Source organism: Hymenobacter sp. (genome assembly GCF_031398885.1).
Classification (GTDB): domain Bacteria; phylum Bacteroidota; class Bacteroidia; order Cytophagales; family Hymenobacteraceae; genus Hymenobacter.
The window spans coordinates 113,323-168,566 of the sequence record NZ_JANNOD010000065.1; the positions used below are offsets into that span (position 1 = coordinate 113,323).

Here is a 55,244-nt window from a genome sequence, read left to right on the forward strand (position 1 = left end):
GGGGTCCCGTCACGAGGCGAGGCGGACGGATGATGGTCCAGTTCAGGTTCATCTCCCCCTGCAGCAGGGCTTCCATGCGCAGCATGTCGGCGTAGAGGTGCCGAAATACTTTTTGCAAGACGTAGCGGGTAACCAGCCGGATGAGCCAGGAAGCCCGCAGCGGCGGCACCTCAACCGCCCCCGCCGACAGGCACAACAAGCGCTTTACGCCGGCCCGGTGCATTGCAGCCATGATGTTACAGGTGCCCTGTGAATACACGGTGGTGGCCACGCGCTGTTGAGTACCCAGGCAGGACAGCACGGCATCGTGGCCCGGCAAGGCCCCTTCGAAAGTCAGCGGCGCCAGCACGTCGCCTTCCACGATGGTCAGGGACGGATGCTGGAGTGAAAAAGCGGCGGGGTTTCGCACAACGGCCGTCACCCGGAGCCCGGTCCGCAGGGCTTGCGCTACCACTTGCCGCCCAGTGCCGCCGGTGGCCCCAAACACTATTATGCTTTTCGCGGTGGCCATAATAAACGGAGAAAAATGATACGGGAAAGCTGGGTGTATCGGGCGCACCATGAAACAAGCCGGTAAGCTTTCGCACTACGGCCATTCAATTTCTGAATAGCTGCCGCGTTCCAGCGTGATGTGCAGCCGGGCATATAGCTCGGCGGGAGTGCCGCCCGCCTGCTGGTGAGCGGCCTGCATCGCGGCTTTGGCCTGCTGAATCGCTTGTTCGCTGGCCCACACGGCCACCGTGACAAACACGCGCTGGCCATCGGCGGCGGCGGCGGACTCATACACCGCGTAGCGCACCAGCCCGGGTTGAGTGCGCAACTGCTGGCCGGCAAGTTTCAGGCGGGGCACGAATTCGGCGGCGGCGGCAACCGGCACGGTAAACCGGTCAATGAGGACGTTTTTCATGGCCGTGCGGGGAGTGGTGGGCGCTGCGCCGCGCGCCGATTGTGCCACGGCGGGTAAAGCAGGCAGGGCCAGCGTGAGGGTCAGTAATAATTTGCGCATGTTGGGCATCGTTTTTTGATGCAAAGCTCCCGGTGCTGTAGCCGTCGCGCTTGTAAAAAATCACTGATTTTTAGAGTACAACCCCAGCCGCTTTGACCGGCAGGTTAGGGGGTACCACAAAGAATCCGAGGGCGGCAGCTACTCAACGCTGCTTTTCAATAAAATAATGTTAAAAAGGTTGCGAAGTCAAATGACTACGCATATATTTGTAGCCACATGACTTCACGATGAATCTACGACGAGACGTATTCCAAGCTCTGGCGGACCCGACCCGACGGGCGATTTTGCTCTTAGTTGCCTCACAATCAATGACGGCGGGCGCGATAGCCGCCAACTTCGACACCGCCCGGCCAACGGTTTCCAGGCACTTGCAAATCCTAACCGAGTGCGAGTTGCTGGACCAAAGGCAGCTCGGCCGCGAAATCCACTATCAGTTAAATCCTGCCAAAATGAAGGAAATAGCCGAATTCATCGAACCGTTCCGCAAACTCTGGGAAGAGCGGTTCGACAAGCTGGAAACGATACTTAAAGCACACCAAACCCAATAACATGGAACAGAAAACGAACATCAAAGCCGAAGAAGGCAAGCAGGAAATCGTAATTACCAGGGAGTTTGACTTGCCCGTGGAATTACTCTTCAAAGCCTATGCCGAGCCCGACCTGGTTGCGCAATGGATGGGGACCAAGGTGCTCAGGCTGGAAAGCAGAAAGCACGGCAGCTACCAGTTCGAAACCACCGATGCCCAGGGGAAAGTGGTGTTCCGCGCAAGCGGGGTAATCCATGAGTTCGACCCAACCCAGAAAATCACCCGGACTTTTGAGATGGAAAACACGCCTTTTGGCGTCCAACTGGAGATTTTGAAATTCGAGCAGCGCACTTCCAGTTCCAGTTACCTCTCAATGCAGGTTGTGTACGAATCAACCGCAACCCGGGACCAACTCCTCCAGATGCATTTTGCGCAAGGCATCAATGGTGCGCATACCCGGCTGCAAAACCTCATGAGTAATTTAAAATAATACGCCATGACCAGCAGACATACGATAGTTTATTGGCTCAGCACCGGCTTCCTGGCTTTTGGCATGGTGGCCCAGGGCGTTGCGCAGCTGTCGCATACCAAAGGCTACGTCGACATCATCACGCATTTAGGCTATCCGGCCTATTTTCTGAACATCATCGGGGTCTGGAAAATAGTGGGAGTGGTGGCCATCCTGATTCCGGGCCTGCTGCTGGCCAAAGAATGGGCTTACGCCGGGTTTTTCTTTGTCATGTCGGGCGCGGCCTTTTCGCATCTGGCAGCGGGCGACTCCGGAAAGGCCGTTGCGCCCGCGGTGGTGTTGCTGGTGCTGATTGTGACCTCCTGGTATTTCCGGCCCCTGGATAGAAAAATTCATTCACGCCTTAGCAAGGAAACCGCATGAACCCCAAAGTAGACTTTTACTTCCACAAAGCCCGGCAGTGGCGGGAAGAGCTGGAACACCTGAGAACGATGGTGCTGGCTCGCGGACTCACCGAAGAACTGAAATGGGGGGTTCCTTGCTACACGTTTGAGAACTGCAATATCGTCTTACTGCACACATTCAAGGACTACTGCGCGCTGTTGTTCTTCAAAGGCGCTTTGCTGAAGGACTCCCAAGGTATCCTAGTCCAGCAAACGGAGCAGGTGCAGGCCGCCCGCCAAATTCGCTTCCGCTCCGTGGGTGAAGTAGCCAAGTTGGAGCCTGCCGTGAAAGCCTATCTTCAGGAAGCCATTGAAGCGGAAAAAGCCGGCCTGAAAGTGGAGTTGAAGAAGACGGCCGACTTTGGCATTCCGACCGAGTTGCAAGACAAGCTAGCGGGGAATGAAGGCTTGAAAACCGCTTTTAATGCCTTAACCCCGGGCCGTCAACGAGCCTACCTGCTTCATTTCGCGCAACCCAAGCAGTCCGCAACCAGGCAGGCAAGGGTTGAAAAATGGATGCCGCAAATTATGAGCGGCAAGGGCTTGAACGATTAGGGTCTCTACGACGCCCTACCTGCACCGCGGCGCGCAGGCGGAGCCAATGAATCCGATTTCATGCGGTAAAGTTTCCGGCGTCGCGGCCGCCGCGCGTGCACAAAAGCCTTGATTTTACCAGTAGGCGCCACCCGCGAAAAAAGCTGTGGGGGCTTGACCGGTGAAGGCCTTGAAGTCTTTATTAAAATGGGCCTGGTCAAAGTAACCGGCCGCGTGGGCCAGCTCGGTGAGGCTGCGGGCGACCGGGCGGTGGGCCAAGACGCCCCGCAGGCGCACGATGGCGGCAAACTGTTTCGGCGAGGTGCCCACCAGTCGGCGAAAGTGCTTTTCGAACGGGTCGCGGCTCAGGGCGAGGCCGGCCGCAACCGCGTGAATGGGGAGCGTGCCCCCGGAGGCCCGGATTGCCTGCACTGCTTGACGGATGGGGACATCGGGCGGGGATGGGCGCAGCCTCGCCAGGAGAAAATGGGCCACCACGGCCAAACGCAGTTGGGTGGAGGGAGCGGCCGCCACTCGCTCGCCCAGCTCCCGCACCTGCGCCGGGGGCAGCAGCTGGTCCAACGGCAGGCTGTGACCGAACAACTCGTGGAGCGGCAGCGGAAAAAAGAACGCGGCCCCCATTTCCTTGAACTGGACCAGCAAGGTCGAGGTGCCCGGCGCGTAGGTCAACTGCCGGGGCGCGTTGCTCAGGCCCGTGAGGGCGGCGGCAGGGGCGGCGCGGGCAACGCCGTTTTGAGTGCAAAGAACCCGCCCCCGGTACTGCACAGCCAGCACCAGGGAGGTGTCGGGCAGCACGAGGTTTTGGGCTTCGGCGTCGCTCTCAATCAGCAGCAACGCCCGGACGTACGGCCGTAGGAAGGCCGGGGGCAAATGGCGTTCAATCTTCATCGTTTTACTTCCAAAAGGTAACTTGCCCGATACTTCGCTTGCTTCGCGCACAACTTAAACCTAAGCTTGGATTACTTCAAAATCAATAGTGCAGGCGCGAGTTTGCTTTAAATCGAGTATCATTCGGGCCGAAGGAATGACGAACCGTGAAGCGGCGGGCGTAGTATCTTTCAGCATGACTCCTGTTGAAAAAGCACGGCAACACATCGAAGCACACTGGCAGCAAGAGCAGACCCTGGAGCTGCTAGCCCGCGAGTCCGGGCTTTCGCCGTTTCATTTGCAACGGGTGTTCAAGGAGCAGACCGGTGAGTCGCCACGCACTTATCTGGAGCGCCTACGGCTGGAAACCGCGGCCCACTTGCTGCACCTGCGTCCTGACCTGGCCGTGCAGGAAATAGCGTTTGACTGCGGCTTCTCGTCGGCGGCGGTGTTTGCCCGGGCGTTCCAGCGGCATTACGGGTGCAGCGCTACTGCCCACCGGGCCCGGCCGCTGGAGGCGGTAGCCCACCTCGCTTCGCGGGCAGTGTACCCAGCCGGGGGGTTGCCCAGCGCGCCCTGGTCGGCAACGGAAGCGGCGCTGCTGGCGGCCGTGCGGGTTCAGCATCTTGACCCGATAACGGTAGCTTACGTCCCCACGACGCTGGTGCCCGTTGGGCAGCTCGTGGCCCAATTTGGGCGGCTGAGAAACCAGTTGGAGGCTTATGATTCTCTGGAAAGTGAAAACCCGCCTGCCTACGGCGTGCTCTATGACTTTCCTTTGCACACGGCCCCGCACCAGTGCCGCTACCGGGCCGCGCTGCGCGTACCGCCGGGCGCACGCTTGCCCACGCGCATTCCCCGCTTCACTATCGAGGGGGGCAAGTACGCCGTATTTGCGTTACGCGGCGGCACAACGGACTTGGTGCGGGCAGCCCTGGTGTTTCACCAGGGCTGGCTATTGGAAAGCAGCTACGTCGTGAAGGCCTTTTGCTGCTTCGAGCGGTTCGCGGGGGTGCCAAACGCGGCCGACTACGAAGCGCGGGAGCGGGAGTTCTGGGTGCCGCTGCGGGCGCGCTAACCACGGCGGTGCCGGACTGGGCTTGGCGCAATGCCGCAAGAATCGCAAAGCAAGCAGCAAGAATGGCGACGGGCACGCCCGGGCGAGCCGGTAGGTTTGCAGCATGAATCACGCCCCTTTTTTGGCTAATCAATTATCTACGCGCAGCCCGTTTATTGAATTGTGCGGCGTCAGCAAAACCTACGAAGGAGCAGTTGATGCCCACCCCGCCCTGTATGACGTATCGCTCGCCATCGACGCGGGCGAGTTTGTGACGGTAGTGGGCAAGTCTGGCAGCGGCAAAAGCACCTTGCTCAATTTGCTGGCCGGCCTGGATAAGCCGACCGCCGGACAGGTGCTGGTGGGCGGGGTGGCAGTGCACCAGTTGTCGGAACACGAGTTGGCCAGGTGGCGCGGGCGTACCGTGGGGGTGGTGTTTCAGTTTTTTCAGCTGCTGCCCACGCTCACCATTGCTGAAAATGTGATGCTGCCGATGGATTTCTGCAACACGTACCCCCGTGCCGAGCGACGGCCACGGGCCTTGGCCCTACTGGCCCAGATGGGCATTGCCGACCAGGCCGACAAGCTGCCGGCAGCCCTCTCGGGCGGGCAGCAGCAGCGGGCCGCCATTGCCCGGGCCCTGGCCAATGACCCGCCTCTACTAGTCGCCGACGAGCCGACCGGCAACCTTGACACCCGGACTGCCGAAGAAGTGCTGGGCGTGTTCCAACAACTGGTATCCGGGGGCAAGACCTTGGTAATGGTGACTCACGAGCGGGACTTGAGCCGCTGGCACACCCGCGCCGTCGAGTTGGCCGACGGGCAGTTGCTGGCAGCACCCGCGTCCACCTTCCACCCCGCCCAGCCGTGAGCCCGCGCTGGCAAAAGCTGCGGCGCGACGCCGGGCAGTACCGGGGCCGCCTCGCGATGATGGTAGTGGCCGTTGCGGTGAGCGTGTTCGGCATGACGGCCGTGCTCACGGCCTTTAGCATCCTGCGGCGCGAAATTCAAACCAACTACCGCAGCACCAGGCCGGCCTCGGCTACCATCATTACGCATGGGGTGCCGCCGGTGCTGTTGGCCGAAATTCGGCGGCGGCCCGACGTGGCAGCGGCCGAAATCCGGCAGACGGTGGAAGTGCGCGCCCGTACCGCCGACGGGTCGTGGCAGAGTATGCTGCTGTTCGTCGTGCCGGACTTTCGACGGGCTCAGATTGGCACCGTGGAACACCTGGCCGGACCCGTGACCCCAGGGGAAGGCACCGTGCTGCTGGAGCGGACGAGCGGCGCGTTGCTGGGCAACACAAAAACCGTCGTCCTGCTGCTGCCCGACGGCCGTCGCCCGGTGTTGCTGGTCAGCGGAACAGTGCATGACCGTTCCTTGCCGCCCGCCACGATGGAGAAAACCGGGTACGGGTTTATCACGCCACGCACCCTGGCCACGTTGCACCTGCCCGCGCCCGACGACGCGCTACGCTTGCTGGCCGCCCCTGCCCCTTATGCCGACGCGGTCCTGCTGCGGGCAGTGGCACAGAACGTAGCCCAGCAGTTGGCCCGCCGGGGCGTAGTGGTCGACCAGGTGCAGGTACCCCCACCGGGCACCCACTCGCACCAGCTCATAATGGAGGGCATTCTAGCTTTGCTATTGGTATTCAGCCTGTTGACCATGGTCCTGAGCGGGGTACTGGTTTCCACGCTGCTGAACGGGCTTTTAGCCGGCCAGACTCGGCAAATAGGGGTGATGAAAACCCTGGGCGCGACCACGCCGCAACTGGCCGGCCTGTACCTGACGTTGGTAGGGTCACTAAGCGTGGTGGCCGTGGGCCTGGGCGTGGGACCGGGCCTGGGTTTGGGCCGGCTGGTGGCGGAGCGCATGGCCGACATGCTCAACTTCACGGTAGTGAGCCGCGCCGTACCCCTCCCCGTGTTGGGCGCGGTGGCGTTTGTGGGGTTTCTCGTGCCCTTGGCTTTGGCCTGGGGGCCAGTCAGACGGGCAACCCGTTTAAGCGTCCGCAGCGCGTTGGCTGACTTCGGCGCCGCCCCAACTGCCGCTCAGCGGGGTCGCGTGGACCAAGCCTTGGGCCAATTGCCGGGGATAAGCCGTCCGCTGCTGGTGTCGCTGCAAAACGCCTTACGCCAGCGCCGCCGGCTGCTCCTGACCTTGGGCCTGCTCTCGGCTGCTGGGGCCATGTTTCTCACGGCCCTGACGCTACTTAACTCCTGGACCCGCACCATCAACGATGCGTTTGCCCGCCGCCGTTACAACCAGGAAGTGTGGGTGAGCCGGCCCGTCGCCACGGATTCGCTGCTGCGCCTGGCCCGCGCCCAATCCGGGGTGCGCACCGCCGAAGCCTGGAACCTACGACCCGCGGTATTCGGCCAGCCAGGCCAGCCATTCGTAGTAGCCAGCACCTACGCCGACCAGCGCCACGGTAGCCTCTACGTTGTGGTAGCCCCGTCCGGCTCCCGCTTACTCGACATGACCCTCGCCGAAGGCCGCTGGCTCGTGCCCACGGACACTACGGCCGTGGTGCTCAATCCGGCGGCGTTGGCCCAAGCGCCGGCTGGCACCCGTCTGGGCAGCACCGTGTGGCTAGCCGCTGAAGGCGGCCCCCTGCGCGGCTGCCAAGTAGTGGGGCTAGCACGCGAAGTCGCGACCCCGGCCAGCCTCTACCTCACGGCGGCGGGATTGCGCCGACTGGCGGTGCGGCCAAACACCGCCAACGTACTGCGCTTGGCGGCTACCCCGGCAGCAGCAGCCAGCCTCGAAACGGCTTTGCAGCGAGCCGGCCACGGCATTTGGCGGCGCTGGGCGACGGCTGACTACCGTTCGGCCGTTTCCGACCACATCTACATTTTTGTGGGAGCCCTGCTTTTTATGGCGGCGCTGATGGCCGTCGTGGGCTTGCTTGGACTGGCCGCCACCATGAGCACCGGCGTAGTGGAGCGGACACGCGAGTTTGGGGTGATGCGCACACTGGGCGCTTCCCCCCGCACCGTGCGGCAGTTGGTTCTGTTCGAAGGGCTGCTCATTGCCGGGGCCAGTTGTTTCGTGGCCCTGGCCCTGGCCGTGCCGATGGCCGCTCTTCTGTGCCGAATGATTGGCACCATGGCGTTCCGCACCCCCCTAACCCTGACGCTCCACCTCGGACCGTGGGTGCTGTGGCTGGGACTGGTAACCTTTTTTGCCGCAGTGGCGACCCTGGCCCCCGCCCGGCAGGCCGTGCGGCGCTCGGTGCGGGCCGCGTTGAGTTACGAATAAGTGGGGCTTAACCAAGGTGTTTCCCTACCGGCCGTGGTATTCTGAAAAGGCCGGTTTTAAAGCTTCACCTGCGCCAATGTCACCTCAGTCAACGGTTTGTCCTTAGAAGCCCTACGCTGGAACCATTGCTTGGTCAGCCACTACGTCAAATCACTGGTAGGTTTCCAGCAGCTTGGCCGTGCCGGCCGCGTTTCCACGCAGTGCGTCCGTCGTCAGGACATTGGTTTTTGCCCAGTCAAATAATGACCGGTCACCTTTGGCGTGGGCCACTGGGCGCGGCGCGTGGCTTATGCCGGTGAGGGCTGCAGGCGGTATATCCTGTAACACGCCGTCTCGGACGTTATGCACGCGGCCCCGGTATTGCAACGCCAACACCAGTGAAGTATTAGGCAGCACTTGGTTTTGCGTCGCACCCTGGCTGTCAAGCAGCATGAAGCAACGGACGTAGGGCTGTAGCGGTGGGCTGGGTGGATAGCAGGCTAGGTTCATGATGCACTCGTAACAGCTAAAGGACCCACGGAAACCAATTTTCGTTTGCTACACTTTGATGGTTTCCATATCTGCCAATTCAAAAGTTAGGTTAACCGACCGGCTTCCCAGGGGCCGGGTACGGTGCCTGACATTCGCTGGAATGGTAAACAGTTGTCCGGGCGTTAGCTCCACCGTCCGCTCTTCCAGGTCAATACACAGAACGCCTTCCATCACTAAAAATATTTCATCACTGTTGGGATGATAATGCCAATAAAAGGGCTCCGTCATGATGCTGAGCCGCACCACGTGGTCATTTATCAGGGAAAGAGGAATATTTTTGTAGTCATGTATTTCCTGAATTTCTTGGGCTACATCAATTACTGTGAGCGGGAACAGTGACATACTTAGTATAAAATTTGACCGACAAACAACGAAAATTAAATGGGTTGTTTTGAAGCGAGGTAGCAGCTGGCAATGAGGCGGCGAAACTATTGGCCTCATGACCCCAGCGTAGGTTGTGGGGGTTGCTCACTTTAACATCTAAAGACTTTATTCACACCTACCCTGTGGCAGTCCGACTCCGAGGTGGTAAGCCAGTAGGGCAGATGGTGCAGACTTGGTTAACGCAGCAATTGGCGGGCAGCTTTCAACGGTAGCCGGTGGCGTCGGCGGGCTTTCCCGCGTCCTGCACTTCTTGCAGGTAGCGCCAGCAGTCGGGGCGCGACCCGTCAACGTCGGTGAAGCCGTACACCTGCGCCAGCTGCCCACTCGATAATGACGCCCCGTTCCAGCGGTGCCGGTTGGCGTCGGCGGCCAGGGCCGCGACGGCCCGCCCCACGAAGCGAGGCGTTTCCGAGATGACGAAGTGCGGCTCCTGGGAGGCGGCATCCTGCCAGTTTTCTTCGCGCACGCCATAGTGGTCCAGCATCATTTCCGAGCGCAGCCAGCCCGGCGTGAGCGACACGGCCGTGCTGCCGTGAGGGTGCAACTCCTGCGCCTGGGCCCACGCCAGCCGCGTGACCGAGGTTTTGGCCAAGTCGTAGAAGGTGGAAAGCCGGTAAGTTGTGCGGTTGTACTCCTCGGTGCCGTCGGTCATCTCCACCACCAGCCCGCCGGCCTGCCGGATGAGCAGCGGCAGCGCGTAGTGGCTGGTAATCAAATGGGTGTCGATGGCCAGGCGGAGCAGTCGCAAGCCGTTTTCCAACGAGTGCTCCCACACCGGCGTGTTCCACTCCGTGAGCAGCTCCCCGCCCCAGATGTCGTTGACGAGCACGTCGAGGCGGCCGGCTTCCCGCTCGATTTGCAGCACCAAGGCTTGCACCTGCGCCGGCTTCAGGTGGTCGACGGCGACGGCCCGGCCCTGGCCGCCCGCCTGGGTGACCAGCTCGGCGGTTTCCTCTATCGTTTCGGGCCGGTTGTATTCGGAACGTTGGGCGCGGGTGCTGCGGCCGGTGACGTACACGGTGGCCCCGGCGGCCCCGAGTTCTACGGCAATGCCCCGCCCGGCCCCGCGGGTGGCGCCAGCCACGAGGGCCACTTTGCCGACTAATGGTTGCTGCATGGGAAGGTGAAGTGAAATTTTCGGCAAGAGCCATCCCAGCCCTGAATCATTTCAGGCGGATTTGCCGGGCCAGCACGATAAGTCCCATTCCCAGAATCAGGTAGCCCATCCGATGGCTCCAGATGCCGTAGCTCAAAACGAGGGCCCCCACCGTGCGAACCAGCAAGTTCACGGGTTTGGCTTGTTCCAACATCCAGCGGCCGAGAGGGGTTGTTGACAACTGGGGCAGGTCCTGGTTTCGAGCCAGGAAGCTGCCTAGAAACGACAGGCCAAAGACGGCTGCGGCTGCCCATAACGGATGATTGGTCCACAGCAATAACGCCCCCAGCAGGATGCCCAGGCAGTCCGCCACCAGCTTGGGGACATAGGCGTGTTGGAGCATCACCTTTTCCCAGAACGTGTACGGCATGCGGCTGGGATTAAGCAAATATATTGGGCTGATTGAGGGTCAACTCATCGGAAGTAAGCCCCAGGGGCTTGGCCAACAGGTTAAAGTAGTTTTCCGAGGCGTTGAGCCAGGTAATTTCCACGATGTCGCGCTCGGAATAATGACGCTGCAGCTCCGCGAAAACATCGTCGGAAGCGGTTTTGGTGAGCGTAACTTCCTCCAAGTAGGCCAGCAGCGCTTTTTCGGCGGCGGAGAAGCGGAGGCTCTGGCGGAAGTTGAACAGGTCGCGCAGCTTGGCCAGCTCCAGGTTTTCCTCCTGCGCCGCGTACTCCTGGGCGTTGCTGCAAAAGGCGCAGTGGTTGAGGTGCGAGACGTAGTAGCGAATCAGCACCCGGGTGACGGCTGGCAGCTTCAGCTTGCGCTCAGCCGACAGCATCTTCAATGATACTGACATCACCGGAGTGCTACGCGGGTAAATGTAGCGGAACGGGGCCAGCACCTTGCCGAATTTGCGGCGGGAGTACCAGTTCAGGGCCCTGAGCAGCAGCGAGGAAGGACGGTCGATGGCGGTGAGGCGAGGCATAGCGGCGGTTGATTCAACTTGCGTAACGTCCAGGAGTTGATTCTGCTTGACAACTATTTGTATTCCTTTCCATTAAGCACTATTTTTTTAATAGAAAGTGTATTTTTTATGTTAGTCAATGGGTTTTTTGAAAGTAAAATAAAGGAGGCTTCTTTGCCGACCTCAATTGTGCCAAAAACGTTAGAGATATTCAAGAACTGTGCAGCGTTCAACGTTGCAGACTTTAAAATTTCGTAATTTGGCATACCTGCCTCGCTCAAAAGCTGCAATTCTTGATGGAGTGAATACCCTGGCACTAATCCTGGTATGGTAGGAGCATCTGTTCCTGCTAAAATCACTATCCCTTTACTATCTAGTGCTTTAACCAGCTTCAATTGGTAGTCATATCCGTACTGTAAACGATTGATTGCTATAGTTTTATTAAACTTTTTAGGGACAAAGCTCTTTGTTGGCGACCAGTCCCAATGAGTTGCTATCGGGTGAGTTGGCCGCAAAGGAACTGAATTAGTATATTTTTGTATGTCTATAGCTGACTCTAAAATTGATTTAAAGGCAATTAATGTAGGAGAAACTAATTTTTTGTATTTAAAGACTGAGTCCGCTACTTGGTCAATATATTGTTCATTTGGTTTAACAGGGTGTGTAATTTCCCCCATAAAATAATTTATGGGGGGATTATATAAAAATTCCTCGGCATGAACAATCAACTCCACGTTGCTTTTTAGTGTTGCATACGTTCCAACTTTTTGAGGTATGTGACCTAGAACACGTAGATTGAAACTTTTGGCTTTTTCACTAAATTCATTGAATGCAGATTTAGATAGGTCAGAATACACTTTAATAAACTCATACCCTTTTAATTTGTAGTCTTTCATTATGCTGTCAGCCTGAACAGCCGTCATTAATGAGTCATTATTTCTAGGACTTGAACAATAAATATCGGGTCCATATAGTGATTTATTATTTTTCCGTTTTCTGTGCTCTAGGAGGCTGTCAGTACCATTTAAGGCGAGTACTTTTGTAACACCATATTTGAGATAAAGACTATCATACAGCCCAAACAATGACCGGTTACCGCCATAATGTACGTGACAATCAATCAAGCTTGGCATTAAATATTTCCCTGAACCATTGATTATGATATCTGATAATAACTTGAACTCAGCGTTTCTATCATGTTTTTCTATTTTCTCTATTTTTCCACCGATTATATATAAATCAATAGAGCGAATTATTGTGTCTTTATAAATGGGAATGATGGAAACGTTGGAAATAATCAAAGAATACTTTTTAATCTTGGCTTGTGAAGAAGCAATTGAAATACTCCCAATTAAGAGTAAGGCAAGCAAGACTGCTCTTAGGTGTAGCGGTTTCATGAATGGTGTGGGCATAGGGTTTGGGTAATCGGCTTTGCAAGGCTGCTTCTGCAGAAGCCCCAGTGATGTTCAACGTGGTATGGTTTTGCTTGATCGTTGATTCAGCTAATCTGCCGTTGGCGCTGCTACTGCTATTCTTGTTTGGTATTTTCGCCTAGCCGTATCGCAGTGCGTTTCGCCACAGTCTGCAAGCATTATTGCGGCAAGAGGTAGCATAACAAGGGCAGTTGGTGATTCTATACCAAGCTTTCTTTAACCGATGCTCGCTGTCATTGATAAAAGGTCCTAATGGCACGGCGGTGCGTTTAAGGCATAAGCAAGATGACGAGCTACTCACCGTCATTCTCGGAACACTAGCCTTGCTAGGGCGAAAACGACACCACGGCATTCGGCCCTGGTAGCTCCGCGTTGCGCAAGGCCTCAAGGTTAGTGTCGCGCTCGGCCCACTTTGCGGAGCCCATCTTTGTGATGTCGGTGTACTGGCCCAGTAAAGTGAACTGGGCAAATGCATAAGAACTACCCTCCGCTCCCAGCAGCGAGGACCCATCCGCCACGTGGAAGTGCAGGTGAGGACCGGTGGAGTCGCCGGTAAAGCCCAGGGCCGCCAGCACCTGCCCGCGCCGAACCTGGCTTCCTGGTTTCACCCGCAGGCTGCCTGGTCGCAGGTGCTCATAGAAGGCATAGCGGCCGTCGGCAAGTTGCAAGATGACGTAGTTACCCGCGCCCTCCCCGAGCGGATGCTTGGGGTTTTCGGCAATCGTTGGGCTTTCCACTGCATCATCGCGCGTGGCATACACCGTGGCATCGGCCACGGCCAGTACGTCGGCTCCGTAGCCCAGGGCCGCCGCGACGCGGTTGGCATTCCTCGTCGCCGTGCGGCCTCGCGCGTCAACCTTGACCCAATCGATGGCGAAGCGGCCGGGGATGCAGGCCTTGCCATCCGCGGTATAGACGACCCGGCGATGCCCGCGGGGCCATTCCGGGTGGTAAACCGCCGCCCACGGCCCGCCGCGCACCGGGGGGCCGAGCAGTAGTGCGGCTGCGGGCCCGACAGCGACGCGGGCTCCTGTTACGGTCAGCTTTGGCCTGGTTCCCGCAACGGAATAATCGACTGCGTGGAGCACCTGGGGCGGCGTCTCACCGGAACCATAGGGTACGTCGAGGTAGACGAGGGCCCGCGCACCGGGGGCAACGGCGATGCTAGGACGCTGAGGGGTAGCCAGAGCAGCGCGCACCACGCGGGCGCAACCAGCGAGTCGGGCTCCATCCAGGTGTTGCAATACTACCCCGCCCGCGCTCATCACCCGAACGGCCCGCAGCACCAGCGTGTCGGCGCTGAAGTTGGTGAGATGCAGCTCGTAGGCGAGGTACTGCTGGCCCTCCCGTCGCACCGGGGCCGGCACCGTGGGCACGGCCATTTCGAACGACTCCCGCAGCTGGGCTGCCGCTGCGGCAGGCACCGCCGGGGGCACAGTCTGAGCCAGCAGCAAGCCGGATGAGAAAAGACCGGCTACCCCGAGTATGAAAGCGCGTTCAGACATAATCAGAAACGTTTACTCGGTTGCTTTTGGCTTTTCATCCTGCTGTTGCAGGGTAGTCCCGCCCGTCGTGCTTGTTTTCACCACCCACCCCGGAGCCAATAGAAGAACGTACCCTTCGCCACTTATTTGCTGGCCGACAATAGCGGTGGGCGCGGGCACCGTCACCTTGTCCCAGGCGGCCCCCAGCAGCGCCCCGCCGCTCACGGTGAGGTTGCCCCACTTATCGGAAAGCTTTAGTTGCGGATACACCGTGCCGTCCGGCCCCAGGGGTTGCTGGTTGCGCGGGTCGAAGGAAATGTTCATTTGCAGCAGCGGTATCGTCAGGCAGGGGGTAAGAAGGAATTTTTGGCGGTAGGCGCTGATGCGGCGTTGCCGCTCGGCTTCCCGACGTCCTTCCGCGGCCTCGATGCGGGCGAGGCCATACGGACCGGCCGCGCGGACGGCGGCGGCTTTCCGATTGCCGGCGGGCGGCGCCACGTAGCCAAAAGCGGCCGTGAAAAGCCGCGTCAGGTCCGTACCGGCCTGCACGGCCCGGTGCCAGGCCGGCTGCTGGGTTTGGAGCAGGTAGCCATAGGCCGGCACCGTGCAGTAGGCGAAAGACCGCACGAACGTGGGGTTGCGGTAGAAGGTGTCAATGCCGCTAACCAAATGCGTGCTTTTGGCTGGGCCGTTTCTTTCGACCACCGCAAACCCGGTGTATTCCGCCAGCCCTTCGTTGAGTTCCAGCATATTCTCCTGAATTGCCGCGGCCGGGTACAGGCTACGCCGGTAGTCCCGAAACTGTAGCGCGTGGCGCACGTGGGCCCGTTGGACCTGGGAGGCTTGGGGTGCGCGCAAAGCAGCTTTCAGCGCTTCCAGTTCGAGCTTCAACCACACCCGCCCCTGCTGCTGGTCGAGGTGCTGGTTGTCGGCTTCGGGAAGCCCAGCAAAGCCCAAGGCCGGCTGCACCCGGTGAAAGAACTCGTGGAAAGCCAGGTGTTGCCGGGCTTGCGCATCTGATGGCAGCGGCCACAGCAGCATACTCCACCGCTTCCCCTGCCAGGTAACGGCGGTGTTGGCCAGCGCCAATTCGGCGGGCCACTGCCCGCGAAACAGGGAGCCTTCCGCGCGCAACCGGCCGGCCGAATCGGGTTCGTTGGCGTACAACTCCCGCGTGTCCGGCTTCACCAGCAGCACCGGCCCGTCAAGCGGCACGCCCCACATCCGGCCGGCTTCTACCCGGGCCTGGGCGCGAAACTCTTGCAGGTAGGTAGCCGCCAACGCTTGCTCCGGGGCAGCGGTAGGGCCGGGCAGCTGAGCGTGCGCCTGAAGCAGGCTCAGCGTTGCGGCTACCAGCAAACAGGCTCTGGGGCAGATGCGCATAGAAAATAGCAATGGATTTTCGACACCTGCCTTGAAAGGCAAGTCTTCAAAGTCAACTGTGCGAGCAGAATAGTTGCCTCAGTCCTCGGTACCATTAGCCAACCCGTTACCGCTGGGGGTCGGTGAAGTGAAAACACAGTCCGCCGGGAAATCCGTAGGCCGGCGTGCTAATCTACCCTCCAGACGCTTCGACGGGCGCCTGGGTGGCGGTCAGGTTATCGGCCCAGAGCACCACCGGCCAGCGGGGGTCGCACCTGCTTCCACGTAAAAGCCCCCGAAAGCTGCCTGTCCACAAAAGCCCCGAAGCGGGGCCATAATCTTGAAACGACCAGCCAAACGCACTCATGAAACCGCTTGGTCGCTGCCAGGTCGGCGGCCGGAAATTCGACGCGGAAAGCTGCGTTGTTGATTTTCTGGCTCACAGAAAGATAAATGGAGAGTTTTGTACTTCAACCCGTCTGACGCAAACCCTGCGTTAGCGATTCGTTGTTTTTCTGTCTGATGATAAGCGTCTGAAATTGGCAATGTCGCTTTTAAGCAAATTGTTATTATCAATTTGATTTAATGCTTCATCGCCTCTCTTAATCAATTGCTCGATTGTTGCGGTGTCGTCCATTTGATGAGCAATTTCTATTCTTAAAGTTATTATTTTAAACAAGGCTGTCATTTCATTCAGACCTGTTTCTTCGGCTAATACTTTATCTATAACGGTAATTGCGGCTACCAAGTCATCTTTGCCATGAGCTAGTCGGGCTGCAAGCTCATAGGCTTTGATTAAAGTTGAACCCCTTTGTGGCTTCTTACCATTTTCTTCAAATAGAACACTATCTATTTTAGGAATGGGTTGTCCGATACGCAAGTAATTTCCAGATGGGTCAACTATAATAAACTGTCTTACGCCAAAAATTGGCATATCCTTTAATTGATTGATTCTTGGAATTCCTTTAATTGGAATTTTTCCGAAAAGTTCTTTTAATCCTTCTTTGCACAGGTTGTAATAAACATCAATATCGTTCATAACTAAATAGCAGGAGCTGAAATTGGCATTAGGTTTTATCTGCTTCATTCCGAAAAAGTGAATTTCTACACCTGCAATTTTAAGTCCGATGTAGTTATTGGGTGCTTTTTGTTTATAGGTGATTTGAGAACCAATGGCCTGATAAAACTCCAAGGTCTCTTTGATGGAGCGACAAGGCAGAAGAGGTATTACAAAATTGTTTATGTCCTTCTTTTCCATTGTTTTGTTGCCCTACAATGGCCGCTAACTGCCTGATTGATTTTCTGGCCCATGAAGGCGAGAAGTACGAAGGCGATGGCGCAAGCAACTTACTTGTTACAGAGCCTCACGGGCTCAGGATGCGCCCAACTTAGGTACCGAAGGTACCAGGTCGTGCGGTTCCGCGCTAATGGATTGCGGGCTGGCAGTTGACCTCGCCAGCAGATAGCCCACGCCCGCCATTCCCAGCGCCAATACGGCGCTGGTCCATTCGGCCTCAATGAGCGGGTTGGCCAGCACGCGCGGGCCGTGCAGCCCCAGCACCCACAGGCTGAACATGAGGCCCAGCAGCCCCGCTCCCAGCCGCACGTAGCGGTTCAGCAGCAGGCTAAGGCCAGCGGCCAGGAACGCCGCGCCCACGAAATAGGCCCAAAACAAGCGCCCCGGAATCCAGGCCGGAATCAGGGTAGCCACGAATGGACCAAACAGCGCGTGCAACACCGCAAATACCAGCAGCGCCACGGCCACCAGCCGGCGGCCCAGCCGCGGGCGGCCCGCTAGCACCAGCGCCCCACCCAGCATGGCCACCAGCTCGAAGGTCGGCGTCCACTCCCTGGGGTTGAGGGGCGCAGCCAGCAGCTTAAATACGTGCGTGAGCAGCAGAACCGCCCCCAGTACGGCGACGGCCAGCCAGGCGGCCAGGCGCAACTGATAGCCGACGATAATGCCCGCCCCTGCCACTGCCAGCAGCGCCCCGGTGCCGTATACCAGTACCGGACCTAAGCCGGCCGGCGTGGGCAGCGGCATCAGGCCCTTCAGGGGTGCCCCCGTCAGCAGCAGCTCCAGCCCAAAAGCCAGTAGGGCGCTGCCGTAGATGATGCGTCCCGCTGTTTGCAATCGACTTTGGGTCGGTGAGGCGGTGAAGGCCGGCGCTACGAGAGACGCAGCAGGCTGGGAGTAGGTGGTGGTCGTATTCTGCTGCATGGCGGGGAACTAAGTAAGTTGGAGTTGGAGGCTACAAAACACGTTTCACGGAAAGCACGGCGCTGCTCAGCTCCCCGTCGGCCCGCCTGACGAGCAGGGTGAGGCGGTGGCCACCCGCTTTTTGGAGTAGCTCGCTGATTTGGGTGAGCGAGAGCGTGGCGGTGGGAATGAAGTTGATGAACAACACCTCGTCGTTGACCAGCAGGCCGGCGCTGTCGGCCGGGGAGCCCGCCTGCACCAGCGTAATTTGAAAACGCCGGAACTCCGGCCCGACGGCTACCAGCTCCATGCCCGAGGCGTCCTGCTCGAACGGGCGGCGGTAGAGGGTGCTGGGCTTGAGCAGCAGCCGGTTGTGCGGGTAGTCGATGACGGACACGAACCGGTTGAGCGCCTCGTAGCCCAGGCTGCCGTTGCGGAACCCATCGAAGGCGTGGGGTCGGGCGCGGCTGGTGTCGGGGAAGGAAGTAATGAGCGACGACAGGGCGTAGCAACCCAACTGCACGGTGGTGGTCCGGCCCAGGTAGCCCGTGATGACTCCGCTCAGGCCCCGGCCCAGCGAAGTCTTTACGCCCCGGCAGGGGTAGCGCAGGCCCGCCCCCGACTTGATATCCAGCGAGAGGGAATGCCCGGCACCGGTGTCGAGCAGCAGGCGCAGCGAGGTTGTTGTGGAGTCGTGCATCGTCACCTGCGCGGTGACGTAGGGCTTGCCGCCTTCCAAATCCAGCGGCAGCACCGTCCAGCGCCGGCCTTTGGGCGCTTTAAACCGGGAGGGCTCGTGCAACACCAAGTGCGCAGTGGCGGGATTGACGGTGACGACAAAGCTGCGGAACACGTCGGAGCCCAGAATGCCGTGGATGGGCAGGCCTACGTAGCCCGAAAAATCCAGGGTGTTGGGGCCCAGCATCAGAAACGATACGGCGGGCCCGACTACGCCGGGCAGTTCCACCCGCACGCTATCCACCTGAAAGGCCTCAATGGCTTCGCCCTCCCCCACGCCGGCCACCCGGTAGCGCTGGCCGGAGATTAGGTGCAGCGTGTCGCGCAGGCTAGAATTGAGCAGCAGCGAGACGTTCACGCCCGTATCGAGAATGAAGTTGTACGGCCCCAGCCCATTGAGCCGAGCGCTGACGATGATGAGGTTGCGCTGTGCCCGGTACGGCAGCTGCACTTGGGAGCGGCGGTGCGCTAACTGAAAAGCGACTCCTGCCACCGATTGCGCTGCCGCAGTTGAGGCAATGCTTGATAAGCTAAGCAGCACACCGGCGGCGAGACACTGCAGGTACCGCCGGGCAGTGAGAAGGCAAGTCATCGAGCCAGAAATTAAACCGATTTCAATAAAAAGCCCCGCTACCGCCCCCAGCGCAACTTCATAAACTGCCGAATACCTTTGAAGCTGCTCAGGAAGGCCAGGCGAACTTTAGTGGGGTTAAAATAGGCCACGCGCTCCACGGCGTACCCTTCCCGGAACAGAAACCGGTCGACGTTATGCCACCGGACGCGGCGCCCGCCGATGGTGGCCTCAAACGTCATCTCCACGAACAGCACCTCGCCCTGCGCGCTCCAGCGCAGCACCTGGCCGGTGAGGTCCGGCAGGGCCGCCAGGGTTTTGGCGAAGGCCTGCCGGCCGGCTTCCCGCCCAACTGTGGGCACGTAGCCAGGAGCTACCAGCCGGATATCAGCTCCAAAAATATCCATGATGCGGTCCAGCTGCTGTGCGGGGGCCGCCCACAACCCTGCGAAGGTGGCCACCCATTCGGCAATTGCTCCCCGGTGCCCCGACTCAGCACTGATGACGACTTCAGGTGTCGCAACGTGGGTATTCTGCGCTGGCATAAGAGGCCAAAAACGGGTGAATGGAGTGCTTTCCATAGGAATTTGTTGGATTACCGTGAATGCATGTCGGCGCTCCAGGGCATTCAGTCTTCCGTGCCGTCGTCCCACCACACGCCGTCGGCCGAAGTAGTGGCGGGCACGTTCTCGCGGTTGGAGTCCAGCTCGCTCTGGCCGTAGGGGTAGCGCCGCGGCGCCGGGCCCTCGGTGTTGCGCAGCGCGGGAAAGCCGGTGCGGCGGTAGTCGTTGTAGGCTTCAATAGCGCCGTAGATGTAGAAGCCCAGGTATTTCTGGGTGATGATGTTTTCCTGGGTCAGGGCGCTGGCTCCCGGCGACACGCTGGCCTGGGCCAGGTAGGTAATGGCGGCGGCGGCGGGCACGCCCTGGTTGGCCAGCGCGGCGCTCACGCCCGCCTGGTAGGCAGCGTAAGCGGCCGGGCCGCTACCTAGGCGCAGCTGGGCTTCGGCTTCGATGAATTTCTGCTCGGCAAACGTGAGCAGCGGCTGCGGCGCCGTGGCGCTGACCAGGTTGGTGGACGCCCGGGAATAAAGCGTGCCGGGCTGGTCGCTCTGGCTGCTGCCGTTGGGGGCCGGCACGCGGGTGCCGTCGGCCAAAGTGCCCGTGAGCAACTCGCGGCGCGGGTCGTTGAGGCCGGTCCAGATGTCGTAGATGGTGCGGCTCACGGCGAAGTGGCTGCGGTCGTTGCGCTCCTGAAACCACACGTTTTCGCCCGTGGCCAAGGTCGAGTAGGACCGGAAGGTGAAATCGTCGGCGGGCGAAGCCAGACCCTGGGCCAGCGCCGCCAGTGTCTTGGTGGCCGAGCCCTGCGGGTCGCGCTTGCTCAGGTGGTTGGCCAGCCGGGCTTGCAGGGCGTAGGCGAGTTTTTTCCACTTCGCGGGGTCGCCGCCGTAGTAGAAGTCGGCGTTGGCGGGCTGCAGCGTGGTCGGCTTGTCCAGGTCGGCCACGGCCTCGGTCAGCAGCCGGTCCATGTCCTGGTAGATGGACTGTTGCGTGTCGTAGGTGGGTTTGAGGTTGGCGATTCCTTGCGAGGCGGCCGTATTGGGCACCCGCCCGTACAGGTCGGTGGCGACGCTGAGCGTGTACACTTTCAGCACCTTGGCAATGCCCACGTAGCGCCAGGCGCCGGCTTCGCGGCCCGTGCTGCCCTGGCGGATAATGGTGTCCAGGTCCTTGAGCAGCGCCGCGTAGATGCCCACCCAGGTGTTGTTGGTCGCCGTGTTGTTGAACGAGCCGGGCACGCGCTTGTCCACTTGCTCGAACTGGGCGTGCACCCCGGCCGAGTGTTCCACGAACGTAGTGGCGAACCAGGCGGCTTCGTTGCCGTGGATGCCCACGGCCAGGCCGGCCTCGGCCGCGGGCAGCAGCTGGCGCACACCGGCCGTGAGCGGGTCATTGGGGTTGGTGTCGATTTCGTCGAGCTTGTCGTCGGAACAGCCGGGGGCGGCCAGCAGCAGGGCGGCCAACCCGGCCGCGAACAGGAAGCGGAAGGTATGCATGGGGAATGATGACGGAAGTGAGAGGTGGATGAAGGCCTGGGGCAGGCTGCGCTTAGAAGCTGGCCCGCAGGCCCACGCCGTAGCTGCGCGTCTGGGGCAGCGACACGTACTCCAGGCCTTGGAAATTGCCGGCCCCGCCCACGCTGGTTTCAGGGTCGAAGTTGGGGTAGTCGGTCCACAGGGCCAGGTTGCGGCCCGTGAGTGAGATGCTCAGCCCGCTCAGGTACTTGGTTTTGGTTACCAGGCTCTGGGGCAGCGCGTAGCTCAGGGCCACCTCGCGCAATCGCACGAAGTCGGTTTTGTACACGTGCGACTCCTCGATGACGTCGAGCACGTTGCTCCAATAAGTCTGGTCGCGCTTGATGACGATGTCGTTGGGCACGTAACCGGTCACGGCGCCACCGGCGTCGGTCACGGGCTTCACGCCCGGAAACACGTAGTCCGACTCCCGGTCCTCGGTCATTTTATCGATGCCGTAGAGCTTGGCCAGGCGCGTGTTGCCGGCATAGGCGCTGCCCCCGCGCCGAACGTCGACCTGCGCCGTCAAACTCAGGCCCTTGAAATTGAAGGTGTTGGTGATGCCCAGTTCGTACTTGGGCTGCACGTTGCCAATGGGACCGGCTTCGGCGGCCACTGTGGGGTAGCCGTCCTCGTCCACGATGATGTCGCCTCCCTCGGTGCGGGCGTAGCGCGTGCCGAAGATGATGGGGTATACCTGCCCGGCCTGGGCCCGCACGTTGGGCGTGGTGAAGCCCCCCAGGAAGATGTTGCTGACGCCCTCGGCCAGCTCTTTCACTTTGTTTTGATAGGTCGTGTAGTTGCCGGCCAGCGTCCAGGTGAAGGCGCTGGTTTTCACGGGCGTCAAACCCAGCGTCAGCTCCTGGCCGCGAGTTTCTAACTTCCCGGCGTTGATGAGGCGCGCCGTGTAGCCGGTGGTGGGGGCCATGGGCACCGGGAAAACCTGGCCCGAAGAGTTCTGGATGAAATAGGTGTAGTCCACCGTCACGCGGCTGTTCCAGAAGCGCAGGTCGGCCCCAAACTCCGTGGTGTTGGTGTTCTGCACCTTCAAATCCTCGGTCCGCAGCAAGTCGGTTTCGCTGAGCCCGCCCAGGCCCTGGTAGGGAAACAGGAAGCCGTCAATCAGGAAGCCGCCCGCGCCGGGGTTGGCCGGCACGAAAAAGTTGCGGGTGGAGTACGGGTCCTGGGGCTGCTGGCCCACCTCGGCGTAGGAAGCGCGCAGCTTGGCAAACGAGACGAGGTTTTCGGGCAGCTTCACGGCCTCGGTCAGCACGAAGCCCAGCCCCACCGACGGGTACAAAAAGGTGCGGTTGCCGCGCGGCAGGTTCGAGACGTAGTCCTGGCGCACCGAGCCGTTGAGGAACAGCATCTCCTTCCAGCCCAGGTTCACGTTGCCGTAGAAGCCGACCACCCGCGTGTTGCGAATGACTTCCGACGTGTTCTGCGACACGGTGTTGTCGATGTTGCGCAGGCCGGGGCTGGTCACGCCACGGCCGGTCAGGTTCAGCAGCCGGTTGCGGATGTCGTAGAGCTCGTTGCCCACCAGCGCGTTCACGCTGAAGTCTTCGGTCACGTTCTGGTCGAAGACCAGGCTCACGTTGGAGTTCACCTGGTTCTGGGTGATGGCGAAGTCGTTGACCTGCCCGCCCGAGGGCACGGCCGTGCGGCCGCCGGTGAAGCCCGAGCCCAGGTCGTAAAACTCCTTGCCCTGGGTGGTGAACTGGTCGGTGCCCAGCCGGTAGTTCAGCGTCAGGAACGAAACGGGCTGGTAGCTGAGGTTGGCGCTGCCGAACACGCGGTTGGTGCGCTCGTTGAAGTAGTTGTGCTTAAGGGACCAGCGGGGGTTGTCCATGGCCGCCCGGTAGTGAATCTGCACGTTGGGGTTGGCAGGGTCCTCGAACGGAATGCCCCATAAATCATAGCTGCGCGGCGCGTAGTAGGTCGTAAACAGCGGGTTCGACAGGTTGGAGCCGCCCGTAATCTTGTTCACATCGGTGTCGGCGTAGTTGGCCGTGGCCCCCAGCCGCAGCTTGGGGCTGATGACGAAATCGCCCGCCACCTTGGCGTTGTAGCGCCGCAGGCCGGTGGTGGGAATGATGCCCTTCTGGTCGGTGTAAGCCAGGCCCACCGCGTACGTACCGTAGTCGCCGCCGCCGGTCAGGTCCACGGCGTTGGTCACCGTGCGGCCGGTGCGGAAAAATGGCTCCACGTTATCGTAGGCCTTGCCCGGCACCAGCGGCTTGCCGCCCTTGTCGAGCACGGCGGGGTCCAGCGCGCTCAGCCGCGGCCCCCACGAAAGGGAGGTGTTCTGACTGAAGGCGCCCGCGCTGCCCTGGGCGTAGGTGCTCTGCAAGTCCGGCAGCACCGACACTTCATCGGCCTGGTAGTCGGAGCTGAAGCTCAGCTTGGGCTTGCTGCCGCCCTTGCCGCGCTTGGTGGTGATGACGACCACGCCGTTGGAGGCCCGCAGCCCGTACAGCGCCGAGGCCGCCCCGCCTTTCAGGATGCTGATGCTCTCAATATCGGCCGGGTTGATGTCCAGGGCCCGGCTGGAGGCGTCGGTGCCGCTCACCCCGCCCGTCATGCTCTGGTCGGCATTGCTTTCGATGGGCAGCCCGTCCACCACGTACAGCGGCTGGTTGTTACCGGTAAAGGAGCGAGAACCGCGAATCGTAATCTGCGACGACGCGCCCGGCATCCCGCTGCTCTGCCGCACGATAACCCCCGCCACCTTGCCCTGCAGGGCGTTGGTGACGTTGGGCTGCCCCGCCTGGGTCAGGGCTGGGCCCGCGACCTGTTGCACGGCGTAAGTGAGCGTTTTGGCCTCGCGCTCGATGCCGAAGGCCGTCACCACCACCTCGCTCAGCTGCTTACTGTCGGTGGCCAGGGCCACGTTGAGCTGGTTTTCGGGGCCGAGGACCTGCTCTATCGTAATGTAGCCGATGGAGCTGAACACCAGCGTGCCCCCGCCGTCCGGCACGGTCAGGGTGAACGAGCCATCGGAGTTGGTGCTAACGCCGGTGGCCGTGCCCTTGAGCAGGACCGTAACGCCCGGCAGGCCGTCGCCGGAGGCGCGGTCGGTGACGCGCCCGGCGAGGGCACGGGTTTGGGCGGCTGCTCCGTGCGCCAAGGTCAGCAGGCAAAGGAGCGCGAAGAGTATGAATTTCCTCATTGCAAGGGGGGGTTAATTGGTCAAACAAATCCTCTGACGGGGGCGGAACGCAGCGAATAAGCCCAAATAGAAGCCCAGCCGGAAGCAAATGCCACGGTTTTTATGTGGCCCGGTGGTTTGAATGCGCGAAGCGGGGGTATTGGCGAGCGAACCCGCTCGCAGCAGGGATTAAAGTGCGCACTCTGACGACCTTTTACCGGCCTGAGTGCGACCTCCATCCCCTAGCCGGCCTTATTGCTTGCGGTATTGGGTGGCGCTGAGGTGATTTTTGTGCTGAAATGCCGCGGCAAAGTGCTCGGGGCTGTTGAAGCCGGAAGCGTAGCACACGTCAGCAACCGTGAGTGCTGGTTGGCGGAGCAACTGCTCAGCGTGCGTCAGGCGCACCGTCAGCAGGTACTGGTGCGGGGAATAGCCCGTGCATTCCTTGAACAGCCGGCTCAGGTGAAACGGGCTAACGCAACAGTGACCAGCCAAATCAACCAGCGAAATATTCTCGTTAAACCGGCTATTCAGGTACAGCTTCGCCTGCTCGATGGTGGCCAGACGAAAAGATTTCACCGGCGGGGCGGTCAGCTCGGCCAGGGGACGGTTTTCCACGCGCTCAACCACTTGCCGAACCAGTTGAATAACCAGGCAATCCATCTCCAACTGACTGGCCTGTCTAAGGGTATGCACAATCTGATGGTGCAGGTAATCGATGGCCGGCGAGGTCGTGAGCGAGAGGGTGAGCAGGTTCGGATTGGCAAAAAACGAGGAGTGGCGTAGGCCGTATTCCTCAATGAACTGCTCGTAGAAGGCGGCGCTGAAGTTAAAAATTGAGCAGACCGCGGAAGTGGGGCGCAGCTTGTAGGCATAATCGGTCTTCTCCACCACTACGTGGCCAGTATACAGTTCATAGGGCTGGGCAGCCAACTCCACCGCCAGGCGGCCGCTGTGGACGAACAGCAGACAGAAGCAGTCGTTGTAGCCTTCGCCACGGCCACGCTGCGGGGTCAGGTTAATTTCCCAGCGCTTGATTTCGTAGAAATCCGACTGGAACAGGCGGCGGCTTTGCACCGGCCCGAAGCACTCGGACCCGGCTGATGGTTGGGTTGCACGCATACACTTTGGTCAAGGGTGCTGCCAGCAAATGAAGCATACCGCGCGGTGCAAACCCTGCGAAATCTTGCTGATTTTTGGCGCTACGTTGCACCTGGCACCGGCTGGGTCGGGGGTGTCGCGGGCGTGCTCAAGCGGATCCAGAGAAACAGGGCACTTTCAGCCGCTCACGACTATCCGCCCAGCGGCCCCATACCCTTGAAAGATTTGCAAACGGCCATGGCATGGCCGTGCCCCAGTTCGAAATCCTCTTCCAATCAAATCACTATCGGGCCTGCCTTGGCTCCTGAGCCGAGCAATTGCTTCCCCGCAGCCAATTGCCGGAAGTCGGTGGGCATTTTGCCAATTTTGGCTTTGAGCATTGTCAAAGTAAGCTCGAACCGACCAAGCTTTTACACTTGTCACGGAGTGGTTTACGAAAATTAGCTGGGGTAGAGACGCATAGTGCGTCTCTACCCCAGTTCAGGGCTCTGCTAAAGTTGACTCAAACAGCTGCTTAGACATCAGCCACCGCACAGTGAGGCTCCATGGCTAGCGCGCCATACCCGGCGCTGATGAAGGGCGGTATAGCCGCGCCGCCAGCGGCAATGGCCAGTTGCCGCTGCCATAAGTAGCGCAGCCCAAACAGCACCACCAGCATCACCAGCGCCGGTACCATGCCGAATAGGCCCATGCCGGCAAAAGCCGTGGAAGCCGCGGCCCCGATAAAGTCGATGGCGAAGCCCGCAAACGCCCATTCCTTCAGCGTGCGGTATTTGGGCTGTAACAGAGCCAGCGCGCCCAGAGCTTTGGCGGCACCCGTAATGGTCATGATGTAAACGGGGTAGCCAAGCTGGCGCATGTAGGCTTGGCCCGTCTTTTCCAGCAGCAGACCGGCGATGCCGTCGGCAAACATCATCAAGCAAAACAGAATGGTGAGGCCCCAATAGAGACGGGTGATGGTGGGTGGTTTCATGATAAATGGAGCTGAAGTAAAGAAGAAAACGTGGGGTGAAAAGTGTTTGGGCAGCGAAAAGCCACGGGTCATTGAAGGGGAATTTCGACGGCGTAGGAAGTAATTTCGACTATCTTGCCATCCGCAAATTCGTAGATGTCGCACGAGGCCACTTTGCTCAATTGCTGCTGCGGGTCAGTGTATTCGGCCAGGCTTTCCACAACCACATGCTGGTCGCCTGCAATCACCCGGCACTTCATAAAATTGACCTGCACGTCGGCCAGGTAGCGGACCGATTGCTGGCAAGTGTTGACCACATTCTCCTTTCCACTGATTACTTCACTGCCTACCATGTTCCAGCGAATGGCATCCGCCAGGTAGGGGCGCGTGGTTTCAAACTCGTGGCGCGAAAAGGCTTCGGCAAGTTGTTGGGGTGCTGCGTTCATGGGACTAGGGTGGGGGTTGGTGGAGAAAAAAATAAAGTAAAGCCGGGGGGGGTGACTTGCCTCGTGACGAAGCGTGGTTTTCCGCCCCGTTGATGCTAACAAATTTAGAGGTGCCAACCGTCCTTCAGCGGGTGCGATTGGGACCAGTTGCGGGGGAAATCATGACTTTTTAGCTCTTTATCAGCGCGTATGAAACATGTATCGATTCTGGTGCCGGCCGGCGACGTCGTGGTGGGCAGCATCGAGGGGCCGTACAAGGTCTTTCGGCAGGTCAACGAGATGCTAACCGGAATGGGATTGCCGGCCGCCTTCGCGGTGGAACTGGTGGGCCCGAACCGCTCGGCGGTGTTCAACGACGGGGTGTTCACCCTGCGCACCGACCGCACCATGGCCGAGGACTTCCGCACCGACCTGATTATCATTCCGGCCCCGCACGGCGACCTGCGCCAGGCCGTGGCCCTGAACGCCGACCTAGTGGCCTGGATACGCCAGCAGTATCACGGCGGGGCCGAAGTGGCCAGCCTGTGCATGGGGGCTTTTCTGCTCGCGGCCACGGGCCTAATCGACGGCCGCCGCTGCGCCACCCACTGGCTGGCGGCCAACGAGTTCCGGGCGCAGTTCCCGGCCGTGGAGCTGCTGGCCGACAAAATCATCACCGACGAGCAGGGCATCTACTCCAGCGGCGGGGCCTACTCCTACCTGAACCTGATTCTGTACCTGGTCGAGAAGCAAGTCAGCCGCGAGGTGGCGCTGTTCTGCGCCAAGGTGTTTCAAATCGACATCAGCCGGAGCAGCCAGTCGCCGTTCACCATTTTTCTGGGCCAGAAGGAACACGCCGACGAACCCATTCTCAAGGTGCAGAAGTACATCGAAGCCAATTACCCCCGGAAGCTCACCGTGGAGGAGCTGGCGGCCATGTCGTTTCTGGGGCGGCGCCACTTTGAGCGGCGCTTCAAAAAAGCCACCTTCAACTCCGTGCTCGAATACATCCAGCGCGTGCGCATCGAGGCCGCGAAAGCCGGGCTGGAGAAAGCCGGCGAGAACGTGAGCGAGGTGATGTACGCCGTCGGCTATTCCGACACCAAGGCGTTTCGGATGGTCTTCAAGAACATCACCGGCCTGTCGCCGGCCGAGTACCGCAATCGCTACCACAAAGTACCGATGGCGGCGTAGCCCCGGTCTTATGATTCAAGAAACACCACATCACTATTTTTTGCAGCTTCTTTGAAGCCAATGCCTTGGCGGAAAGCAACTGTGCTCACCAGAATATAGCCAGCCAGTTGGCTACGTCCGATTCACCAGTCGCAATAGGATAAGATACCGTTTGATACTGATTTTTTGCGTACTCAAACGAGAAGGCGAAGAACAGGCAGGTGGCGCGTCCTGCAAACCGTGACTTGTCTATTTGTATGGGTCGTCTCAGGAAACGGAAAACATAGCACGTCATGCGCGGTGGTGCTATCTTCTGACTACCTACAACGCCTATGGATTCTTTTCGCGCCGCGCTCCCTGTTCCGCTCACTCCGGCCCATTGGCAGCTGCTGCGGGCCATCCTCCTGCCGGTAGCTTTTTCAAAAGGCGGCCAGGTTTTGCGTCCCGGCCAACGGTGCGACCGCATCTACTTTATCCGGCACGGGTTGTTGCGGCACTACTTGCTACACGAGGGAAAGGAAATCAATACGCACTTTGCCTTGCCCGGCACCTTTACGACGGACTTTGCCAGCTTGGCGAGCCAACAGCCCACTACGCTATACCTGGAAGCGATGGAACCAACGGCGTTGTGGGTGCTGCGCCGCGCCGATATGCTGGGCCTCTATGAGCGGGCCGCTGAATTACAGGCCATTGGCCGGGGGCTGATGGAACAGCTGCTCGCACAGCAGCAAGTTCGCCTAGAACTGCTCTTGCGGGGCTCGGCGGCCGAGCGCTACCGCTACGTGCAGCTACGGCAGCCGGAGTTATTGCGAGCCGTTCCCTTGCGGCAACTGGCTTCCTACCTAGGCGTGAGCCGGGAAACCGTGAGTCGGGTGCGAAGTGTTTGATGGCCGCACCATTATGTGACAAATATCACCGTCATCCCGCGCTTATCGCGGCCAATTTTGCGGCTCACCAGCCTTGTTCGTTATGAGCCCTGTCGCCCAATTAGTGCAGGAATACATCGAAGTAATTTGGAATCAACAGCGATTCGACCAGTTGCCCCGCCTACTGCACCCTGATTACCACGACCACTCCCTACCACCAGCCCTGCCAACCACGGCGGCCGGAACCGAAGCTTGGGTACGGGGTACGAGTGCGTCGTTTGAGCACCGCACAACCATCGACGAGCAAGTGAGCGAGGGCGAAAAAACGATGCTCAAAATTCGGATGCACCTCACCCACATCGGCGAGTGGCGGGGCATTGCGGCCACCGGCCGCACCGTGGAAGCGGTTGGCTACCGCTATTTCCGACTCGAAGACGGCAAAATCCGGGAGCACTGGACTTTGCTGGATGGCAACGCTATTGAGAATCAATTGACCGTTGCCGAACAGGGGTGCAAAATTCAAGAATGAGTGGAAAATCCAGTCATTTAACACCGGGGCCCACTGGACCAACAACCGATCAGGCGCTTAACGTGCTACGCTCTCAGTTTCTGAGCGCATCTCAAATAGCAACCACAACCGACTGTTTATCATGCCAATGCAACGAATTAGGACCTGTCCGGCCGGATGAGGCGAATGGGGCGCGGGGCTGGAATAGGTTTGTGGCATCAACCATCCTTTTCCTTCTCATGTCGAAGACCTTATCCTTATGTATGTGGCTGCTGCTGCTATGGCCCGGAACCGCGCGGGCGCAGGCCCCGCCCAGCCGCTGGGGCATTTCCCTGGCGTACTTCGGCGAGTTCGTAACGCACCCCGGGGTGACCATCAGCGCCGAGCGGTATTTGTTCAACAACGGTACCTACCAGGTATTTGTGGGGGCCCAGGCCGGGGGCTACGTGCACCGGCGCAACCACACCGGCCTGTTTGTCGGGCTGGAAACCGGCCACCGCATTACTATGAAGTCGGGCTTGTTCTTTGACCAGCACCTGGGCCTGGGCTACCTGCACACCTTTTTGAACGGCGGCGACGTGTTCGAGGCGGACGCGCTGCGCGGGGCCTACGAGGTGAAGGACGGGGGGCGCGGGCACGTGATGCCCTCGGTGAGCGTGGGCACGGGCTGGACGTTCCGCGACGGCGCGGGCCAGCCCCGGTGGAGCGTGTTTGCCCGGCCGGTGGTGTTCTGGCAGTACCCGTTCAACAACTACGCGCTGGTGCACCCGGCGCTGCAGGCCGGGGCCACCTACTTGCTGCCCGCCCGATGAGCACCCGCGCCCACCTCCTCGTTTGGCTCAGCCTGTTGCTGCTGCCGGCCGGCTGCCAGAAGCACGAGTACTTCACCGACGGCGACTACTTCTTTCTACGCCACAAAGGGGCCGACATGCCCATCTGGGTGCGCGGCAACCAGGCTTCGCGGGTGTTCGTGCTGTACCTGCACGGCGGGCCGGGCAACGGCTCCATCATCGACGCGGCCTCGGCGGCGCACCGGGCCTTGCAGCAGCGCTACGCGCTGGTGTACTGGGACCAGCGGGCCTCGGGCCTCTCGGAAGGAAACTCCGACCCGAGTACGCTCACGGTGCCGCAGTTCGTGGAAGACCTGGACCGGGTGGTGGACCTGCTGAACACCCGCTACCACAACCCCACCATTTTCCTGCTGGGCCACAGCTGGGGCGGGGCCCTGGGCACGGCCTACCTGCTCGACCCCGGGCGGCAGCAGCGCGTTCGGGGCTGGATTGGCATGGACACGGGCCACAACTGGGCCCGCGCCAACGTGCTGGGCGCGCAGTTTGTCACGGACTACGCGGCCCAGGCCATTGCCCGCGGCGAGCAGGTAGACTTCTGGCAAAAAGCCGCGCCCTGGTACGCCGCGCATCCCATCACCGAAGAAAACCTGCCGGTGCATACCTACCTGCTCGGCAAGGCCCACGGCTACTTCCACAACCCCGACTTCGACCCGCTGAAAACGCTGGATTTTAACGAGCTGGTATTTTTCTCGCCCCTGTCGGTAGCGGGTCTATTCAACTTTGTGTATACGGAGGGGCAACTGAAGTTCACGGACCTCAATTTCACGCCCGACCTGCCGCGCATCACGTTGCCCACGCTCCTGCTGTGGGGCCGCCACGACGGCATCTTCCCGGTGCCGCTGGCCCAGGAGGCGTATGACGCATTGGGGACGCCGCCGGCACAAAAGTCACTGGTCTACTTCGAGGACTCCGCCCACAGCCCGTTTCTGGAGGAACCCGACAAGCTCGTGGCCGCCGTCACCGGTTTTGTGGAACGCTACCGCTGAATGATGCTCACCGCTTTGCGTTTTGTCAGCTTGTTTCTGATGGGCCTGGATGTGGGGCTTTCTTTCTCGCACGTGTTGCAGTGGCCCATCAAAGTCCGCTACGGGCCGGCGCTTTACGTGGCAGTCCAACAGTCGCTCTACAGCAACTACGGCCCGGCTGCCTCGGCGTACGAGCTGGCGGCGATGGCGGCCGCGCTGGCGTGGCTGTGGCTGGTGCGGCACCGGCCCCGGGAGTTTGGCCGCACGCGGCTGGGCGTGCTCTGCATCGGGGCCATGCTGGCGGTGTTTTTGCTGCGCATCCGGCCCCTCAACGCCCAGCAAGCGGCGTGGACGGTGCGCCGGCTGCCCGCCAATTGGCACGTGGTGCGCGACCAGTGGCAGCTTTGGCACGCCATCCGGGTGGGCGTGGCCGCGCTGGGATGGGCGGCCCTGCTGGCCGCCGCCCTGGGACGGGAGCCAAGCCGGCGAGCGGCGGCGGCAGCGAATTAAACCAGTCCCTCCACTCCCTCCCCGCGCCGGTCCAGCTCGTCCGGGAGAGGCTGCTTTTTGTAGGCGGAGGGCGTGCTGCCCGTGTTTTTTTTGAACGCGGCATTGAACGCGGCTTTGGAGCGAAAGCCGGCCTCCAGCGCCAGGGCCAGCAACGTCAAGTGGCGCTTGGCCGGGTTCCTCATTTCCCGCTTCACCTCGGCCACCCGGTAGTGGTTGACAAAATCGAAGAAATTGGTTTCCATCACCTGGTTCAGCAGCTGTGAAAGGTGGTGCGTCGAGATGCCCACGCCATCGGCTACCTGCTTCGCCGTCAGGCCCTCCTGCTGGTAGAGGTGGTCGGCTTCCATCAGCTTCCGGAGCTGGGTCCGGTACGTGGCGGCCTGCTCATGCACAAAATCCGACCGCCCGTACTTGCCGCGCACCGGGGCCGCGGCGGGCGGAGGGTTGCTTTCGGACCCGGCCAGTGCCTCCGGCCCCACTTCCGGCATTTCGGCTTCGACGCGGGCCGGTGGCTGGGCCGCCGGCTGCTTCGCCGCTTCGAACAGCTGCGGCTCCCGGATGCGCCGGTAGGCCACGTAGTACACGGCCGCCGCCAGCAGCGGCCCGAACAAGGCCCCGGCCCGATGCACGCCCCAGGCCAGATTGAGCACGGCAAAAGCCAGCCAGATGGCGGCCGTGCCCACCACCAGGTTCCGCAGCCAGGTGAGCTGCCGGCGCTCCAGGTCAGAAAAGTAATTGCGCAGGTGCTGGTCGTGGCGGCGGATGAGCAGCAGGACGGCCGCCGCGTAGGCGAAGAATTGCAGCAGCGGAAGCTGCGCCCAGATGTCGAGGTGGGCGTGCTCGTGGTGCCGGGCCGCGAAGCCGGCCTTGGCTTCCGCACTGCGCAGGTAAAAAGGCAGCAATGCCAGTTGATAAGCCGCAAAGGGCAGAAAATGAAATAGGTGACGCAGTTGCCAACGCCCGTCTTGCCCGACCACGGCCCGCACGTAGAGGTAGAGCAGCGGCCCCACCAGTAGCGGCAGGACCGAGCCGCCCACCAGCAAGTCGGGGTAGCGCTCCAGGAGGCCGGCATCGTGGAGTGCCACCCAGCCCAGCAGCAGGCTAACGGCCAGCAGCAGCGCCGCCAGCAGGGCGTTGGCGTAGGTGCGGCCCATGCGCAGCAGCAACAGCCCGAGAAACAGCCCCTGCGCGGCGCCTATCCACTCAGCGTAAGATAAAAGAGTGGCCGTTGGCTGCATTGGAGGTTGTAAGTGGCATAGACCCTGAAGAAACCCAAGCGTCTGTTACAGCAACTGATACCGCACGGCCTCCTATGCAGAGCCTTGAGCCGGCCCGACCCTGGCCGTTGCAAAAGAGGTAAATGCTTCCGCTGGAGGGTCCTTCTAAACAATCAGAATTTATAACGTGACTTTGACCGGCCGTACGTCGTGGTGAAACGTAATTGCTGGCCAAAGCACTGGGAAAACGCAACGAAACCAGCCTCATATGCGAACTTTACTGCTGATACTTTTCCTACTGGCGTCGGCCATTTCCACTGGCTTGGCCCAAACGCCCCGCATGAAAGCTCAACTCACCACGCGCAAAACGCTCAACCTGGTCGTCGCCAGGACCATTACGGAAGCGGCCGAAGCAGAGGCGCGGCGCAACGGCTGGGCCGTTTCCATCGCCGTAGTGGATGAGGCAGGTCGCTTGCTGCATTTTGCGCGAATGGATGGCACCCCCAACGCCAGCGTGGAAGTGGCGCAGGGCAAAGCGGTGCACGCCGTCAACTACCGCCGCGACACCCGGTTCCACCAGGAGCTGCTGGAAAAAGGCAACAACGCGGTGCTGGGCCTGCCCCATTCGCTGCCCATTGAAGGGGGCGTGCTGCTGCTGGCCGACGGCGAGGTAGTGGGAGCCATTGGCGTGTCCGGGGCCCAATCGCCCCAGGACGGGCAAGTTGCGCGGGCGGGAGCTGCTGTTTTATTGAAGTAACTGATGGCGGCAGAAGCTCTTCATCACGTGACTTGCCGGCATGAAAATCATTACCTGGAACTGCAACATGGCCTTCCGCCGCAAAGCCGCCGCCATCCTGGCCGAGCGGCCCGACGTGCTGATTGTGCCCGAGTGCGAGCACCCCGATAAGCTGCGATTCGACGCTTCGGTGCCACCTGCCACCAGCGTGGTGTGGCAAGGCACCAACCCTAACAAAGGCCTGGGCGTGTTTTCCTACGGGTCCTACTCGCTGCGCTTGCTTGACCTGCACAACCTCGCGTTTCGGACCGTGCTGCCGCTGCAGGTGAATGGCCCGGTGGGCTCATTTACGCTGCTGGCCATCTGGGCCAATCACCCGGCCGACCGGGACGGCGCTTACGTCACCCAAATCTGGAAGGCGCTCCAGCACTACCCGGCCAGCCTGCTGGCCGCGCCGGTAGTACTGGCCGGCGACTTCAACAGCAACGCCATCTGGGACCGGCCCCGGCGGGTCGGCAACCACTCGGATGTGGTGCGGCACCTGGCCGAGCGCGGCATTCACAGCGCGTACCACCGCCACTACCAGCAACTCCACGGCCAGGAGCAGCACCCCACCTGGTACATGTACCGGCACGCCGACAAGCCCTACCACTTGGACTACTGCTTTGCCTCGCAGGCGCTGCTGGACCAGCTGCAACACGTGGAGATTTGTGACCCCGACAAGTGGCTGCGGCACAGTGACCATGTGCCAGTGATGGTGTCTTTTGCAGATATATTGAGTAGCTGAATGCTTGCTCCACCACCCTCACTTGCTTCGATTTCAGCGAAAGCGACAGCTACCCTGGTTTTGGGTAACCCGGTGGTTTGGCTACGCGAAGCGAGGGATATTTGCTGATGAAGCCAATGACAAGGCGGCTCGGATGGCCCCTAGGAGTACCCTTTTCTGGTTTGCGGAGGTAGCAGTCTCAACTTTTTGCATTATGTTTGAGAAAATTTAACCAAAAGGTTAAACCAACGTAAGCAGTGGACGACCCCAAGCGCTCAACCGAAGAACTTATCCTGGAGGCCGCGCAGGCGGTGTTTCTGGAAAAAGGCCTGGCGGGCGCGCGAATGCAGGAAATAGCCGACCGGGCCGGCATTAACAAGGCCTTGCTGCACTACTATTTCCGCAGCAAAGACAAGCTGTTTGAGATGATAGTGAGCCAGGCCATTGGCACGATACTGCCGCGGATGCTGGCCGTGCTGGACACCGACCTGGACTTGTTCGAGAAAATCCGGCGGCTGGTGAATGAGTACATCGCCTTCGTGAGCCGCAACAGCTTCATGCCGCTTTTCATTGTGAACGAAGTGAACCGGAACCCGCAATTCTTCTTTAAATCCTTGGTGCAGCAGGAGCGGCCGCACCTGGACACGTTCCGCCGGCAGGTGGACGAGGCCGTGGCGCAGGGCCGCATCCGGCCGGTCAGCTCCGCGCAGCTCCTGATGAACCTGATGTCAATGGTCATTTTTCCGTTCCTGGGCAAGCCGGTGTTTCAGGTGGCGCTGGGGCTGTCGGCCGAAGAATTTCAGCTGGAAATGGAACGCCGCCGTACTGAAGTGGCAGAATTTATTATCCGAGCCATTCGGGTCTGATATTTTTTTGCCCGTCCTTTAACCACTTAGTTAAATTAAATGGATAAGCGCCTTCGTTTTCTGACCGGGGCTTGGCTGCTGGCTCATTCCGTGGTGGGACAAGTCCCGGCCCCGGCTCCCCCCGGGCCCGTCCTGACGCTGGCCCAGTGCTACGAACTGGCGCTGGCCCACGCGCCCCAGCGGCGGCAGCAGGCGCTCAACGAAGCCCAGGCCGCCAATAATCAGTCGAGGTTGGGCACCCTGCTGCACCGGCCCCAGCTGGCCGTGAACGGGCAAGCCTCCTACCAGAGTGAAGTCACGCGCATTCCAATTGAGGCTCCCAACATCAGCATTCCCACCCTCGCCAAAGACCAGTACCGGCTGACGCTGGATGCCGCCCAGACCCTCTACGACGGCGGCACCACCCGTCGCCAGCAGGAGCTGGAAGAGTTGAATAGCCAAGTTGGCAACCAGCAGGTGGAGGTGAGCTTGTACCGGCTGCGCGAGCAAGTGAATGGCTTGTTTTTCAGTGCGCTGCTGGCCGACGAAAATGCCCGCCTGCGCCAAAGCCTGCGCACCGACCTGGTGCAGCGCCGCAAGTCCCTGGTGGCCCGCCGCGCCAACGGCGTGGCCACCGGCCAGGACGTGGCCCGCCTCGACGCCGAAGTGCTTGGCCTCGACCAGCAGCTGCGCGACCTGGCCAGCAGCCGGGCCGGATTGCTGGCCCAGCTGGGCGAGTTGCTCGGGCAACCGCTGGCTCCCGAAACTCGCCTGGCAGTTCCGACCGCCCCGCCGGACGCCGCCGCCCGACCTGAATACGCCCTTTACGACCAGCAGCGCGCGCTGCTGGCCCGCCAGCAAGAGCTGAACGAGGCCCGCCTGGCCCCGCGCCTGAGCCTGTACGGGCAAGTGGGCTACGGCCGGCCCACACTGGATTTTCTGCGCAACGACTTCCACGGCTACGGCCTGGCCGGCGTGCGCCTGAACTGGAACCTGGACCGCTACTACACCCGCCGCCAGGACCGGGAAGCCACCCGGCTCAATACCGAAGCCGTGGCCGTGCAGCAGGCCGTCTTCGCGCAGCAGCAGCGCGTGGCGCTGGCGGGCCAGCAGTCCGCCATCGGCCGCTACCAGGCGCTGCTTGACGCCGACCAGCAACTGATTGGGCTGCGCGAGAAAATTCAGGCCACGGCCGCCGTGCAGCTGGATAATGGGATTATTGGCTTCAGCGACTACTTCACCGAGGCCAACCACCTGACCCAGGCCCGCTTGAGCGAGCAGCTGCACCGCCTGCAACTCCTGCAAGCCCAAACCGACGAACTGACCACCCGCGGGGCGACTGCGCCGCCGTCCTCCCCCACCCGCTAACCGCCGCCTACGTCCATGAAACGACTCCTGCCTTTCTCCCTGGCCGGCCGCCTGCTGGCCACCGCGCTGCTCTTCGGCGGCTGCCAGGCCGAAGCGCCCCGCTTCGATGCCTCGGGCAATTTTGAAACCACCGAGTACGTGGTGGCGGCCCAGGCCCAGGGCCAGTTGCTGCGCCTGGCCGTGACCGAAGGCGACGAGCTGCCCGCCGGCCGCGTCGTGGGCCTCATCGATACCGTGCAGCTCTACCTGCGCAAGCGCCAGCTGCAGGCCAGCCAGCAGGCCGTGCGCCAGCAAACGCCCAACGTGTCGTCGCAACTCGGCGCGCTGGCGCAGCAGGTAGCCAACTTGCAGCGCGAACGCAAACGGGTGGTGAGCCTGGTGCGCGCCGACGCCGTGCCCGCCAAGCAGCTCGACGACCTCGACTACCAACTGGCCACGGCCCGCCAGCAGGTAGCCGCCCAACGCTCGGCCCTGGGCACCCAGGCCCGCGGCACCAGCGCTCAGGCCGAACCCCTGCGCGTGCAGGTGCAGCAGGTAAACGACCAGCTGCGCCAAGCCCGCGTAGTGAACCCCGTGGCCGGCACCGTGCTGACGGTGTACGTGCAGCCCAGCGAGGTGGTGAGCTACGGCCAGCCGCTCTACAAAATTGGCGATACCAAAATGCTGGTGCTGCGCGCCTACGTGGCCGGCGACCAGCTCACCCGCGTGAAGCTGGGCCAAGCCGTGAAGGTGCTGGTGGACGCCCCCGGCGGCCAGCGCCGCGCCGCGCCCGGCCGGGTGCAGTGGATTTCGAGCAAGTCGGAATTCACGCCCAAGGTGATTCAGACCAAGGAAGACCGGGTGAACCTGGTGTACGCGATGAAAATAGCAGTGCCGAACGACGGGAGCCTGAAAATCGGGATGCCGGCGGATGTGCTGTTTTGAAGCTGAGGTGCACGGTGGCCGGTCATGCAGAGCATTCTGCGCATCAAGCAGAGACGAAGCATTTCGCTCACTTCGCTGGATGATTGAATTACTGCCCCGAGCGAGATGCTTCGTCTCTGCTTGATGCGCAGAATGCTCTGCATGACGGGCTCACAACAAAATCACCCATTCGCCCATGTCCGCCGCCGTTGAACTACGCAGCATCAGCAAAGCCTACGGTTCTGTGCAAGCCGTGCAGGGCGTGAGCCTGGCCGTGGCGCCGGGCGAGCTGTTCGGGCTCATCGGGCCCGATGGAGCCGGCAAAACCACGCTCTTCCGCATCCTCACCACGCTGCTACTCGCCGACGCCGGCACCGCCACCGTGGCCGGGCACGACGTGCGGCGCGACTACCGCGCCATTCGCAACGTGGTGGGCTACATGCCGGGCCGGTTCTCGCTCTACCAGGACCTGACCGTGCAGGAAAATCTGGAGTTTTTTGCCGCCTTGTTTCGCACCACGGTGCGGGAAAACTACGAGCTGGTGCGCGACATCTACGAGCAGCTGGCCCCGTTCAAGGACCGGCGGGCGGGGGCTTTGTCGGGTGGTATGAAACAGAAGCTGGCCCTGTGCTGCGCCCTCATTCACAAGCCTGAGGTGCTGCTGCTCGACGAGCCCACCACCGGCGTCGATGCCGTGTCGCGGCAGGAGTTCTGGCACATGCTGGGCACGCTCAAGGCCCAGGGAATTACCATCGTCGTGTCCACGCCCTACATGGATGAGGCGGCCCTGTGCGAGCGGGTGGCGCTGCTGCAAACCGGCCGGGTACTGCGCGTGGACACCCCCGAAGCCCTGCAAAATTCTTACCCCTGGCCGCTGTATGCGGTGCGGGCGGCCCGCATGCACCCGCTGCTGCAAGACCTGCGGGCCTACCCCGCCGCCCACAGCTGCTACGCTTTCGGCGAGGCCGCCCACCTGAGCCTGGAGCAGAATACCCCCAACGCGGTGGCCCAGCTCACGGCCTACCTCACCGGCAAAGGGCACGCCGGGGTGGCCGTGGCGCCCGTGGCCGCTACCATCGAAGACACCTTCATGGACCTGCTGGCCCGGCCGGCCCCACCCCTTTCCGCGCAGCCATGACGAGCCCCTTGTTCACTTCCTCCGCGGCTAGTATCCAGCCGCTGGCCCCGGTTATCCGGTGCGAAGGCCTGACCAAGCGCTTCGGCGACTTCGTGGCCGTGAATGCCATTTCGTTTGCGGTGGCGCCGGGCGAGATTTTTGGCTTCTTGGGGGCCAACGGCGCGGGCAAAACCACGGCCATGCGCATGCTCTGCGGCCTGCTCGGGCCCACCGGGGGCGCGGCCACCGTGGCGGGGTTCGACGTGTTCCGGCAGCCCGAACTCATCAAGCAGCACATCGGCTACATGAGCCAGAAGTTCTCGCTCTATGAGGACCTGACGGTGCGCGAGAACATCCGCTTCTACGGCGGCGTGTACGGCCTGCGCACGGCCGCCATCCGGGAGAAAACCGACGAGCTGCTGCGCCGCCTGGGCCTGGAAGCCGAGCGCCACACGCTGGTGGGCTCCCTGCCGCTGGGCTGGAAGCAGAAGCTGGCCTTTTCGGTGGCCCTGCTGCACGCGCCGGCCGTGGTGTTCCTAGACGAGCCCACCGGCGGCGTGGACCCCATCACCCGGCGCCAGTTCTGGGACCTGCTCTACGAGGCCGCCGCCCAGGGCACCACCGTCTTCGTCACCACCCACTACATGGACGAGGCCGAATACTGCGACCGGGTCAGCATCATGGTCGACGGCAAAATCGAAGCCCTGGACACGCCCGCCGGGCTCAAGCGGCAGTTCGGAGCCGAGACGATGAACGACGTGTTCCTGCACCTGGCGCGGGGCGCGAAGAACAGCGGGTAGTTGTCAGTTGTCAGGCTGATGATTGAGCGGCAAAGGCACTGACAACTGACAACGAGCAACTGACAACTAAAATCAGCCCATGAGAGCCTTCCTGATGTTCGTGCGGAAAGAGTTTCTGCACATCTTCCGCGACCCGCGCACGCTGCTCATCCTGTTCGGGATGCCGGTGGCGCTGGTCACGCTCTTCGGCTTCGCGCTGACCAACGAAATCACGAACGCCGACGTGGCCGTGCTCGACTTCGATAAGGGCCACCACGCCCGCCAGGTGCAGCAGCGGCTATTTTCGTCGGGCTACTTTGGGCTGCGCGACTACGCCCGCAGCTACCCCGACGTGGCGGCGGCCTTCCGCCGGGGCCACGTCAAGCTGGCCGTGGTGTTTCCGGCGGGCTTTTCGCAGGACCTCGACCACCTCGGCCACGCCCAGGTGCAGCTCGTGGCCGATGCCTCGGAGCAGAACACGGCCCTCAGCCTGGTCAACTACGCCACGGCCATCATCAAAAGCTACGAGCAGGAAACGGCCAGCCGCCGCGCCGCGCCGGCCCCGCGCGTCGAGGCCGTGGCCCGGCTCTACTTCAACCCCGGTCTGAAAGCCGCCTACACCTTCGTGCCGGGCACCATGGCCCTGATTCTGCTGCTCGTGTCGGCCATGCTCACCAGCATCACCATTGCCCGCGAGAAGGAAACCGGCACCATGGAAGTGCTGTTGGTGTCGCCCATGCGGCAGTTGCCCATCATTATCGGCAAAATCATCCCCTACTTCCTGCTATCCTTCATCAACGGGCTGGTCATCCTGGCCCTGGGGGTGTGGGTGCTGCACATTCCCGAGCGCGGCAGCGTGGTTCTGCTCATCGCCGAAACGCTGCTCTACGTTTTCCTGGCCCTCACGCTGGGCGTGCTGATTTCGACGCGAGCGGCCTCGCAGCAAACGGCCATGCTCATCTCCCTGCTGGGCCTGCTGCTGCCCACGCTGCTGCTCAGCGGCTTTTTGTTTCCCATCGAGAGCATGCCGGCGTTCCTGCAACAGGTGTCGCGCCTGATTCCGGCCCGCTACTACATCACCATTTTGAAGGGCGTCATGATAAAAGGCTTGGGCCTGCGCGAACTGTGGCGCGAAACGGCCATCCTCGCCGGCATGGCCGGCGCCCTGCTGCTGCTGGCGCTGGGTTCGTTGAAAGACCGGCTAGCGTAGGGCAATTAACAATGAGCAATGAGCAATTGCTCAACGGCTCCTCACTTGCTTTTCCTTGCTCATTGTTAATTGCTCATTGTTAATTGCTAATTAAATGCGCATCGTTTGGTTTTTGCTCGAAAAGGAAGTTCGGCAGTTGCTGCGCAACCGCACTTTGCTGGCGCTGCTGCTGGTGGCGCCCATCGCGGAGCTGTTGCTGCTGTCGTTTGCGGCCAACTACGAAATCAAGAACCTGACCCTGGTTGTGGTGGACCAGGACCACAGCCCGGCCGCCCGACGCCTGCTCAACCAGTTTCAGTACACGCCCTATTTCCGGCTGGTGCAGTTGCGGCCCACCAGCCAGGCGGCCGAGCAAGACCTGCTCAGCGGCCGCGCCGACCTGGTGCTGGTCATTCCGCCGCGCTTCGAGCGCGACCTGGTGCGCGGAGGCCACGCGCAGGTGCAGCTGCTCGTCAACGCCCTCGACAACGTGAAAGCGGGCCTGGCCAGCGCCTACGCCACCGGCATCGTGCAGGGTTACCAGGGCGAGGAGCGCCCCGCCACCGTCCAGGCGGCCCTGGCCGCACCGAGCGGGCTGGAAGTAGTGCCGGCCTACTGGTACAACCCGCTGCTCAACTACAAAACTTTCATGGTGCCGGGCATTCTGGTGGAAATCATCAGCCTGGTGGTGATGCTGGTGGCCACGCTCAACATCGTGCGCGAAAAGGAAATCGGCACCATCGAGCAGCTCAACGTGACCCCCATTCGCAAGTGGCAGTTTATTCTGGGCAAACTGCTGCCATTCTGGGCGGCGGGGCTCTATCAGTTCACCATCGGGCTGCTGCTGGCGCGCTTCCTGTTCCACGTGCCGATGGTAGGGAGCGTACTGCTGCTCTACGGCATCATGGCGGTGTTTCTGCTGGTGCCGCTGGGGCTGGGGCTGCTTATTTCTTCGGTGAGCCGCACGCAGCAGCAGGCGCTGTTCGTGGCGTTTTTCTTCATCTTCATTTTCATTCTGCTCTCCGGCCTGTTCACGCCCACCGAGTACATGCCGGCCTGGGCCCGCACGCTCGACTGGCTCAACCCCTTGCTATATATCATCGACATTGCCCGGCGCATCCTGCTCAAGGGCAGCACCCTGCGCGACGTGCTGCGGCCGGTGCTGGTGCTGCTGGGCATGGCCGTGGCGGTAAACGCGCTGGCCGTGTGGCGCTACCGCAAAACGTCGGGGTAGGATAGCCGCGCGCCTGTTTTCCCGGCGCTAGAAGGCCAATAAAGTTGAGGCAGTTTGACGAGCTCAGAAAATAGCCTGAGCCGTTGATATATTCAGCCACCCGGAACAGCGCACTCCCCCGGAGCTGCCATTTGGTTGCGCGGCGCTTCCTGCCTACCAGATAGCAATGATGCGGGCAAACCCGCCCGTCGCTCCTTCCACTTTGGGAGCACCCACTAGGAGGGTTGCCCCGGTTTTAGGGATTTTGGCCAGGTTCGCGACGCACTCAACCCCCCATTTACCAGCGGCGAAAAGGGTTTTGTGGCCGGTATAGTTTTCGTCTGTTCCGGGGTCGAAGGAGAGCACATCCACCCCAATGCCGGCGATGTTCCGCTCGGCGAGCAGAAACTGAATGGCTTCGTTGGAAAAGCCCGGATAATGCTTCTGCTGCTGGCGGTCGAGCCCCACAAACAAGGAGTCGTTCAAATGTTTCTCCCATCCCGAATACATCATTACGCAGCAATGAGCGGGAATTTTGCCGTATTCCGTTTCAAACTGTCGCAGGTCCTCCACCGACAGCGTGGCGTCGCGGTTGAGATTCGCTTTAGCGCTGATGTCGACCACGACTACCGGCACGATGAGGTCTTTCAGCGCAATCTGGTCGAGCGATTTCTCGCCGGCGATGAAGTGGTTCGGGGCATCGATGTGGGTACCCAGGTGCTCGTGCATTTGCCACGAATTAGCCGCTACGCCGTTTTTCGCCAGCGTAGCCATCGGAATCAGCTTAAACGGATAAGTAAGCTTTCTTACCGGGATAAAGGGAAAGGCCGCATTCAGCGTGTGCGTCAAATCCACCAGGTGATTGAAAGGCAACGTGCGGTTGGCTGTTGCGGGCGGCGGCTCCTGCGCACAGCCCGTTGCCAGCGCGGCGGCCCCCACCAGCAAGCCGGCAAACCAGGAGCTGCGTACTTGCTTTCTGTTATTCATCGCCTGGTAGGTAAGGGCCGCCCGTTTCGCCCCAGCCCCACCGGGGCATGGGCGCGTCGTGCGCCATGGGGTTGGTGGGCAGGTGCGAGTTGATGACGGCCAGCCGGGTGCCCCACTCCAGGTAGCCGACCAGCGCAGAACGAAACTCGGGGTCGTTTTTAAGCCCGATTTCGTCGGCAATGCGCAGCAACAGCAGCATCCAGCGCTGGCGTTGCGCCTCCGTAAGCATTTTGCCCATGTGCTGGCCTATCATCTTGGCGTGGCTGCCACCGTCCTCAGTGGTGTAGAGCTTGCTGCCGCCAAACACTTCGGCCACAAAATGCGCCACGTGCATCACGTGCTCCGGTGCCATGTTTCGAAAAAGCGGCCCCAGCTCCTCATCCTGCAATACGTGGTGGTAGAACTGACTGAAAAGCTGCTCAAATGTGGGCATATCGCCGGCCCATTCGTACAGCGTCGGTAGTGTTTTCATAGCGGTAAGCAGTTATTTCCGGCGCACTACATCGGTCAGGCGGTAGTGCCGCATTTCCTGAATATTACTGAAGAAGCCTTTGATGGGGGCGAAGAAGCCTGGAAACTGTGGCCCCTTGCGAAAGCCTTGCAGGTGGGCTTCGGTGGAGGTCCACTCAATGCGCAGGATAAAGTGGCCGGCCTCTTCCTCGCACTCGGCCAGCTCGTAGCCCAGGCATTCGGGGGCGGCGTCCAACTCGGCGGCGGCTTGGCGATAGGCGGCAACGAGCGCCTCGCGCTGGTCGGTAGCTACGTGGTAGCAGATGTATTCGGCAACCATTGGAAGACAGGGGTTTGATGAAAGAAAACCGTACAGTTAGGGTGGGAAGGCACTTTTGTACTGGTCCTGCCTCGGTGGGGCGTGGTGCCGCGGGGTGGGGTGGTGGCGCTAGCGTCTGCGGAGTAAATGTAGTAGCTTGCATACTCCTACGGAAGTACTGACTATTAAGTCAGTAACTGCCTTAATAGTCAGTTTTGTTGAACAGCAACCACTTAAATTTTAACAGATGCTGAAAAACGGAAAGAGCCTGTTCCTGGACGTGCATGGGCGACGGTATTACTGCCAGGTCGAGTTGGCCATGGACCTGCTGGGCGGCAAGTGGAAGGGTGTCATTTTGTGGTACCTGCAAGGCGACACTTTGCGCTTCACCGAACTCAAAAAGCAAATCGTCACCATTTCTGAAAAGGTGCTAATCCGTGAGTTGCGCGAGTTGGAGAAAGCCGGATTGGTGATTCGAAAAATTTACCCCGAAGTGCCGCCCAAAGTCGAATACTGCCTTTCCGAATTTGGCGAAACACTGGCCCCGGTCTTAAGTGCCGTTAGCGGGTTTGGCATGAGCTACGCAACAAAGTTTGGCCAAGTAATAGAGGCCCAACCGGCGGAAGCCGGAGCAAAATAGCCCGGACAGAATAAGAGATGAAGTAGCCATAACTGGTGAGTACTTTACTCGTGGACGGCATGCTGCCCATGTTCTGTCGCCGCTGATGGGCACGGCCGTGTGACGCTGCCGCAAAACCAGCGGGTAACGCCCGGCGTGTTCAGCCGAGCTGGCCTCAAGTCCGACGGCCCAACTGCGGCAGCGCGGCTAGTCCGCCCCGCAAAACGACTCGTGCGCGAGCTGGGCCAGCTCCCGCAAGTGCTGCCGCAGTTCAGGCGGCGCTACCGCCGTGAACGTGCCGGCCTGGGGCAAGAGCCAGGCCGCCAGGTAACGCAGGCCCCCGGGCAGAAAAGCCATTTCCACCATTCCATTAGGCAGAAGCTCCTCGCTGACCCAACCGTACTGGTGCTTGCTGTCCTGAATGTGGCGCACGGCCTCGGGCTGGAAACGCACGCGGGCCACCTCCAGGTTCTGGCGGCGGGCATCCTGAGCCGACCAGTAGGATTGCAGCGTTTCCGGACGCGGAGCGAAGGTTTCTTCGCGCAGCTCCAACTGCTCGATGCGGTCGAAGCGAAAGTCCCGGAAGTCCTGCCGTAGCCGGCAGTAGGCCACCACGTGCCAGTGCTGTTGCAGGTAGCACCCAATCGGCTCCACGTCGCGCTCGGTGCTGGCCTCGGCCAGGCCCGCGCGGTAGCGCAGCCGGACGGTGCGATGGGTGGCGGCCGCGGTGAGCAGGAGCTGGTGCGTGCGGCTGTCGGCGGGCGGCGCCAATTGGGTCCGTGGGCGCAGCACCTGAATGCGGGAGTTCAAGCTTTCGAGGTGGTCGCGGTCGGGGCGGCGCAGCACGGCGCGCAGCTTGTCCATAGCAGCCTGGCTGTGGGCGGCGGTGTGCTCGTCGGTGAGGCGGGCGGTCAGCTTCTCGCCGGTGAGCAGGGCCATGGCTTCGTCGCGGGTGAACATGACGGGCGGCAGCTTGTACCCCTCGGCCAGGGAAAAGCCGACGCCGGCTTCGCCGTAGAGCGGCACGCCGGCGGCTTCCAGCGTGCGCAGGTCGCGGTACACGGTGCGCAGGCTCACTCCGAATCGTTCGGCCAGGGCCTGGCCGCGCACCACCTGCTTGGCTTGCAATTGCAGCAGAATGCCAACAATACGGTCGAATCGATTCATGCAGAACGGACTTGATGGATGTACTTAGTAGAAAACGTCCCGGCGGGAGCTTATCCGACGCTGGACGAGCCCTCAGCATACGCAGCGATACGCCGAAAGTAGTACAGCCCCTGGGGCCTCGTCGGCAGGGCGCAGGTCCGGCTGACTGTTGAGGGAAGGTACCGTAAACAGGGGCCATTGCCTGCTGACACACTGCTGTCGCACTCGCCTTCTTTCTTTGCCAGAGCTATTCGCTTTGTTCCACTCACTTCTTCTGTCTCTGTCCTAATGGCATCGTCACCGCCCGACTCATCCAACGATATGCCTTCTCCCTTCGGTTATATCGAAGTTCGGGGAGCCTACGAAAACAACCTCAAATACGTCTCGCTGGACATTCCCAAGCGGCGCATCACGGTGTTCACCGGCGTGTCGGGCTCGGGCAAGTCGTCGCTGGTGTTCAGCACCCTGGCAGCGGAGTCGCAGCGGCTGCTCAACGAAACCTACCCGGCCTTCGTGCAGGGCTTTCTGCCCCGCTACGGGCAGCCGCACGCCGAGTCGCTCACCAACCTGTCGGCGGCCATCATCGTGGACCAGCAGCGGCTGGGCGGCAACGCGCGCTCCACGGTGGGCACCGTCACCGACACCTACGCCCTGCTGCGCCTGGTCTACGCGCGGCTGGGGCGGCCCGCCATCGGCGGCGTCAGCGCCTTTTCCTTCAACGAAGTGCCGGGCATGTGCCCGGCCTGCGGGGGCCTGGGGCAGGTGGCCACCGTGCGGCCCGAGCAGCTCACCGACCCCGACAAGAGCCTGAACGAAGGCGCGCTGCTCTTCCCCACGTTCGGCGTCAACTCCATCTTCTGGACCATCGTCGCCCAGTCGGGCTTTTTCGACCCCGACAAAAAGCTGCGCGACTACACCGCGCAGGAGTGGCAGCAGCTGCTCTACCAGCCCGAGACCAAGGTAAAACTGGCCACCCTGGGCACGGGCAGGACCACCTACGAGGGCCTGGTGCCCAAGTTCCGGCGGGTGTACCTCTCGAAAGACGCCGGCCAGCTCCAGCCCCACCTGCGGGCGGCCTTTGAGCGCGTGGTGGCGCAAGGCGTCTGCGAGGCCTGCCAGGGCGCCCGCCTGAGCCCGGCCGCGCTGGGCTGCCGCATCGCCGGCCGCAACATTGCCGAGTGCGCGGCCCTGCCGGTGGGCGAGCTGGCGGCGTTCGTGCGGGAACTGTGCGAACCGACGCTGGCCCCGCTGCTCGCGGCGCTGGCCACGCGCCTGGAGCAGCTGGTCGCCATCGGCCTGGGCTACCTGACGCTGGGCCGGGAAAGCGCCACGCTCTCCGGCGGCGAGTCGCAGCGGGTGAAAATGGTGCGCCACCTGGGGTCGAGCCTGACGGACTTAACCTACGTGTTCGACGAGCCCAGCATCGGCCTGCACCCCCACGACGTGCCGCGCCTCAACGCGCTGCTGCGGCAGTTGCGCGACAAGGGCAACACGGTGCTGGTGGTGGAGCACCGGCCCGCCGTCATCGCCATTGCCGACCACGTGGTGGACATGGGGCCGCGAGCCGGCCGGAACGGCGGGGAAGTGGTGTACCAGGGCTCCTACGCCGGGCTGCTGGCGGCCGACACCCTCACGGCCCGGGGCCTGCGCCACCACCCGCCCCTCAACACGCGGCCCCGGCCCCGCACTGGCGACTTGCACCTGGCCCATGCCGCGCTGCACAACCTGCGCGACGTGTCCCTGACCCTGCCCACCGGCGTGCTGACGGTGGTGACCGGGGTGGCCGGCGCGGGCAAAACGTCGCTGCTGCTGGGGTGCCTGCCGCAGCAGTACCCCGGGGCCATCGTCGTCGACCAGCGCATCAGCCGGGGCTCCAAGCGCTCCAACCCGGCCACCTACCTGGGCTTGCTGGACCCCATCCGCAAGGCGTTTGCGGCGGCCAACGGCGTGAGCGCCGCCTTGTTCAGCGCCAACTCCAAGGGCGCCTGCCTGGGCTGCCAGGGCCTGGGCGTGGTGTACACCGACCTGGCCCACCTGGACCCGGTGGCCACCGTGTGCGAAGCCTGCGAGGGCCGGTGCTTCACCGCAGAAGTGCTCGGCTACCGGCTGCGGGGCCAAAACATCAGCGACGTGCTGGGCCTGTCCGTGGCCGAGGCGCGGGCATTCTTCGCCGAGCCGGCCATCACCAACACCCTGCAAGCTTTGGTGGACGTGGGGCTGCCGTATCTGACGCTGGGGCAGCCGCTGAACACGCTCTCGGGCGGGGAGCGGCAACGGCTGGAGCTGGCCAGCGAGCTGGGCAACACGGCCCAGATTTACATCCTGGACGAGCCGACCACCGGCCTGCACCTGCACGACGTGGCCACCCTCATCCAGCTGCTCAACCGCCTGGTGGACAACGGCAGCACCGTGCTGGTGGTGGAAAACCACCTCGACGTGGTGTCCAGCGCCGATTGGGTCGTGGAGCTGGGGCCCGGCGCCGGGGATGCCGGTGGCCGCGTCTTGTTCGAAGGCACGCCGGCCGAGCTGCTGACCGCTGCCGCATCCGTCACGGGCAGCTACCTGGCGCAGTACCACAGCGGCGACGCCCCGACCGCAGCGCCGGTTTTCGGCCCGGTAAGCAGCACCCGCTGAAGGCCTTCGCTTGCCGAATTCACCCGGCGGCCGGCCGAAAAAATACTTTTTCCTGCTGACACACAGCTGTCGCAGTCGCCCGGTTCCTTTGCTGGCACAGTCACTTTGACCCTTACTCGTATGCGTACCATTCAAGAAATTGCCGACCAGTACTACGCCATGGCCCAGAAAGGCCAAATCCACCAAATCCAGGACGAGCTGTACGCCCCCGAGGCGGTCAGCACGGAGCCGGAAAACATCTCGCAGCTGCCCATCACCGTCACCGGCATCCCGGCCATCCGCGACAAGGAAGCCGTTCTGGAGGCGCAAATTGAGGCGCGGCACGGCGGCTTCTGCGGCCCGCCCATCGTGGGCTCCTACTTTTTTGCCTGCACCATGGGCATGGACGTGACGCTCAAAGGCCGGGGCCGCGTGCAGAAGGACCAAGTGGGCGTGTTCGAAGTAGCCGATGGCCAAATCGTGAAAGAACAGTTCTTCTACAACGACGCGGCCTACTAACCTGGAATCCACTTAGTGGCATGCGCTGGGGTAAGCAAATGAGTCATTTTCCCGGTTTGCTTACCCCAGATTAGTGAACGTGCAGGCCAGGACGGTTTAGTCATGGGGAATGCGCTGGCCGTGTGGCGCCACCGCAAAAACCAGCGGTTGTGCTTGCCCACCTACGTCCACTTATTTCCTTTGAATGCGTGGTGGGATACCCAGAAGCCCCCAGCCAGGCCAACGATAAAAACGGTATAACGAACTACGTATTGGGTTTCTAAAAAGCCGTCGTCCAGTACGTGCTGGTAGATGCCCAAGCCGATTAGAACCAGGCTGAGCCCAACGACGAGCAGGCCCGCGCGCTTTTTTTGGGTGGGCACGAAGGCACAGGCCAAAAAAACGAACAGCCCAAAAGCCAGTGCCGGGACGGTCAGCATTTTTACCCAGTACTCAAACCAGGTGAGGTGGTGCAAATCCACAGCGCCCGTCCGGTGCATCAGCAAGTTGGCCGAACCCATGGTTAGGGTGCCGGCCAGCAGAATCCCCAGCACCCATTTCGCCGCGTTCCAGAGCGCGACTACTAGCGAAGTTTTGGCCGGGCTATTTTCCATCTTGGCAAGGTAGGTTGCTTCGGCGGACGGATAATTTTCTATCTGCTCTGATGCAGGCAGAACGCGCCTGCCAGGTTATGATTGTGCTTTATCACGCAGTCAGCGGCTGAACACAAACCAGCATATACTATTTCTTAATTTTTGGTCCTCCAGCACCAGTTCACGGATAGCATCCGGGAGCTGGTCCCGCTGCCACTGGCACTCCTTACGTCCCGTCGCCTCTTTCTCGCTTTCCTCAACAGCTTCTCTTACGGCTCTGATGGCATAAGCGGCAGCACCCAGTTCATGTGCCGCGACGTGGGCTACTGCAACGGCTTGCCCCGCTGCTAAGGCGGCAAACTTCGCAGCATCTGGCACCTCACGCGCGGCTGCATTGGCCGCGAAAGCCGCCTGATGGGCTTGCCTCATTGGTATCTCACCTCTTACCCATGCCCGCGTCAATTCTATTGCTTGCCGTGGTCGTTTATCGTCGGCGTTGGCTTGCTCAAATAAATGCAGCACGTGTTCGGCACAAGCAGCGGCCCACAACGCCAGCAGATGGTGGTCTGAGTCTGTCAACGTACCACCACGTCTTACCGTAATAAATCTCGCGTCTCTCTCCTTTGGCAATATCATTTGTCTGTCGATTGGGAGAAAAGAGGGGCTGCGAATTATTAGCTCGCCAGCCCGTAAAACGCCTGCAAATTGTCGCGGTAGGTGCGGGTCCACTTCAGGGTGGTGCCGCTGCGCAGGCTCACGATGTACTCGCCGTTGTAGTACGTTTCCAGGGCCGCCACGTGGGCCAGCCCCACCACGCAGGAGCGACTGATGCGAGTGAACTGCGCGGGGTCGAGTTGCTGCTCGAGCAGCGTCAGGCTCTCGTAAATCAGGTGCGTGCCGGCGGCGGTGTGCACGCTGATGTAGTTGCTGTCGGAGTCGAAGTACTGGATGTCCTCAACGGGCACGAAAAACAGCTTTTTCTGCTCCTTCACCAGGATGCGCCGCCGGTAGCCGGCCGGCCGGCCGGCCCCGGCGGCCAGCAGCGGGTGCGGGCCGGCCGGGCCCGGGCGCTGCGCCAGCTGCTGGGTCACCCGCGCCACGGCCTGCCGGAAGCGCACCTCGTTAAAGGGCTTGAGCAGGTAGTCGGTGGCACTGACCTCGAAGGCGCGCAGGGCGTAGCTGTCGTAGGCCGTGGTGAAGACGACGAACGGCTGGTGGTAGGGCCACACCTCGCGCAGCACCTCGAAGCCATCGAGCTCGGGCATCTGCACGTCCAGGAACACGAGGTCGGGCCGCAGCTGCAGGATTTGCAGCACGGCCTCGGTGCCGTTGGTGGCCTCGCCGGCCACGGCAAGGGCCGCGTCGCCCCGCAGGAAGGTGGCCACCACCTGCCGCGAGAGCAATTCGTCGTCCACAATCAGGGCCTGGTAGCTCATGCGGGTTCGAGCTGAAGGGGAAAGGCCAGGGGTTGCGCGGCGGGCAGCGCGGCAAACGGCACCCGCACCGTCACCCGCGTGCCGCTTGGCGTCTGCTCAAAGGCGAACTGGGCCCGCCCTTCGTAGATTTTTTCCAGGCGGGCGCGGGTGTTGCGCAGGCCCACCCCGGCCGACGCCCCGCGCCGCGGCTTAGGGGGGCCGGGCCCCGGGCCATTGTCGTGGATTTCCACCACCAGCTCGCCGGCTTCGCGGCGGGCGTGCAGGCGTATCAGGGCCCCGGCGGCGCGGTGCTCCACGCCGTGCAGCATGGCGTTTTCGACCAACGGCTGAAGCAGAAACTGCGGAAAGGCGCCGTCCAGCGTGTCGGGCGCGGCGTCCAGCTCCACGCGCAGGCGGTCCTGGAAGCGGATGTGCTGGATGTGCAAGTACTTCTCCACGAACCGCAGCTCTTCGCGCAGCGGAATGAGCTGGGCGTCGCCGTTGACCAAAATGGCCCGCAGCAGGTCGCTGAGCTCGGTGAGCATTTCGATGGCCCGGTCGTTTTCGCGCTGCAAAATCAGGCCCACGATGGCCTGGTGGGTGTTGAAGAGAAAATGCGGGTTGAGCTGCATTTTCAGGGCCTGGAGCTGGGCCGCGGACAGCTGCGCCTGGAGCTGCTCGTTATTCAGCGCGTGGCGCATGTTCTGGTGGCGCAGGGCCTGGTTGCGCCGGGCGTAGGCGTACACGTTGTAGCTCGCCACCAGCAGCATGTACACGGCCAGCGACACGGTGAACCGGCTCGACACCACCAGCCACAGCGGGTCGGGGCCCCAGCGGTGGCCGGTTTGGAGCGCCAGCAAGTCGAACAGGACGAACTTGCCCAGGGCGGCCAGGGCCACGGCAAGCACCGCTTGGAAGGCCAGGTGCAGCAGCACGTTGCGCACCAGCGGCCCCGGGCGGCGCACCGAATCCAGGGGCACCCGGTGGGCCAGGTACAGAATCAGCGGCGTGCTGCCCCACCACAGCGTCCAGCGCAGGCCCCAGTCCAGCCGGTCGGTGGTGGACCAGCCGTAGCCGGTGGCGGTCCAAAAGGCGTTGGACTGCACGTAGGAGAGCGCCGCAAACGCGCCCCAGAACAGCCCGGCCAGCAGCCAGAATTGGCCCGGCCGCAGGGGAATGGCCGAACTCGCCAGTAAGGTGCGCAGGGGCTTCATGCGACGCGGGAATTCGCTCCTTCCCCACTGCTGCTCTGAGCCTTGCCGGCTAAAGTTGGCTGTAAAGAAGCAGCAGGCCGGGACCTCCAGCCGCGTAAGTTCAAACGGAAAATCAATGCGGGCATGAAAAAAGTGAGCAAACAGATGAACAACGGAAGAATGTAAGTTGAGGCTTGTAGCGACCATGGGCCATAAGTTTTATCCGAAGCGGCCCATTGGTTCCGCCATCCGGTCTTTGCCGCCTGCCAATTGATGCTTCACTTCCAAATTACCAGCTTTTGGCGGAGCTGAGTTGGACCAGCTGGTTTCTTAAATCTGGCCTATTGACTCCATGCAAGGGCCGGCTAACTTGCCAAAAACCCACCCTTCAGTTGTGTCAACAGGCTCGCTCCTGCGACCTTATCCGTTGCTTTTGAGAGTGTAGTTAGCACTTGGCGGTGGGCTCGTTTAGGTCCTGGTGCCGACGCCTGACAGGTCTTGAATTGCGCCCGTGCCCACCGGCCCCGACCCCAACAGCTCCGGCTTATCCCGATGGCATTACCTCATTTCGCTAGGGCCCAAATTTCGCCAGGGCGGCCCAAGTAGCTCCCGGGCCGTCTCCCCGCAACGCCTCGCCGTCTGGCACGGAACGCATACTGCACCCGGAATCCGCCTACTTTTCAAGCCATCCAACCTCAACGGCCCCTACCGATGCTCCGCTTTGACAACGTACCAACCTTGAATAAGCTACTCTGGCTGGATGCCTTTCTCGGTAGCACCACGGGCATCATGGGCCTCGTATTTTCAACCCCCTTAGCAGGTCTTTTAGGCTTGTCAACCACGCTTATTTTGCTGATAGCCGCCGTGACACTGCTTTACGCGGTACTGGCGGGCGCGTTGGCTCGTCAGCAACCGGTTTCCATGCTCTGGTTGCGCGTCCTGATTATTGCCAACGGGCTTTGGACGGGCGTAAGCCTGTACTTACTAATAGCGTACTACCCGACAGCAATTAAATTGGGCGTGAGTTTCCTGCTGGCGCAGCTGGTGGTGGTGGGAGTCCTGGCCTACGCGGAAGGCCGTCATTTGATGGTGGCAACCAATCATCCCCTCAATGAGCAGGGGTGACGCAGAGGCCTCGGGTAAAATACGCCCAGATGAAAGTTGTATAGCCTTCTGGTCCCGATACCAGAATTACCCTTGCGCTCGTTTTCCGCTGTGATGTTCCGCGCCTTGTATTCCGATTCCATCACCCTGCACCTTATTAGCGAGGACAACCAGGCCCACGTCGAAACCCTGTTTCAGGGCTTTCCCGATTCGGAGGCCATGGTGGCCGAGCTGCGCGAAAACTACCTGCCCGAGTACCGCCACGGCCGGCGCATGACCTACGGTTTCTACTCCCTGCTGGGCGAGGAGCTGGCGGGCATGACCGTGCTGACCATCGACAGCTGGGAAGAGCGGTACGGCTCCACCGGGGCCGACGTCTTCGAGCACATGCGCGGGCGGGGCGTCACGCCGCGCAGCAAGCCGCACCTGTTCTACCTGGCCTTCGAGCTGCTGGGCTTGAACCGCGTGGCCACGGGCCACCGCGTCTCCAACCTGTCGTCGAAGCGCTCCATCGAGAAAACGCCAGGCTTTCAGTTTGAAGGCGTGATGCGCGAGTCGGGCGTGAACGAGCGGGGCGAGTTTGAGGACGAGTGCCTGTACGCCATTCTGCGGCGCGACTGGGAACGGCTGTATGACAAGTCGCAGGTTCGGGTCATACACTAGCAGCGAAACTTACGGTACAGGTCGGATTTGAACAGCCGACTCAGTCCCTTTAATCATTGTGCATGACCCAAACAGCAAATACCTTGGCAGCACCTGAGCGCGCGATTACTCGGTTATTTGAGGTAGTGACGGCCATGGGTGACAAGAATATCGCAGCACACCATTGTTTGTAGTTTTGCAAAATGTCATCAACCACAACATTGTGGTCAAGCTCACCATGGCCATCACAATCCGCCCGGAACAAGCCGCCGATATCAACACCATCACAAGGCTTACCGAAGCAGCGTTTCAACCCGAGCCATACGCCAGCCACACCGAGCACTTGATTGTCAATGCCCTGCGACGCAGCAATCAACTAACGGTCTCGCTGGTTGCGGTGGAAGGTGATACCATCATGGGTCATGTCGCTATTTCACCCGTTACCATTTCGTCTGGTGCAACCGGGTGGTACGGCCTCGGCCCAATCTCCGTCTGGCCGGAGCGGCAGCACCAAGGCATCGGCTCGAAGTTGATGGCAGCGGCACTCGCTGCATTGCAGCACCAAGGAGGTCTTGGCTGCGTCCTGCTGGGTAGTCCTGCCTACTACGGGCGCTTCGGGTTCAGGGCCCAGCCTGGTCTCCTGCTGCCTGACACCCCACCCGAATTCTTCCAGGCGATAGCCTTTGGTGGCGAACTGCCAGTAGGAAACGTGCGCTTTCACGAGGCGTTCGACGTTACAGAATAAGCTACAACCCCGCATGCAGCCGGGCTGTCCTCAGTAGGCAGTTCGGTTTGCTTTGTTTAGAAAACGGCACAGGCGTCGCTGTTTCCTGCGAAAGAAACTACTATTCTGAGATTTTCCACGTCATAAGACAGCACGACATAAGGTCCTCTCAAGTATGAGATGCCCTGGATGTGCGCTTAAAAGCCAACCGATTATCCCACCGTGATAAATACACTCGACATCGTGGAAATCGTGCCTTATTGCCTCGACTACCCACAGCGGTACGCGGCAGCGATAAGCCAGCTGCTGCCGTTGCTCGCCCCGGTCGCCCCCATATTTTATCACGTGGGCAGTACGGCGGTGCCGGGACTGGCCGCCAAGCCGGTGGTGGACATTGCAGCCAGCGTCGAAGTATTCCCATTGCCGGCAACGCTTATTGCTAAAGTGATGCAGCTAGGCTACCTCTACTGGGCCAACAACCCGGCTCCTGATTACCAGCTCTTCATCAAGGGCACGCCGCGGACGCACCATTTGCACGTGTACGGTCCCCGAAGCACCCGCTTACGGGAGAAGCTGCTGTTTCGGGATTTCCTGCGCCGGGAGCCGGCGGCGGCGGCAGCCTACGAGCTGCTCAAGCACCAGTTGGCCGCCAGTTTCCGCACCGACCGGGAGGGGTATACGGAGGGCAAAACGACTTTCATTCGCCAGATTTTGCGCTTGGCCGGCTCCACGATAACCCAAGCACAAACGTAGCAAAAGCACAACCGTAGCAAAGTTGGCAGCATCTGCGCCCGGCCACCGCCACTCGTCCCCGCCCCGCCCATGCGCTACCACGAAATCAGCCCCGAAGCGCGCCTCGCCGCCTACATCAACTGCTTTTGGGTGCTGGATGAGGTGACGGCCAACGCAGCACCCGACCCGGTTTTTCCCGACGGCAGCCTGGAGTTGCTGGTTTACCTGCGGGGCGCGTCCGAGCGAGTCACGTTGGCCGACGGGGTTTCGGCGGGCAACCCCCGCCTCGAAATAGCCGGCCAGATGACGCGGCCCTACGGCATCCGGTGGGCACCGGGCGTGTGCCTGGTGGGGGTGCGGTTTTTTCCTCATACGTTCGCGCACTTTTTGCCGCCCGGCCTGCCGGTGCACGAACTCAACGACTTGGCCCTGGAGGCCGAGGCGGTGCTCGGGGCCAGCTTTCGGGCGGTGGCGCACCAGCTGGCGGATTGCGCCCACCCGGCGGAGGCGGTAGCGCGGCTGCAAGCTTATTTCCTGACGCG

The 55,244-nt window shown here is 61.4% G+C and carries 59 protein-coding genes (2 of these 59 only partly in view); 30 read left to right on the forward strand and 29 right to left on the reverse strand.

Annotation, left to right across the window (positions count from 1 at the left end; translation table 11 throughout):
• Positions 1–511: the 5' portion of an NAD(P)H-binding protein gene (locus tag RMO51_RS13900; protein WP_310395558.1), read on the reverse strand. It extends 140 nt beyond the left edge of the window; only the first 511 of its 651 coding nucleotides appear in the window; it begins with the start codon at positions 509–511; its stop codon lies beyond the left edge, outside the window.
• 75 nt (positions 512–586) lie between these two features.
• Positions 587–1,006, reverse strand: coding sequence for an antibiotic biosynthesis monooxygenase (locus RMO51_RS13905; RefSeq protein ID WP_310395560.1), 420 nt, complete (start codon positions 1,004–1,006; stop codon positions 587–589).
• 227 nt (positions 1,007–1,233) lie between these two features.
• Between RMO51_RS13905 and RMO51_RS13910 the strand changes: the two genes are divergently transcribed.
• Genes RMO51_RS13910 through RMO51_RS13925 form a run of 4 tightly spaced genes read left to right on the forward strand, consistent with a single transcriptional unit; the run spans position 1,234 to position 3,000 of the window.
• The gene (locus RMO51_RS13910; protein WP_310395563.1) at positions 1,234–1,554 is read left to right on the forward strand and encodes a metalloregulator ArsR/SmtB family transcription factor; all 321 of its coding nucleotides are present in this window, start codon (positions 1,234–1,236) and stop codon (positions 1,552–1,554) included.
• A gap of 1 nt (position 1,555) precedes the next feature.
• Positions 1,556–2,023 (forward strand): SRPBCC domain-containing protein, encoded by a 468-nt coding sequence (locus RMO51_RS13915; RefSeq protein ID WP_310395565.1) that lies wholly within the window; start codon positions 1,556–1,558, stop codon positions 2,021–2,023.
• 6 nt (positions 2,024–2,029) lie between these two features.
• The gene (locus RMO51_RS13920; protein WP_310395567.1) at positions 2,030–2,425 is read left to right on the forward strand and encodes a DoxX family protein; all 396 of its coding nucleotides are present in this window, start codon (positions 2,030–2,032) and stop codon (positions 2,423–2,425) included.
• Entirely contained in the window at positions 2,422–3,000 is a 579-nt protein-coding gene (locus tag RMO51_RS13925) for a DUF1801 domain-containing protein (RefSeq protein WP_310395569.1), read from the forward strand. The genes RMO51_RS13920 and RMO51_RS13925 overlap by 4 nt, the downstream gene beginning before the upstream one ends.
• Positions 3,001–3,114: 114 nt before the next feature.
• Here the strand turns inward: RMO51_RS13925 and RMO51_RS13930 are convergent, their stop codons facing one another.
• Entirely contained in the window at positions 3,115–3,888 is a 774-nt protein-coding gene (locus RMO51_RS13930; RefSeq protein ID WP_310395570.1) for a helix-turn-helix domain-containing protein, read from the reverse strand.
• A 175-nt stretch (positions 3,889–4,063) separates the two neighbouring features.
• Between RMO51_RS13930 and RMO51_RS13935 the strand changes: the two genes are divergently transcribed.
• The 3 genes from RMO51_RS13935 to RMO51_RS13945 all read left to right on the forward strand — a co-directional run bounded on the left by RMO51_RS13935 (position 4,064) and on the right by RMO51_RS13945 (position 8,185).
• Positions 4,064–4,945: a helix-turn-helix domain-containing protein gene (locus RMO51_RS13935; RefSeq protein WP_310395572.1), complete on the forward strand. Its 882-nt coding sequence runs from the start codon at positions 4,064–4,066 to the stop codon at positions 4,943–4,945.
• Between the two features lie 103 nt (positions 4,946–5,048).
• Positions 5,049–5,795, forward strand: a complete 747-nt coding sequence (locus RMO51_RS13940) for an ABC transporter ATP-binding protein (RefSeq protein ID WP_310395574.1) — start codon at positions 5,049–5,051, stop codon at positions 5,793–5,795.
• Entirely contained in the window at positions 5,792–8,185 is a 2,394-nt protein-coding gene (locus tag RMO51_RS13945) for an ABC transporter permease (protein ID WP_310395576.1), read from the forward strand. Before RMO51_RS13940 ends, RMO51_RS13945 begins: the two co-directional genes overlap by 4 nt.
• Before the next feature lie 150 nt (positions 8,186–8,335).
• Here the strand turns inward: RMO51_RS13945 and RMO51_RS13950 are convergent, their stop codons facing one another.
• The 17 genes from RMO51_RS13950 to RMO51_RS14030 all read right to left on the reverse strand — a co-directional run bounded on the left by RMO51_RS13950 (position 8,336) and on the right by RMO51_RS14030 (position 26,682).
• Entirely contained in the window at positions 8,336–8,617 is a 282-nt protein-coding gene (locus RMO51_RS13950) for a hypothetical protein (RefSeq protein WP_310395578.1), read from the reverse strand.
• Positions 8,618–8,722: 105 nt separating this feature from the next.
• Positions 8,723–9,058, reverse strand: coding sequence for a cupin domain-containing protein (locus RMO51_RS13955; RefSeq protein WP_310395580.1), 336 nt, complete (start codon positions 9,056–9,058; stop codon positions 8,723–8,725).
• 244 nt (positions 9,059–9,302) lie between these two features.
• Entirely contained in the window at positions 9,303–10,217 is a 915-nt protein-coding gene (locus RMO51_RS13960) for an SDR family oxidoreductase (RefSeq protein ID WP_310395581.1), read from the reverse strand.
• A gap of 46 nt (positions 10,218–10,263) precedes the next feature.
• Positions 10,264–10,626, reverse strand: coding sequence for a hypothetical protein (locus RMO51_RS13965; RefSeq protein WP_310395583.1), 363 nt, complete (start codon positions 10,624–10,626; stop codon positions 10,264–10,266).
• A 10-nt stretch (positions 10,627–10,636) separates the two neighbouring features.
• Positions 10,637–11,188: a carboxymuconolactone decarboxylase family protein gene (locus tag RMO51_RS13970; RefSeq protein WP_310395584.1), complete on the reverse strand. Its 552-nt coding sequence runs from the start codon at positions 11,186–11,188 to the stop codon at positions 10,637–10,639.
• Positions 11,189–11,241: 53 nt separating this feature from the next.
• On the reverse strand, positions 11,242–12,579 hold the full coding sequence (locus RMO51_RS13975) for an amidohydrolase family protein (RefSeq protein WP_310395586.1): 1,338 nt from the start codon (positions 12,577–12,579) through the stop codon (positions 11,242–11,244).
• A gap of 347 nt (positions 12,580–12,926) precedes the next feature.
• A complete protein-coding gene (locus RMO51_RS13980; protein ID WP_310395588.1) occupies positions 12,927–14,054 on the reverse strand; it encodes a M23 family metallopeptidase in 1,128 nt (375 codons plus the stop codon).
• Positions 14,055–14,117: 63 nt separating this feature from the next.
• Positions 14,118–15,443, reverse strand: coding sequence for a hypothetical protein (locus RMO51_RS13985; RefSeq protein ID WP_310395589.1), 1,326 nt, complete (start codon positions 15,441–15,443; stop codon positions 14,118–14,120).
• Positions 15,444–15,942: 499 nt separating this feature from the next.
• The gene (locus RMO51_RS13990) at positions 15,943–16,704 is read right to left on the reverse strand and encodes a hypothetical protein (protein ID WP_310395591.1); all 762 of its coding nucleotides are present in this window, start codon (positions 16,702–16,704) and stop codon (positions 15,943–15,945) included.
• A gap of 114 nt (positions 16,705–16,818) precedes the next feature.
• Positions 16,819–17,667: a hypothetical protein gene (locus RMO51_RS13995; protein ID WP_310395593.1), complete on the reverse strand. Its 849-nt coding sequence runs from the start codon at positions 17,665–17,667 to the stop codon at positions 16,819–16,821.
• Between the two features lie 31 nt (positions 17,668–17,698).
• Positions 17,699–18,835, reverse strand: coding sequence for an aspartyl protease family protein (locus RMO51_RS14000; RefSeq protein WP_310395594.1), 1,137 nt, complete (start codon positions 18,833–18,835; stop codon positions 17,699–17,701).
• A 179-nt stretch (positions 18,836–19,014) separates the two neighbouring features.
• Positions 19,015–19,500 (reverse strand): nuclear transport factor 2 family protein, encoded by a 486-nt coding sequence (locus RMO51_RS14005; RefSeq protein WP_310395596.1) that lies wholly within the window; start codon positions 19,498–19,500, stop codon positions 19,015–19,017.
• A gap of 83 nt (positions 19,501–19,583) precedes the next feature.
• Positions 19,584–21,014, reverse strand: coding sequence for a SusD/RagB family nutrient-binding outer membrane lipoprotein (locus RMO51_RS14010; RefSeq protein WP_310395597.1), 1,431 nt, complete (start codon positions 21,012–21,014; stop codon positions 19,584–19,586).
• Positions 21,015–21,066: 52 nt separating this feature from the next.
• Complete coding sequence (locus tag RMO51_RS14015) at positions 21,067–24,204, reverse strand: SusC/RagA family TonB-linked outer membrane protein (protein WP_310395599.1); 3,138 nt, start codon at positions 24,202–24,204, stop codon at positions 21,067–21,069.
• A 231-nt stretch (positions 24,205–24,435) separates the two neighbouring features.
• Positions 24,436–25,305 carry an AraC family transcriptional regulator gene (locus tag RMO51_RS14020; RefSeq protein WP_310395600.1) on the reverse strand — a complete coding sequence of 290 codons (870 nt, stop codon included), beginning with the start codon at positions 25,303–25,305 and terminating at the stop codon, positions 24,436–24,438.
• Between the two features lie 493 nt (positions 25,306–25,798).
• The gene (locus RMO51_RS14025) at positions 25,799–26,257 is read right to left on the reverse strand and encodes a DoxX family protein (RefSeq protein WP_310395601.1); all 459 of its coding nucleotides are present in this window, start codon (positions 26,255–26,257) and stop codon (positions 25,799–25,801) included.
• 68 nt (positions 26,258–26,325) lie between these two features.
• A complete protein-coding gene (locus RMO51_RS14030; protein WP_310395603.1) occupies positions 26,326–26,682 on the reverse strand; it encodes a nuclear transport factor 2 family protein in 357 nt (118 codons plus the stop codon).
• A 189-nt stretch (positions 26,683–26,871) separates the two neighbouring features.
• On the opposite strand from RMO51_RS14030, the gene RMO51_RS14035 reads away from it, so the two are divergent.
• The 6 genes from RMO51_RS14035 (at position 26,872) to RMO51_RS14060 (ending at position 31,534) form a co-directional block, all read left to right on the forward strand.
• Entirely contained in the window at positions 26,872–27,855 is a 984-nt protein-coding gene (locus tag RMO51_RS14035) for a helix-turn-helix domain-containing protein (protein WP_310395605.1), read from the forward strand.
• Between the two features lie 311 nt (positions 27,856–28,166).
• Positions 28,167–28,721, forward strand: coding sequence for a Crp/Fnr family transcriptional regulator (locus tag RMO51_RS14040; protein ID WP_310395607.1), 555 nt, complete (start codon positions 28,167–28,169; stop codon positions 28,719–28,721).
• Between the two features lie 82 nt (positions 28,722–28,803).
• Positions 28,804–29,229, forward strand: coding sequence for an ester cyclase (locus RMO51_RS14045; RefSeq protein ID WP_310395609.1), 426 nt, complete (start codon positions 28,804–28,806; stop codon positions 29,227–29,229).
• A 218-nt stretch (positions 29,230–29,447) separates the two neighbouring features.
• On the forward strand, positions 29,448–30,020 hold the full coding sequence (locus RMO51_RS14050; protein ID WP_310395610.1) for a hypothetical protein: 573 nt from the start codon (positions 29,448–29,450) through the stop codon (positions 30,018–30,020).
• Positions 30,017–31,045 (forward strand): alpha/beta hydrolase, encoded by a 1,029-nt coding sequence (locus tag RMO51_RS14055; RefSeq protein WP_310395612.1) that lies wholly within the window; start codon positions 30,017–30,019, stop codon positions 31,043–31,045. The genes RMO51_RS14050 and RMO51_RS14055 overlap by 4 nt, the downstream gene beginning before the upstream one ends.
• A gap of 3 nt (positions 31,046–31,048) precedes the next feature.
• Positions 31,049–31,534: a hypothetical protein gene (locus tag RMO51_RS14060; protein WP_310395613.1), complete on the forward strand. Its 486-nt coding sequence runs from the start codon at positions 31,049–31,051 to the stop codon at positions 31,532–31,534.
• On the opposite strand, the gene RMO51_RS14065 is transcribed toward RMO51_RS14060, so the two are convergent.
• Positions 31,531–32,772, reverse strand: coding sequence for a helix-turn-helix domain-containing protein (locus RMO51_RS14065; protein ID WP_310395614.1), 1,242 nt, complete (start codon positions 32,770–32,772; stop codon positions 31,531–31,533). The two genes, RMO51_RS14060 and RMO51_RS14065, sit on opposite strands and share 4 nt — an antisense overlap.
• Before the next feature lie 319 nt (positions 32,773–33,091).
• Between RMO51_RS14065 and RMO51_RS14070 the strand changes: the two genes are divergently transcribed.
• The 9 genes from RMO51_RS14070 (at position 33,092) to RMO51_RS14110 (ending at position 41,688) form a co-directional block, all read left to right on the forward strand.
• Complete coding sequence (locus RMO51_RS14070; RefSeq protein ID WP_310395616.1) at positions 33,092–33,508, forward strand: heme-binding protein; 417 nt, start codon at positions 33,092–33,094, stop codon at positions 33,506–33,508.
• A gap of 40 nt (positions 33,509–33,548) precedes the next feature.
• Positions 33,549–34,274: an endonuclease/exonuclease/phosphatase family protein gene (locus tag RMO51_RS14075; RefSeq protein WP_310395618.1), complete on the forward strand. Its 726-nt coding sequence runs from the start codon at positions 33,549–33,551 to the stop codon at positions 34,272–34,274.
• A 236-nt stretch (positions 34,275–34,510) separates the two neighbouring features.
• The gene (locus tag RMO51_RS14080; RefSeq protein WP_310395619.1) at positions 34,511–35,119 is read left to right on the forward strand and encodes a TetR/AcrR family transcriptional regulator; all 609 of its coding nucleotides are present in this window, start codon (positions 34,511–34,513) and stop codon (positions 35,117–35,119) included.
• Between the two features lie 39 nt (positions 35,120–35,158).
• Positions 35,159–36,466 (forward strand): TolC family protein, encoded by a 1,308-nt coding sequence (locus RMO51_RS14085; RefSeq protein WP_310395621.1) that lies wholly within the window; start codon positions 35,159–35,161, stop codon positions 36,464–36,466.
• A gap of 15 nt (positions 36,467–36,481) precedes the next feature.
• Entirely contained in the window at positions 36,482–37,390 is a 909-nt protein-coding gene (locus RMO51_RS14090; protein WP_310395622.1) for an HlyD family efflux transporter periplasmic adaptor subunit, read from the forward strand.
• Positions 37,391–37,565: 175 nt separating this feature from the next.
• Positions 37,566–38,507, forward strand: a complete 942-nt coding sequence (locus tag RMO51_RS14095) for an ABC transporter ATP-binding protein (RefSeq protein ID WP_310395624.1) — start codon at positions 37,566–37,568, stop codon at positions 38,505–38,507.
• A complete protein-coding gene (locus tag RMO51_RS14100) occupies positions 38,504–39,286 on the forward strand; it encodes an ABC transporter ATP-binding protein (RefSeq protein ID WP_310395626.1) in 783 nt (260 codons plus the stop codon). Before RMO51_RS14095 ends, RMO51_RS14100 begins: the two co-directional genes overlap by 4 nt.
• 79 nt (positions 39,287–39,365) lie before the next feature.
• Positions 39,366–40,475 carry an ABC transporter permease gene (locus RMO51_RS14105; protein ID WP_310395628.1) on the forward strand — a complete coding sequence of 370 codons (1,110 nt, stop codon included), beginning with the start codon at positions 39,366–39,368 and terminating at the stop codon, positions 40,473–40,475.
• Positions 40,476–40,569: 94 nt separating this feature from the next.
• Positions 40,570–41,688 (forward strand): ABC transporter permease, encoded by a 1,119-nt coding sequence (locus RMO51_RS14110; protein WP_310395629.1) that lies wholly within the window; start codon positions 40,570–40,572, stop codon positions 41,686–41,688.
• A 153-nt stretch (positions 41,689–41,841) separates the two neighbouring features.
• Here the strand turns inward: RMO51_RS14110 and RMO51_RS14115 are convergent, their stop codons facing one another.
• From RMO51_RS14115 to RMO51_RS14125, 3 genes are read right to left on the reverse strand one after another with little or no spacing between them, the layout of a single operon-like run.
• Entirely contained in the window at positions 41,842–42,654 is an 813-nt protein-coding gene (locus RMO51_RS14115) for a cyclase family protein (protein WP_310395631.1), read from the reverse strand.
• Positions 42,647–43,126: a group II truncated hemoglobin gene (locus RMO51_RS14120; protein WP_310395634.1), complete on the reverse strand. Its 480-nt coding sequence runs from the start codon at positions 43,124–43,126 to the stop codon at positions 42,647–42,649. Before RMO51_RS14120 ends, RMO51_RS14115 begins: the two co-directional genes overlap by 8 nt.
• A gap of 12 nt (positions 43,127–43,138) precedes the next feature.
• A complete protein-coding gene (locus RMO51_RS14125; RefSeq protein WP_310395636.1) occupies positions 43,139–43,444 on the reverse strand; it encodes an antibiotic biosynthesis monooxygenase family protein in 306 nt (101 codons plus the stop codon).
• Between the two features lie 226 nt (positions 43,445–43,670).
• Between RMO51_RS14125 and RMO51_RS14130 the strand changes: the two genes are divergently transcribed.
• Positions 43,671–44,063, forward strand: coding sequence for a helix-turn-helix domain-containing protein (locus RMO51_RS14130; RefSeq protein ID WP_310395638.1), 393 nt, complete (start codon positions 43,671–43,673; stop codon positions 44,061–44,063).
• A 186-nt stretch (positions 44,064–44,249) separates the two neighbouring features.
• On the opposite strand, the gene RMO51_RS14135 is transcribed toward RMO51_RS14130, so the two are convergent.
• Positions 44,250–45,209 (reverse strand): YafY family protein, encoded by a 960-nt coding sequence (locus RMO51_RS14135; RefSeq protein WP_310395640.1) that lies wholly within the window; start codon positions 45,207–45,209, stop codon positions 44,250–44,252.
• 300 nt (positions 45,210–45,509) lie between these two features.
• Between RMO51_RS14135 and RMO51_RS14140 the strand changes: the two genes are divergently transcribed.
• Positions 45,510–47,822 (forward strand): excinuclease ABC subunit UvrA, encoded by a 2,313-nt coding sequence (locus RMO51_RS14140; RefSeq protein WP_310395641.1) that lies wholly within the window; start codon positions 45,510–45,512, stop codon positions 47,820–47,822.
• Positions 47,823–47,942: 120 nt separating this feature from the next.
• On the forward strand, positions 47,943–48,320 hold the full coding sequence (locus tag RMO51_RS14145) for a SnoaL-like domain-containing protein (RefSeq protein ID WP_310395642.1): 378 nt from the start codon (positions 47,943–47,945) through the stop codon (positions 48,318–48,320).
• Positions 48,321–48,481: 161 nt separating this feature from the next.
• On the opposite strand, the gene RMO51_RS14150 is transcribed toward RMO51_RS14145, so the two are convergent.
• From RMO51_RS14150 to RMO51_RS14165, 4 genes are all read right to left on the reverse strand, one after another.
• Positions 48,482–48,913: a hypothetical protein gene (locus RMO51_RS14150; protein WP_310395643.1), complete on the reverse strand. Its 432-nt coding sequence runs from the start codon at positions 48,911–48,913 to the stop codon at positions 48,482–48,484.
• Positions 48,914–49,012: 99 nt separating this feature from the next.
• Entirely contained in the window at positions 49,013–49,528 is a 516-nt protein-coding gene (locus RMO51_RS22605) for a putative immunity protein (protein WP_409025045.1), read from the reverse strand.
• 38 nt (positions 49,529–49,566) lie between these two features.
• Positions 49,567–50,328 (reverse strand): LytTR family DNA-binding domain-containing protein, encoded by a 762-nt coding sequence (locus RMO51_RS14160; RefSeq protein ID WP_310395646.1) that lies wholly within the window; start codon positions 50,326–50,328, stop codon positions 49,567–49,569.
• Positions 50,325–51,521 carry a histidine kinase gene (locus RMO51_RS14165; RefSeq protein ID WP_310395648.1) on the reverse strand — a complete coding sequence of 399 codons (1,197 nt, stop codon included), beginning with the start codon at positions 51,519–51,521 and terminating at the stop codon, positions 50,325–50,327. Before RMO51_RS14165 ends, RMO51_RS14160 begins: the two co-directional genes overlap by 4 nt.
• Positions 51,522–52,211: 690 nt before the next feature.
• Between RMO51_RS14165 and RMO51_RS14170 the strand changes: the two genes are divergently transcribed.
• From RMO51_RS14170 to RMO51_RS14190, 5 genes are all read left to right on the forward strand, one after another.
• Entirely contained in the window at positions 52,212–52,625 is a 414-nt protein-coding gene (locus RMO51_RS14170; protein WP_310395650.1) for a hypothetical protein, read from the forward strand.
• 72 nt (positions 52,626–52,697) lie between these two features.
• Entirely contained in the window at positions 52,698–53,267 is a 570-nt protein-coding gene (locus tag RMO51_RS14175) for a GNAT family protein (RefSeq protein WP_310395652.1), read from the forward strand.
• Positions 53,268–53,442: 175 nt separating this feature from the next.
• Positions 53,443–53,991, forward strand: a complete 549-nt coding sequence (locus tag RMO51_RS14180) for an N-acetyltransferase (protein WP_310395653.1) — start codon at positions 53,443–53,445, stop codon at positions 53,989–53,991.
• 201 nt (positions 53,992–54,192) lie between these two features.
• On the forward strand, positions 54,193–54,723 hold the full coding sequence (locus tag RMO51_RS14185; RefSeq protein WP_310395655.1) for a GrpB family protein: 531 nt from the start codon (positions 54,193–54,195) through the stop codon (positions 54,721–54,723).
• A gap of 69 nt (positions 54,724–54,792) precedes the next feature.
• Positions 54,793–55,244, forward strand: the 5' portion of a protein-coding gene (locus RMO51_RS14190) for a helix-turn-helix domain-containing protein (protein ID WP_310395657.1). Its footprint extends 400 nt past the window's final position; the window shows 452 of its 852 coding nt (coding positions 1–452); its start codon is at positions 54,793–54,795; its stop codon lies off the right edge, out of view.

Excerpts from the sequence above, each read along its gene's own strand:
- RMO51_RS14075 (WP_310395618.1), top strand. The coding sequence starts at position 33,549 with ATGAAAATCATTACCTGGAACTGCAACATGGCCTTCCGCCGCAAAGCC.
- RMO51_RS13990 (WP_310395591.1), bottom strand. The coding sequence starts at position 16,704 with ATGGAAAAGAAGGACATAAACAATTTTGTAATACCTCTTCTGCCTTGT.
- RMO51_RS13910 (WP_310395563.1), top strand. The coding sequence starts at position 1,234 with ATGAATCTACGACGAGACGTATTCCAAGCTCTGGCGGACCCGACCCGA.
- RMO51_RS14120 (WP_310395634.1), bottom strand. The coding sequence starts at position 43,126 with ATGAAAACACTACCGACGCTGTACGAATGGGCCGGCGATATGCCCACA.
- RMO51_RS13905 (WP_310395560.1), bottom strand. The coding sequence starts at position 1,006 with ATGCGCAAATTATTACTGACCCTCACGCTGGCCCTGCCTGCTTTACCC.
- RMO51_RS14040 (WP_310395607.1), top strand. The coding sequence starts at position 28,167 with ATGGATTCTTTTCGCGCCGCGCTCCCTGTTCCGCTCACTCCGGCCCAT.
- RMO51_RS13935 (WP_310395572.1), top strand. The coding sequence starts at position 4,064 with ATGACTCCTGTTGAAAAAGCACGGCAACACATCGAAGCACACTGGCAG.
- RMO51_RS14050 (WP_310395610.1), top strand. The coding sequence starts at position 29,448 with ATGTCGAAGACCTTATCCTTATGTATGTGGCTGCTGCTGCTATGGCCC.
- RMO51_RS14095 (WP_310395624.1), top strand. The coding sequence starts at position 37,566 with ATGTCCGCCGCCGTTGAACTACGCAGCATCAGCAAAGCCTACGGTTCT.
- RMO51_RS13970 (WP_310395584.1), bottom strand. The coding sequence starts at position 11,188 with ATGCCTCGCCTCACCGCCATCGACCGTCCTTCCTCGCTGCTGCTCAGG.
- RMO51_RS14110 (WP_310395629.1), top strand. The coding sequence starts at position 40,570 with ATGCGCATCGTTTGGTTTTTGCTCGAAAAGGAAGTTCGGCAGTTGCTG.
- RMO51_RS14090 (WP_310395622.1), top strand. The coding sequence starts at position 36,482 with ATGAAACGACTCCTGCCTTTCTCCCTGGCCGGCCGCCTGCTGGCCACC.
- RMO51_RS13955 (WP_310395580.1), bottom strand. The coding sequence starts at position 9,058 with ATGTCACTGTTCCCGCTCACAGTAATTGATGTAGCCCAAGAAATTCAG.
- RMO51_RS14010 (WP_310395597.1), bottom strand. The coding sequence starts at position 21,014 with ATGCATACCTTCCGCTTCCTGTTCGCGGCCGGGTTGGCCGCCCTGCTG.
- RMO51_RS13950 (WP_310395578.1), bottom strand. The coding sequence starts at position 8,617 with ATGCTGCTTGACAGCCAGGGTGCGACGCAAAACCAAGTGCTGCCTAAT.
- RMO51_RS14045 (WP_310395609.1), top strand. The coding sequence starts at position 28,804 with ATGAGCCCTGTCGCCCAATTAGTGCAGGAATACATCGAAGTAATTTGG.
- RMO51_RS14130 (WP_310395638.1), top strand. The coding sequence starts at position 43,671 with ATGCTGAAAAACGGAAAGAGCCTGTTCCTGGACGTGCATGGGCGACGG.
- RMO51_RS13960 (WP_310395581.1), bottom strand. The coding sequence starts at position 10,217 with ATGCAGCAACCATTAGTCGGCAAAGTGGCCCTCGTGGCTGGCGCCACC.
- RMO51_RS13925 (WP_310395569.1), top strand. The coding sequence starts at position 2,422 with ATGAACCCCAAAGTAGACTTTTACTTCCACAAAGCCCGGCAGTGGCGG.
- RMO51_RS14085 (WP_310395621.1), top strand. The coding sequence starts at position 35,159 with ATGGATAAGCGCCTTCGTTTTCTGACCGGGGCTTGGCTGCTGGCTCAT.
- RMO51_RS13915 (WP_310395565.1), top strand. The coding sequence starts at position 1,556 with ATGGAACAGAAAACGAACATCAAAGCCGAAGAAGGCAAGCAGGAAATC.
- RMO51_RS14060 (WP_310395613.1), top strand. The coding sequence starts at position 31,049 with ATGCTCACCGCTTTGCGTTTTGTCAGCTTGTTTCTGATGGGCCTGGAT.
- RMO51_RS13930 (WP_310395570.1), bottom strand. The coding sequence starts at position 3,888 with ATGAAGATTGAACGCCATTTGCCCCCGGCCTTCCTACGGCCGTACGTC.
- RMO51_RS13995 (WP_310395593.1), bottom strand. The coding sequence starts at position 17,667 with ATGCAGCAGAATACGACCACCACCTACTCCCAGCCTGCTGCGTCTCTC.
- RMO51_RS14165 (WP_310395648.1), bottom strand. The coding sequence starts at position 51,521 with ATGAAGCCCCTGCGCACCTTACTGGCGAGTTCGGCCATTCCCCTGCGG.
- RMO51_RS13920 (WP_310395567.1), top strand. The coding sequence starts at position 2,030 with ATGACCAGCAGACATACGATAGTTTATTGGCTCAGCACCGGCTTCCTG.
- RMO51_RS14150 (WP_310395643.1), bottom strand. The coding sequence starts at position 48,913 with ATGGAAAATAGCCCGGCCAAAACTTCGCTAGTAGTCGCGCTCTGGAAC.
- RMO51_RS14160 (WP_310395646.1), bottom strand. The coding sequence starts at position 50,328 with ATGAGCTACCAGGCCCTGATTGTGGACGACGAATTGCTCTCGCGGCAG.
- RMO51_RS14145 (WP_310395642.1), top strand. The coding sequence starts at position 47,943 with ATGCGTACCATTCAAGAAATTGCCGACCAGTACTACGCCATGGCCCAG.
- RMO51_RS14025 (WP_310395601.1), bottom strand. The coding sequence starts at position 26,257 with ATGAAACCACCCACCATCACCCGTCTCTATTGGGGCCTCACCATTCTG.
- RMO51_RS14115 (WP_310395631.1), bottom strand. The coding sequence starts at position 42,654 with ATGAATAACAGAAAGCAAGTACGCAGCTCCTGGTTTGCCGGCTTGCTG.
- RMO51_RS13940 (WP_310395574.1), top strand. The coding sequence starts at position 5,049 with ATGAATCACGCCCCTTTTTTGGCTAATCAATTATCTACGCGCAGCCCG.
- RMO51_RS14100 (WP_310395626.1), top strand. The coding sequence starts at position 38,504 with ATGACGAGCCCCTTGTTCACTTCCTCCGCGGCTAGTATCCAGCCGCTG.
- RMO51_RS14140 (WP_310395641.1), top strand. The coding sequence starts at position 45,510 with ATGCCTTCTCCCTTCGGTTATATCGAAGTTCGGGGAGCCTACGAAAAC.
- RMO51_RS14055 (WP_310395612.1), top strand. The coding sequence starts at position 30,017 with ATGAGCACCCGCGCCCACCTCCTCGTTTGGCTCAGCCTGTTGCTGCTG.
- RMO51_RS14030 (WP_310395603.1), bottom strand. The coding sequence starts at position 26,682 with ATGAACGCAGCACCCCAACAACTTGCCGAAGCCTTTTCGCGCCACGAG.
- RMO51_RS14015 (WP_310395599.1), bottom strand. The coding sequence starts at position 24,204 with ATGAGGAAATTCATACTCTTCGCGCTCCTTTGCCTGCTGACCTTGGCG.
- RMO51_RS14135 (WP_310395640.1), bottom strand. The coding sequence starts at position 45,209 with ATGAATCGATTCGACCGTATTGTTGGCATTCTGCTGCAATTGCAAGCC.
- RMO51_RS14070 (WP_310395616.1), top strand. The coding sequence starts at position 33,092 with ATGAAAGCTCAACTCACCACGCGCAAAACGCTCAACCTGGTCGTCGCC.
- RMO51_RS13975 (WP_310395586.1), bottom strand. The coding sequence starts at position 12,579 with ATGCCCACACCATTCATGAAACCGCTACACCTAAGAGCAGTCTTGCTT.
- RMO51_RS14035 (WP_310395605.1), top strand. The coding sequence starts at position 26,872 with ATGAAACATGTATCGATTCTGGTGCCGGCCGGCGACGTCGTGGTGGGC.
- RMO51_RS22605 (WP_409025045.1), bottom strand. The coding sequence starts at position 49,528 with ATGATATTGCCAAAGGAGAGAGACGCGAGATTTATTACGGTAAGACGT.
- RMO51_RS14105 (WP_310395628.1), top strand. The coding sequence starts at position 39,366 with ATGAGAGCCTTCCTGATGTTCGTGCGGAAAGAGTTTCTGCACATCTTC.
- RMO51_RS14005 (WP_310395596.1), bottom strand. The coding sequence starts at position 19,500 with ATGCCAGCGCAGAATACCCACGTTGCGACACCTGAAGTCGTCATCAGT.
- RMO51_RS14125 (WP_310395636.1), bottom strand. The coding sequence starts at position 43,444 with ATGGTTGCCGAATACATCTGCTACCACGTAGCTACCGACCAGCGCGAG.
- RMO51_RS14065 (WP_310395614.1), bottom strand. The coding sequence starts at position 32,772 with ATGCAGCCAACGGCCACTCTTTTATCTTACGCTGAGTGGATAGGCGCC.
- RMO51_RS14020 (WP_310395600.1), bottom strand. The coding sequence starts at position 25,305 with ATGCGTGCAACCCAACCATCAGCCGGGTCCGAGTGCTTCGGGCCGGTG.
- RMO51_RS13965 (WP_310395583.1), bottom strand. The coding sequence starts at position 10,626 with ATGCCGTACACGTTCTGGGAAAAGGTGATGCTCCAACACGCCTATGTC.
- RMO51_RS14170 (WP_310395650.1), top strand. The coding sequence starts at position 52,212 with ATGCTCCGCTTTGACAACGTACCAACCTTGAATAAGCTACTCTGGCTG.